Origin of the sequence: Nocardia salmonicida NBRC 13393 (assembly GCF_001613085.1) — a bacterium.
In the GTDB taxonomy this organism is placed as follows: domain Bacteria; phylum Actinomycetota; class Actinomycetes; order Mycobacteriales; family Mycobacteriaceae; genus Nocardia; species Nocardia salmonicida.
In genome coordinates this window covers 56,631-113,584 of sequence record NZ_BDBR01000001.1, presented here as the reverse complement: position 1 = coordinate 113,584, position 56,954 = coordinate 56,631, and the positions used below count along the sequence as shown (strand labels likewise).

Annotated in this window: 56 protein-coding genes and 2 pseudogenes (2 of these 58 cut by a window edge); 31 read left to right on the top strand and 27 right to left on the bottom strand. The window is 66.8% G+C overall.

The features are described from left to right. On the top strand, positions 1-214 hold the end of the coding sequence (locus NS1_RS00570) for a TetR/AcrR family transcriptional regulator (RefSeq protein WP_062980528.1). 353 nt of this gene lie to the left of the window's left edge; the window shows 214 of its 567 coding nt (coding positions 354-567); its start codon lies off the left edge, out of view; it ends in the stop codon at positions 212-214. A gap of 49 nt (positions 215-263) precedes the next feature. On the opposite strand, the gene NS1_RS00565 is transcribed toward NS1_RS00570, so the two are convergent. Next, on the bottom strand, positions 264-914 hold the full coding sequence (locus NS1_RS00565) for a TetR/AcrR family transcriptional regulator (RefSeq protein ID WP_056809275.1): 651 nt from the start codon (positions 912-914) through the stop codon (positions 264-266). Between the two features lie 109 nt (positions 915-1,023). On the opposite strand from NS1_RS00565, the gene NS1_RS00560 reads away from it, so the two are divergent. Next, positions 1,024-2,451, top strand: coding sequence for a cytochrome P450 (locus NS1_RS00560; protein WP_307592387.1), 1,428 nt, complete (start codon positions 1,024-1,026; stop codon positions 2,449-2,451). Continuing rightward, complete coding sequence (locus NS1_RS00555; protein ID WP_062980525.1) at positions 2,448-2,639, top strand: ferredoxin; 192 nt, start codon at positions 2,448-2,450, stop codon at positions 2,637-2,639. The genes NS1_RS00560 and NS1_RS00555 overlap by 4 nt, the downstream gene beginning before the upstream one ends. Positions 2,640-3,515: 876 nt before the next feature. On the opposite strand, the gene NS1_RS00550 is transcribed toward NS1_RS00555, so the two are convergent. Next, positions 3,516-4,895: an MBL fold metallo-hydrolase gene (locus NS1_RS00550; protein WP_062980523.1), complete on the bottom strand. Its 1,380-nt coding sequence runs from the start codon at positions 4,893-4,895 to the stop codon at positions 3,516-3,518. A 195-nt stretch (positions 4,896-5,090) separates the two neighbouring features. On the opposite strand from NS1_RS00550, the gene NS1_RS40705 reads away from it, so the two are divergent. From NS1_RS40705 to NS1_RS00525, 6 genes are all read left to right on the top strand, one after another. Beyond that, positions 5,091-5,261, top strand: a complete 171-nt coding sequence (locus NS1_RS40705) for a DUF8730 family Cys-rich protein (RefSeq protein WP_169812729.1) — start codon at positions 5,091-5,093, stop codon at positions 5,259-5,261. 151 nt (positions 5,262-5,412) lie between these two features. Then, complete coding sequence (locus NS1_RS00545) at positions 5,413-7,596, top strand: MMPL family transporter (RefSeq protein ID WP_062980521.1); 2,184 nt, start codon at positions 5,413-5,415, stop codon at positions 7,594-7,596. Between the two features lie 87 nt (positions 7,597-7,683). Continuing rightward, on the top strand, positions 7,684-7,953 hold the full coding sequence (locus tag NS1_RS00540) for a metal-sensitive transcriptional regulator (RefSeq protein ID WP_056809283.1): 270 nt from the start codon (positions 7,684-7,686) through the stop codon (positions 7,951-7,953). 25 nt (positions 7,954-7,978) lie between these two features. Further along, positions 7,979-8,224, top strand: coding sequence for a YgaP family membrane protein (locus NS1_RS00535; protein ID WP_082843941.1), 246 nt, complete (start codon positions 7,979-7,981; stop codon positions 8,222-8,224). 39 nt (positions 8,225-8,263) lie between these two features. Further along, complete coding sequence (locus tag NS1_RS00530) at positions 8,264-8,668, top strand: DUF302 domain-containing protein (RefSeq protein WP_062980519.1); 405 nt, start codon at positions 8,264-8,266, stop codon at positions 8,666-8,668. A 59-nt stretch (positions 8,669-8,727) separates the two neighbouring features. After that, on the top strand, positions 8,728-9,501 hold the full coding sequence (locus tag NS1_RS00525) for a sulfite exporter TauE/SafE family protein (RefSeq protein WP_062980517.1): 774 nt from the start codon (positions 8,728-8,730) through the stop codon (positions 9,499-9,501). Positions 9,502-9,672: 171 nt separating this feature from the next. Here NS1_RS00525 and NS1_RS40700 read toward each other — a convergent pair whose 3' ends face one another. The 9 genes and pseudogenes from NS1_RS40700 to NS1_RS00480 all read right to left on the bottom strand — a co-directional run bounded on the left by NS1_RS40700 (position 9,673) and on the right by NS1_RS00480 (position 17,095). Next, the gene (locus NS1_RS40700; protein ID WP_169812727.1) at positions 9,673-9,834 is read right to left on the bottom strand and encodes a hypothetical protein; all 162 of its coding nucleotides are present in this window, start codon (positions 9,832-9,834) and stop codon (positions 9,673-9,675) included. Between the two features lie 316 nt (positions 9,835-10,150). Beyond that, positions 10,151-10,697 (bottom strand): annotated as a pseudogene (locus NS1_RS42595) (GAF domain-containing protein); the annotation flags it as partial. A gap of 99 nt (positions 10,698-10,796) precedes the next feature. Next, on the bottom strand, positions 10,797-11,054 hold the full coding sequence (locus NS1_RS00510) for an acyl carrier protein (RefSeq protein WP_062980554.1): 258 nt from the start codon (positions 11,052-11,054) through the stop codon (positions 10,797-10,799). A gap of 21 nt (positions 11,055-11,075) precedes the next feature. Continuing rightward, entirely contained in the window at positions 11,076-12,461 is a 1,386-nt protein-coding gene (locus NS1_RS00505; RefSeq protein ID WP_062980511.1) for a dihydrolipoamide acetyltransferase family protein, read from the bottom strand. Further along, complete coding sequence (locus tag NS1_RS00500; protein ID WP_062980509.1) at positions 12,454-13,434, bottom strand: alpha-ketoacid dehydrogenase subunit beta; 981 nt, start codon at positions 13,432-13,434, stop codon at positions 12,454-12,456. The genes NS1_RS00505 and NS1_RS00500 overlap by 8 nt, the downstream gene beginning before the upstream one ends. Continuing rightward, positions 13,431-14,357: a pyruvate dehydrogenase (acetyl-transferring) E1 component subunit alpha gene (gene pdhA / locus NS1_RS00495; RefSeq protein WP_062980550.1), complete on the bottom strand. Its 927-nt coding sequence runs from the start codon at positions 14,355-14,357 to the stop codon at positions 13,431-13,433. Before pdhA ends, NS1_RS00500 begins: the two co-directional genes overlap by 4 nt. Before the next feature lie 50 nt (positions 14,358-14,407). Continuing rightward, a complete protein-coding gene (gene acsA, locus NS1_RS00490; protein ID WP_373864318.1) occupies positions 14,408-16,198 on the bottom strand; it encodes an acetate--CoA ligase in 1,791 nt (596 codons plus the stop codon). A gap of 48 nt (positions 16,199-16,246) precedes the next feature. Beyond that, on the bottom strand, positions 16,247-16,507 hold the full coding sequence (locus NS1_RS00485) for a DUF1918 domain-containing protein (RefSeq protein ID WP_062980548.1): 261 nt from the start codon (positions 16,505-16,507) through the stop codon (positions 16,247-16,249). A 159-nt stretch (positions 16,508-16,666) separates the two neighbouring features. Beyond that, positions 16,667-17,095 (bottom strand): Hsp20/alpha crystallin family protein, encoded by a 429-nt coding sequence (locus tag NS1_RS00480; RefSeq protein ID WP_062980507.1) that lies wholly within the window; start codon positions 17,093-17,095, stop codon positions 16,667-16,669. 287 nt (positions 17,096-17,382) lie between these two features. Between NS1_RS00480 and NS1_RS00475 the strand changes: the two genes are divergently transcribed. Beyond that, on the top strand, positions 17,383-18,096 hold the full coding sequence (locus NS1_RS00475) for a dienelactone hydrolase family protein (protein ID WP_062980505.1): 714 nt from the start codon (positions 17,383-17,385) through the stop codon (positions 18,094-18,096). A gap of 266 nt (positions 18,097-18,362) precedes the next feature. Here the strand turns inward: NS1_RS00475 and NS1_RS00470 are convergent, their stop codons facing one another. From NS1_RS00470 to NS1_RS39770, 4 genes are all read right to left on the bottom strand, one after another. Beyond that, positions 18,363-18,743, bottom strand: a complete 381-nt coding sequence (locus NS1_RS00470) for a hypothetical protein (protein ID WP_062980503.1) — start codon at positions 18,741-18,743, stop codon at positions 18,363-18,365. Between the two features lie 218 nt (positions 18,744-18,961). Then, a complete protein-coding gene (locus NS1_RS42335) occupies positions 18,962-19,111 on the bottom strand; it encodes a DUF1214 domain-containing protein (protein WP_373864319.1) in 150 nt (49 codons plus the stop codon). Beyond that, positions 19,086-19,343, bottom strand: a complete 258-nt coding sequence (locus tag NS1_RS42330; protein ID WP_062980501.1) for a DUF1214 domain-containing protein — start codon at positions 19,341-19,343, stop codon at positions 19,086-19,088. Before NS1_RS42330 ends, NS1_RS42335 begins: the two co-directional genes overlap by 26 nt. A 3-nt stretch (positions 19,344-19,346) precedes the next feature. Next, on the bottom strand, positions 19,347-19,535 hold the full coding sequence (locus NS1_RS39770) for a hypothetical protein (protein ID WP_157125043.1): 189 nt from the start codon (positions 19,533-19,535) through the stop codon (positions 19,347-19,349). A gap of 243 nt (positions 19,536-19,778) precedes the next feature. Here NS1_RS39770 and NS1_RS00455 point away from each other — a divergent pair, with 243 nt between their 5' ends. Further along, positions 19,779-20,087 carry a hypothetical protein gene (locus tag NS1_RS00455; protein WP_062980497.1) on the top strand — a complete coding sequence of 103 codons (309 nt, stop codon included), beginning with the start codon at positions 19,779-19,781 and terminating at the stop codon, positions 20,085-20,087. Positions 20,088-20,100: 13 nt separating this feature from the next. Here NS1_RS00455 and NS1_RS00450 read toward each other — a convergent pair whose 3' ends face one another. The 4 genes from NS1_RS00450 to NS1_RS00435 all read right to left on the bottom strand — a co-directional run bounded on the left by NS1_RS00450 (position 20,101) and on the right by NS1_RS00435 (position 22,843). Continuing rightward, positions 20,101-20,358 carry an SHOCT domain-containing protein gene (locus tag NS1_RS00450; RefSeq protein WP_056809291.1) on the bottom strand — a complete coding sequence of 86 codons (258 nt, stop codon included), beginning with the start codon at positions 20,356-20,358 and terminating at the stop codon, positions 20,101-20,103. Positions 20,359-20,540: 182 nt separating this feature from the next. Then, positions 20,541-20,870: a spore germination protein GerW family protein gene (locus NS1_RS00445; protein ID WP_062980495.1), complete on the bottom strand. Its 330-nt coding sequence runs from the start codon at positions 20,868-20,870 to the stop codon at positions 20,541-20,543. After that, the gene (locus tag NS1_RS00440) at positions 20,857-21,867 is read right to left on the bottom strand and encodes an Acg family FMN-binding oxidoreductase (protein WP_063816037.1); all 1,011 of its coding nucleotides are present in this window, start codon (positions 21,865-21,867) and stop codon (positions 20,857-20,859) included. Before NS1_RS00440 ends, NS1_RS00445 begins: the two co-directional genes overlap by 14 nt. Then, entirely contained in the window at positions 21,857-22,843 is a 987-nt protein-coding gene (locus tag NS1_RS00435; RefSeq protein ID WP_062980493.1) for an Acg family FMN-binding oxidoreductase, read from the bottom strand. Before NS1_RS00435 ends, NS1_RS00440 begins: the two co-directional genes overlap by 11 nt. Positions 22,844-23,052: 209 nt before the next feature. Here NS1_RS00435 and NS1_RS00430 point away from each other — a divergent pair, with 209 nt between their 5' ends. Next, positions 23,053-26,280 carry a beta-phosphoglucomutase family hydrolase gene (locus NS1_RS00430; RefSeq protein WP_062980544.1) on the top strand — a complete coding sequence of 1,076 codons (3,228 nt, stop codon included), beginning with the start codon at positions 23,053-23,055 and terminating at the stop codon, positions 26,278-26,280. Between the two features lie 135 nt (positions 26,281-26,415). On the opposite strand, the gene NS1_RS00425 is transcribed toward NS1_RS00430, so the two are convergent. From NS1_RS00425 to NS1_RS00415, 3 genes are all read right to left on the bottom strand, one after another. Beyond that, a complete protein-coding gene (locus NS1_RS00425) occupies positions 26,416-27,768 on the bottom strand; it encodes a wax ester/triacylglycerol synthase family O-acyltransferase (protein ID WP_062980491.1) in 1,353 nt (450 codons plus the stop codon). Positions 27,769-27,945: 177 nt separating this feature from the next. Continuing rightward, positions 27,946-28,335, bottom strand: coding sequence for a three-helix bundle dimerization domain-containing protein (locus NS1_RS00420; RefSeq protein ID WP_062980489.1), 390 nt, complete (start codon positions 28,333-28,335; stop codon positions 27,946-27,948). A 135-nt stretch (positions 28,336-28,470) separates the two neighbouring features. Then, entirely contained in the window at positions 28,471-29,043 is a 573-nt protein-coding gene (locus NS1_RS00415) for an Rv1733c family protein (protein WP_157125042.1), read from the bottom strand. A gap of 467 nt (positions 29,044-29,510) precedes the next feature. Here NS1_RS00415 and NS1_RS00410 point away from each other — a divergent pair, with 467 nt between their 5' ends. Together NS1_RS00410 and NS1_RS00405 are read left to right on the top strand one after the other, a co-directional pair. Then, positions 29,511-30,533: a 1-phosphofructokinase family hexose kinase gene (locus NS1_RS00410; RefSeq protein ID WP_062980486.1), complete on the top strand. Its 1,023-nt coding sequence runs from the start codon at positions 29,511-29,513 to the stop codon at positions 30,531-30,533. A gap of 80 nt (positions 30,534-30,613) precedes the next feature. Continuing rightward, the gene (locus NS1_RS00405) at positions 30,614-31,021 is read left to right on the top strand and encodes a hypothetical protein (protein WP_062980484.1); all 408 of its coding nucleotides are present in this window, start codon (positions 30,614-30,616) and stop codon (positions 31,019-31,021) included. Between the two features lie 149 nt (positions 31,022-31,170). Here the strand turns inward: NS1_RS00405 and NS1_RS00400 are convergent, their stop codons facing one another. Further along, positions 31,171-31,842, bottom strand: coding sequence for a DUF2267 domain-containing protein (locus tag NS1_RS00400; RefSeq protein WP_235569262.1), 672 nt, complete (start codon positions 31,840-31,842; stop codon positions 31,171-31,173). Positions 31,843-32,081: 239 nt separating this feature from the next. Here NS1_RS00400 and NS1_RS00395 point away from each other — a divergent pair, with 239 nt between their 5' ends. From NS1_RS00395 to NS1_RS00380, 4 genes are all read left to right on the top strand, one after another. Next, positions 32,082-34,649, top strand: coding sequence for a cation-translocating P-type ATPase (locus tag NS1_RS00395; protein WP_062980482.1), 2,568 nt, complete (start codon positions 32,082-32,084; stop codon positions 34,647-34,649). A 264-nt stretch (positions 34,650-34,913) separates the two neighbouring features. Continuing rightward, complete coding sequence (ppsA, locus tag NS1_RS00390; protein ID WP_062980481.1) at positions 34,914-37,199, top strand: phosphoenolpyruvate synthase; 2,286 nt, start codon at positions 34,914-34,916, stop codon at positions 37,197-37,199. 39 nt (positions 37,200-37,238) lie between these two features. Then, positions 37,239-37,982, top strand: a complete 744-nt coding sequence (locus NS1_RS00385; RefSeq protein ID WP_062980480.1) for an SDR family oxidoreductase — start codon at positions 37,239-37,241, stop codon at positions 37,980-37,982. An 8-nt stretch (positions 37,983-37,990) separates the two neighbouring features. Next, entirely contained in the window at positions 37,991-39,481 is a 1,491-nt protein-coding gene (locus NS1_RS00380; protein WP_255284362.1) for a bifunctional aminoglycoside phosphotransferase/ATP-binding protein, read from the top strand. Positions 39,482-39,526: 45 nt separating this feature from the next. Here NS1_RS00380 and NS1_RS00375 read toward each other — a convergent pair whose 3' ends face one another. Beyond that, positions 39,527-40,525, bottom strand: coding sequence for a zinc-binding alcohol dehydrogenase family protein (locus NS1_RS00375; RefSeq protein ID WP_062980540.1), 999 nt, complete (start codon positions 40,523-40,525; stop codon positions 39,527-39,529). A gap of 206 nt (positions 40,526-40,731) precedes the next feature. On the opposite strand from NS1_RS00375, the gene NS1_RS00370 reads away from it, so the two are divergent. The 5 genes from NS1_RS00370 to NS1_RS00350 are packed head-to-tail and all read left to right on the top strand — an operon-like array spanning position 40,732 to position 45,952. Next, the gene (locus NS1_RS00370; protein WP_062980479.1) at positions 40,732-41,652 is read left to right on the top strand and encodes a universal stress protein; all 921 of its coding nucleotides are present in this window, start codon (positions 40,732-40,734) and stop codon (positions 41,650-41,652) included. After that, positions 41,649-42,290 carry a hypothetical protein gene (locus NS1_RS00365; protein WP_062980478.1) on the top strand — a complete coding sequence of 214 codons (642 nt, stop codon included), beginning with the start codon at positions 41,649-41,651 and terminating at the stop codon, positions 42,288-42,290. Before NS1_RS00370 ends, NS1_RS00365 begins: the two co-directional genes overlap by 4 nt. Before the next feature lie 17 nt (positions 42,291-42,307). Beyond that, positions 42,308-43,366 (top strand): zinc-dependent alcohol dehydrogenase family protein, encoded by a 1,059-nt coding sequence (locus NS1_RS00360; RefSeq protein ID WP_062980477.1) that lies wholly within the window; start codon positions 42,308-42,310, stop codon positions 43,364-43,366. Beyond that, entirely contained in the window at positions 43,363-43,893 is a 531-nt protein-coding gene (locus NS1_RS00355; protein WP_062980476.1) for a GNAT family N-acetyltransferase, read from the top strand. The genes NS1_RS00360 and NS1_RS00355 overlap by 4 nt, the downstream gene beginning before the upstream one ends. Before the next feature lie 28 nt (positions 43,894-43,921). Further along, positions 43,922-45,952 carry an erythromycin esterase family protein gene (locus tag NS1_RS00350; protein WP_157125041.1) on the top strand — a complete coding sequence of 677 codons (2,031 nt, stop codon included), beginning with the start codon at positions 43,922-43,924 and terminating at the stop codon, positions 45,950-45,952. Positions 45,953-46,000: 48 nt separating this feature from the next. Here the strand turns inward: NS1_RS00350 and NS1_RS00345 are convergent, their stop codons facing one another. Next, the gene (locus NS1_RS00345) at positions 46,001-46,666 is read right to left on the bottom strand and encodes a hypothetical protein (protein WP_157125040.1); all 666 of its coding nucleotides are present in this window, start codon (positions 46,664-46,666) and stop codon (positions 46,001-46,003) included. Positions 46,667-46,883: 217 nt separating this feature from the next. On the opposite strand from NS1_RS00345, the pseudogene NS1_RS42240 reads away from it, so the two are divergent. The 5 genes and pseudogenes from NS1_RS42240 to NS1_RS00325 all read left to right on the top strand — a co-directional run. Continuing rightward, positions 46,884-47,312, top strand: a pseudogene (locus NS1_RS42240) (universal stress protein); the annotation flags it as partial. 154 nt (positions 47,313-47,466) lie between these two features. Beyond that, positions 47,467-47,844 (top strand): universal stress protein, encoded by a 378-nt coding sequence (locus NS1_RS42235; protein WP_307618660.1) that lies wholly within the window; start codon positions 47,467-47,469, stop codon positions 47,842-47,844. A gap of 251 nt (positions 47,845-48,095) precedes the next feature. Continuing rightward, a complete protein-coding gene (locus NS1_RS00335; protein WP_062980474.1) occupies positions 48,096-48,554 on the top strand; it encodes a CBS domain-containing protein in 459 nt (152 codons plus the stop codon). A gap of 43 nt (positions 48,555-48,597) precedes the next feature. Further along, positions 48,598-50,661, top strand: coding sequence for an NAD(+) synthase (locus NS1_RS00330; RefSeq protein WP_062980473.1), 2,064 nt, complete (start codon positions 48,598-48,600; stop codon positions 50,659-50,661). A 118-nt stretch (positions 50,662-50,779) separates the two neighbouring features. Then, positions 50,780-51,841 carry an Acg family FMN-binding oxidoreductase gene (locus NS1_RS00325; RefSeq protein WP_063816036.1) on the top strand — a complete coding sequence of 354 codons (1,062 nt, stop codon included), beginning with the start codon at positions 50,780-50,782 and terminating at the stop codon, positions 51,839-51,841. Between the two features lie 42 nt (positions 51,842-51,883). Here the strand turns inward: NS1_RS00325 and NS1_RS00320 are convergent, their stop codons facing one another. Together NS1_RS00320 and NS1_RS00315 are read right to left on the bottom strand one after the other, a co-directional pair. Beyond that, complete coding sequence (locus NS1_RS00320) at positions 51,884-53,479, bottom strand: ABC transporter permease (protein ID WP_062980472.1); 1,596 nt, start codon at positions 53,477-53,479, stop codon at positions 51,884-51,886. Further along, a complete protein-coding gene (locus NS1_RS00315; protein ID WP_062980471.1) occupies positions 53,476-54,390 on the bottom strand; it encodes an ABC transporter ATP-binding protein in 915 nt (304 codons plus the stop codon). The genes NS1_RS00320 and NS1_RS00315 overlap by 4 nt, the downstream gene beginning before the upstream one ends. Positions 54,391-54,547: 157 nt before the next feature. On the opposite strand from NS1_RS00315, the gene NS1_RS00310 reads away from it, so the two are divergent. The 3 genes from NS1_RS00310 to NS1_RS00300 form a co-directional block, all read left to right on the top strand. Further along, entirely contained in the window at positions 54,548-55,105 is a 558-nt protein-coding gene (locus tag NS1_RS00310; RefSeq protein ID WP_062980470.1) for a flavodoxin domain-containing protein, read from the top strand. A gap of 43 nt (positions 55,106-55,148) precedes the next feature. Next, complete coding sequence (locus NS1_RS00305) at positions 55,149-56,057, top strand: universal stress protein (protein WP_062980469.1); 909 nt, start codon at positions 55,149-55,151, stop codon at positions 56,055-56,057. 84 nt (positions 56,058-56,141) lie between these two features. Next, a protein-coding gene (locus NS1_RS00300) for an Acg family FMN-binding oxidoreductase (protein WP_062980468.1) crosses the window boundary here: on the top strand, positions 56,142-56,954 show its 5' portion. 174 nt of this gene lie beyond the right edge of the window; only the first 813 of its 987 coding nucleotides appear in the window; it begins with the start codon at positions 56,142-56,144; its stop codon lies beyond the right edge, outside the window.

Genomic DNA, 56,954 nt, shown 5'->3' with positions numbered 1-56,954 from the left:
CGCCGGTTTCCACCAGGTGGCCGACGCGCTGTTCGCCGACAACCTCCGCGCGGCCGGAGTCACCGAGACCGACCTCGCCGCCATGTCCGCCATCGGCACCTTCGTCATCGAAGGACTCCTCACCCACCAGCACGACGACGCGGGCAAGCGAGCGGTCATCGACTTGCTCGTCCGGAGCCTCACTGCCGCCTCCGGTCGACCCGGGCCGAACTGACCAGCGCCGGGGCCTAGCAGCCCAAGGCTCCACCGTCCCGTGCGCGCATTCAATGCGCCAATCGGGCGGCCATCGTGGCCAGGTTGTCGGCAAAGGTCAGCACGAATTCGACGCACAGGTTGATCAGTTCGTCGCGGCTGATATCCATCCCGCCGTCGAGCCAGGCCAGGACCAATTCGGCGGCGCCGCCGGTGATCATCAGCGAGACCGCACTGACCAGTGTTTCACTGCCGGCCGGCGGGTCGAGCAGTGCGCGTTCCTGTTCGGCGACGACGTCGGCGATAGTGCGCATGGCGGCGGCGCGGCGGCGCATCAGGATTTCGCTGCCGTGCGCCTCGGCGAAAGCGATGCGGGCGCGGCGGGGGTCGTCGACGACGGATTCGAGGATGGCGGTGACGGCTGCCCGCGTTTTGGCTGCGATGTCATCCGGTGCGGCGGCGAGTGCGTCCAATGAGCTGCGGATCGCGGTTTCGATGATCTCGTCGTGTACGGCGGCGGCGAGTGCGTCGAGGTCGTCGAAGCTCTCGTAGAAGAATCGCGGACCGACCTTGGCCTGTTCGCAGACTCCGCGCACGGTGGTCGCAGCCCAGCCCTGGGTGCCGATGATGTCGAGGGCAGCGTCCATCAGCCGCTGGCGGCGTTCGTCGCGTCGCTGTTCGGCCGAGGTGCCGCGATAGATGCCGGTCGCTGCCCGTGTCACAGCCCTCAGTATGCCGCATAGGAAATAGGAATCAATCGTTTACGGAAACGACTGATTCCTGTATGTTCCAAGTCACACCACATCGCAACGGTGCGAGAGGACAACGAACATGATGTCGACCCTGGGCCGACGGGCCAAATACGCCGTATCCGCTCTTGCCGAGCGATATCCTTCGCAAACCCGCGCGCTGGCAGTCCCGCTGCCCGGCAGCGGATTACGTCCGATCATGGGCGATTACGGTGTGCCGCTCATCGGGCACGCCATACCCGCGATGAGCGACAGTCTCGAATTCGCCCGCCGCCGTTTCGACAAGTATGGGCCGGTGCACTGGGCCGGACTCGTCGGGCGACGCGTTGTCATGGTCGCCGGGCCGGAGGCCACCGAAGAGGTACTCGCCGACCGCGACAAGGTGTATTCCGCACAGCGCGGCTACACCTTCTTCATCGGCCCGTTCTTCCACGGCGGCATCCTGCTGCGCGACTTCGAGGAACACCGCTACCACCGTCGGATTCTGCAGCAGGCCTTCACCCGGCCGCGGTTGGTCGGCTATCTCGATATCACCAGCCCGGCCATCGAGCGCGGTATGCGCGACTGGACACCGAATCGCGATTTCCAGCTCTATCCGGCGGCCAAACGCCTGCTGCTCGGCTTGTCCTCGGAAGTGTTCATGGGGGCGAATCTCGGGTCGGAGGCCGCCGGGCTGGAGCGCGCGTTCATCGATGCGGTGCGTGGCGGCCAGGCGCTGGTGCGCACGAATCTGCCCGGCGGTCTGTGGGCACGCGGACTGCGCGGGCGCGCAGTGCTGGAGGATTATTGCCGTCGCGAACTGCCTGCCAAACGCGCGGGAAATGGCGAGGATCTGTTCAGCGTGTTGTGCCGCACCGCGTCCGAGGAGGGCCATACATTCACCGACCAGGATATCGTCGACCATCTGATCTTCGTCCTGCTCGGCGCGCACGACACCAGCACGATCGCGGTGTCGATGATGGGGTATCAACTCGGATTGCATCCCGAATGGCAGGACCGGCTGCGCGCCGAATCGCAGGCGTTGGGCAAGGAGTCACTCGACTATGCCGATCTGGACCGGCTGCCGACCCTGGATCTGGTCTTCAAAGAGATTCTGCGGATGTACTCCCCTGTCGGGCAGCAGGTCCGCGAAACCGTGCGGGATACCGCGATCCAGGGTCAGTTCGTCCCCGCTGACACCTTGGTGATGATCGGCTCGTACTCGGCCATGCGTCAGGCCCGCTGGTGGAACGACCCCGACGTGTTCGATCCCGAACGGTTCACGGCCGAACGGCACGAGGACAAGGCTCACCGCTATACCTGGGCCCCGTTCGGTGGTGGCGCGCACAAATGCATCGGACTCTATTTCGGCGGTATGACAGTCAAGGCGATCATGCACCGCATGCTGTTGCACTACCGCTGGACCGTGCCCGCCGACTACACACCGCCGATGGGCTGGGCGACCGGCCCAGTCCCCCTCGATGGCCTACCCATCCGACTCGAACGCCTCGGCGCCTCGGTGTCCGCATGAAGATCGCCGCCGACCGCACCCGTTGCAAGGGCCACGGCATGTGCGAAGCATTGCTGCCCGACATCTTTCGGGTCGACGACGAAGGCACCGTGACGGTGCTGACGGACCGGGTAGCCGAAGCCGAACTCGACGACGTGCGGCTGGCGGTCGACAGTTGCCCGGTGGAGGCATTGCGCCTGTCCGACTGAAGCACACTCGCGCCGGGGTTGTCGATGATGTCGCCGGAGATGATCCCAAGGCGGCCGGGTGGTCGACTCGGGGTCAGCGGACGCATTCGGGGGCGGTATCAAGGCTGGTCAACTGGACCCGTCAGCTCACCATTACAGCGAGCATCACCAGACACTGCCGACCGCACAAGCCACCGCATGGCAGTGACGCTCAGAGAATCGGTGAACGAGCGGTCCCGAGCGCATTCAAACCTTCGATCTCGCGGTGGTGCGGGTAGGGGCGCGGCGCTCTGGGGAGAACGAGGCGAGTCAGGCACAGCTCGATGTCGTGAGATGGCAGTGCGTTTCGCGCGGCTGTCGCCGGTGTCGGCATGGGATCGGCAAGTCGCGTGACCGAGTCGGCCGTCGTTCGCGTAGAGAGCCGTGCGTCCCAGCGGACGCGGACTTTCGGCACTTCTCGCCATCCTGACGGCACTCCATGCTGAGTCAGCAGCCACACAAGGAGGTAACCGTGTCACTCGCACGCAGCGACGATCCCGCTCTCGACACATCGTCCTACCCAGAACTCGCGCCCGACGGCAGCGCCAGACCAGCGACGACAGTGCGCTGGCCCGAGCCCAGCCCGCTCCAGGGATGGTGGGACGAAGTCATGAGCTCTGCCGGTCACCGATCTGCTGACCATTCGGCTGCGACTCACGAAAGTCCGGGCATTCCTGCCCGCCCGCGGCATCGAGGTAGCCCCCAGCACGCCCGACGACGGGCCTGATCAGATGACTGTATCCGGCCTCGCCGCACGCGGGAGTCCATGTCTTCGCCGATCCCGCGTGCCCTGCCCACCGGACCACGGGCCGCGAGGTGAAACCACACACGGGCGACATCGTGTCGGCGTCGCCGGATTCAGGCCGCCGCGTAGTGATCGACCCACTCGTTGTAACCACCGATCAGGTCGCTGACCTGCTCGATGCCCGACGATCGGAGCAACGACGCGGCGACGCTCGAGCGCCACCCGCCCGCACAGTGCACGACTATCGGCACACCGGTCGGGATCTCCCCGATCCGAGAACGCAACTGCGCCAACGGAATCGACTTGGACCCGGGAATCACGCCGAACTCCCGCTCGCCGGGATTGCGGACATCGACAAGAGTGACCGCACCAGCAGCGAGCAACTGGCTCAACTGCTCGACAGTCGTCCTGGGTGCAGCCCGAAGCAGATGCCTCAGTTCGGCGGGGAAGGCGCCGTCGTGCTCGACATTGAGATATCCGAGCGCTTCGTCGGACCCGATTCGCGCCAGTCTCAGCGCGGCGTCCTGTTCCTCGCCGGGATAGGTGATCAGCACGATCCGGTCGCCGATCTCGGCGACCATTCCGCCGGTCTCGGCGAACCGACCGTCGAAACCGACATTCACCGACCCGCGCACATGCGCCGCGGCGAAATCGTCCGGGCTCCGGGCGTCGAGAACGCGCGTACCGCGATCCAACTCGCTCAGTAACTGCTCCACCGTGACAGCCGGGATGCTGCGATCACGATCCAGCACTGCCCGATTCTGTTTGTTCAGAGCGGCGTCGACGTGGAAGTACTGCGGGACCGCCGGTTGGCCGTCGGTGATCAGCGCGACGAACGAGTCCTCACTCATCGGCTGGACCGCCGGATTGGTTCGCCGCTGCTCACCGATCGTCGAGGTCAATTCCGTGGACAGGTTCTTCCCGCACGAGGAGCCCGCACCGTGCGCGGGCATGACGATCACCGAATCGGGCAGGTTCAGCAGTGTCTGATGGATGGTCCGGTACATGGCACGCGCGAGGTCCGACGTCGAACCGTCGCCGAGATTCACCAGGTCGGGTCGACCCACGTCACCGATGAACAGAGAGTCGCCGGTCAGCACGGCCGTCGGGCGGGCCGACGCGGTTTCGCGCACCAACAGGCTGATCGATTCCCAGGTATGCCCCGGAGTGGACAGCACCTCCAGATCGACCTCACCGAGCGAGACATGTTCACCGTGCGCGAGTCGCCGGATCGGATAGCCGGTTTCCGCCGCGGTACCGAAACCGATCCACGCCCCCGTGGCCTCGAGCAGCTCGAGGTGGCCGGAGACGAAGTCCGCGTGGAAGTGGGTGTTGATCACCCCCTCGATCGTGAGCCCGTGCCGCTGGGCGTCCTCGAGATATTCGGTGACGTCTCGGCGCGGATCGACGACGATCGCCCGGCCGGTGCTCTCGTCACCGATCAGGTACGAGGCATGGGACAGGCATTCGATGTAGTACTGCTCGAGAATCACGCTTCCTCCAATCCGAACAAGGGCTCTTCGTTGCCGATGTGGACAAGAATGACATATACCCCCTAGGGTATGCAAGTACCCCGGGGGGTATACACTCGGGCACGCATCAACCCCGAGGCCTGTGGCCACCGACACCCCCTGGTTGATACCCCCCAGGGTATTATTGCCTGATTCCCCCATTTCCGAGGAGGCCCCATGTGTTATCCAGTCACCTGCCCGACCTGCAAGAAGACAACTTGGGGCGGCTGCGGGTCCCACGTGAGCAGCGTCATGAAATCCGTCCCCGCGTCCCGCCGCTGCGACTGCAAGAACGAGTCCGCACCCGCAGACGAGCTCGGGTTCTTCGCCCGCATCCTCGGCCGCTGAGCCCGAGCGCGATGTGATCCACATGCCCGCGGGGGACGTTCCGTGAACCGCCGTACTGGATAGCACCGACCAGACGCGGTGACCTCACCAACATTTCCCGTGGGCCCAGTGCGCCCCGAAATATACCCCCTCCCGTATAAGGAGTATTGACATGAGCAGCAATCACGCGGTCGTCCGCGGTCGAACGCCGACGACGAAGCAGGCGCCGGGGTCCGCCCCGCCGACCGAGCCGGGCGGCGCGTTGGCCCGCATGGGAGCAACGATGACCACGCACGCGAAGTGGGTCTTCGGCGTGTGGTTGATCGCCCTGGTTGCCCTCGGCGCCGCCGCTCCGAGCGTGTTCAGTTCACTGGCCGGCGCCGGCTGGCAGGCCAACGGGTCGGAATCGGTTCAGGTCCGCGAGCTCGCACAGCAGCATTTCGGCGGGAACTCCTCTGCCGCCGTGCAAGTGGTCGTGCACTCCGATACCGGCTCGGTCTCCGATCCCGCGGTGCAGCAGGTGCTCGCCGAGGCGACCGCCATCTTCCAGGGCGACGACCGCTTCGGTGCGGTGATCGCGCCGCAGCCAGGGATGTCGATCAGCCCGGACGGCCACACCGGAGTGCTGATCGCCGGTGCGAACGCGAGCACCGACGAAATGGTCAAGGCTGTCGACGATCTCAAAGGCCAGTTGACGGCGCTGTCGAAGGACGGGGTCGAGGTCTACCCCACCGGCGCGTCCGCGCTGTGGAGCGACTTCAACAAAGCCAACCACGACGCGATGATCAAGGCGGAGATGTTCTCCTGGCCGGTGACGCTGGCGATCATGGTGCTCGCGTTCGGCTCGCTCGTCGCCGCGGGTCTGCCGCTGCTGCTCACACTGGCCGGGCTGATCGCGTCGGCGGGCGGGCTGGTGCTGCTCAACTCGGCCACGCCGATCTCGGTGTGGGCCATGAACTTCGCCATGATGTTCGCCCTGGCTCTCGGTATCGATTACGCCCTGTTCCTCGTCGCGAGATTCCGTGACGCGTTGAGCAAGACCGGCGACTCCCGCGCCGCGGTTGCCGAGACGATGGATACCGCGGGCAAGGCGGTCGTCCTGTCCGGACTGACCGTGCTGGTGAGCCTGTCCGCCGTACTGCTCGTGCCCGCCCCCGCGGTGCGGACCATGGCCGTCGGCATCATGCTCGCGGTCGCGTTCGTCCTCGCCGCCACCTTGACGCTGCTCCCGGCGGTGCTGGGCAAGCTCGGGCCCAAGATCAACGCCGGTTCGCTGCCCTACGCCAAACGCCAGCAACACCGGTCAGCGCGCTTCGAGTCCTGGGGCAGACTGCTGCACAAGCATCCGTGGCCCTTCGCCATCGGCTCGCTGCTGATCCTGGCGGCATTGTCGATTCCGGTGCTGGACTTGAAGGTAGCCATGCCGTCGATCCAGGTCGTGCCGACCGACGCACCGGTTCGCCAGGGCTATGAGCTCATCCAGGCCCAGATGGGCGAAGGCGCTCCTGGCATGTTGCAGATCATCGCCCCCGCCGCCGAAGCCGAGGCGACCGCCGCTGCCGCCCGGGCGACCGACGGAATCGCCATGGTCACCCCGCCGATGCCCAGCGCGGACGGCTCCGGTTACGCGATGGTGCAGGCGATCCCGAACGTCGACCCCTCCGACAACGCGATGGGCGCGATCCTCGGCCAGCTGCGCGCGGACCTACCCTCGCAGGCACTCGTCGGCGGCGCCCCGGCGGAGAACCTCGACCTCCAGCAGGCCCTCAACGACTATCTGCCGTTGGTCATCGGTGTCATCCTCGTGCTCGGCTTCGCGTTGCTGCTGGTCGCACTGCAGGCGCCGCTGATCGCGATCTTGGGCACAGTGGTGAGCCTGCTCTCGACCGCGGCGGCATTCGGCGTGGCCAAGCTGATCTTCCAGGACGGACACGGCGCGAGTCTGCTCGGCTTCACCCCGCAGGGCTTCCTGGACGGTTGGGGGCCGGTGTTCTTCTTCGCGATGATCTTCGCGATCGCGATGGACTACACGGTATTCCTGCTCGCGACGGCCAAGGAGCACTACGAGGAATCGGGCGACCCGGAGCACGCGCACGTCATGGGGCTGGCGCATTCGGGCCGAATCATCGCCGCCGCCGCGGCGGTGATGGTGGCGGTGTTCTTCACCTTCGCCTTCGCCGAGCCGTTGCCACCCAAGGAGATGGGCATCATCCTCGGTGTCGCTGTGCTGCTCGATGCGGTGTTCATCCGGCTCATGCTCCTGCCGGTACTCCTGCGACTGACAGGGCACGCCGCCTGGTGGTCACCGGCCTGGCTGCGCCGCGTGCTGCCGAAGATCAGCTTCTCCCACGGCTGACGCGATGGGGGTATGCATGGCGTGGATCACCCCACCCTGCATACCCCCTGGGGTATAGTGGAGGCAGGCCCCAGGAAAGGAATCGTCATGGTCGGAAACGACGAGAGTATCGCGCTGGTACTGAATCGGCTGCGCCGCGCACACGGGCAGCTCGCCGGGGTGATCTCGATGATCGAGAACGGGCGCGACTGCAAAGACGTCGTGACCCAGCTCGCCGCGGTCTCGCGCGCGTTGGACAAAGCAGGCTTCAAGATCGTCGCCAGCGGACTGCGTGAATGCCTGACCGGGGAGTCCGCGGACGGCAAGCAACCCATGAGCGAAGCCGAGCTCGAGAAGCTTTTCCTCGCCTTGGCCTGACAGATCCACGAGAAGGGAAACGCCCGTGCCGAACCTCCCCCGCCATCAGGGCTGGACTGTAGAACGAGTTGTGCCGCTGATGGCCGGCGTGATCGTGCTGGCGAGCGTGGCCTCAGCTGCGGTCTTCTCGCCGTGGTGGCTGCTGCTCACCGGTTTCGTCGGCGCCAATCTCGTCTTCTACTCGATGGTCGGATGGTGCCCCGCCAGCCTGATCATGGAAAAAGTCGGCCTCGAACGCGCCAGCTGCCGAATTCAGCCGACCACCCGCTAGACCCCCGGAATCCACACCAACGAGAACGGAGACCCACCGATGAACCTGGCACTGTCCACCACACTGGAAACGTCGTTCGAGGATGCCGTCGCCCGAACCCGAGCGGCATTGCAGGAACAAGGATTCGGCGTACTCACCGAGATCGACATGAAGGCCACCATGAAGGCCAAGCTCGACGTGGACATGGAACGGTATCTGATCCTCGGCGCCTGCAATCCGCCGCTGGCGCATCGGGCCGTGGAGGTCGACCGACAGATCGGATTGCTTCTGCCCTGCAATGTGATCGTGCGCGACAGCCCGGCCGAGGAAGGCACGGTCCTGGTGGAGGCGATGAACCCCGAACTGCTGGTGCAGGTCACCGGCGAACCCGCCCTCGCGGCGATCGCCGACGACGCCGGCCGACGCCTGCAGGCCGCGATCGACGCACTCACCGCCGGCGACTGAATTCCACGAAAGAAGCCGACACACACATTCACCCGAGAGCACCTGGACAGGAGACGCCGATGACGATCCTCGTCTCCGCGGTCCTCGGTGTCGTCATCGGAATTCTGCTCGGCCTGCTGGGGGGCGGCGGTTCGATTCTCGCCGTCCCAGGGCTCGTCTACGGACTCGGGATCCCACTCGGACAGGCGGTGCCGATGTCACTGCTCGTGGTCGGCGTTTCCGCACTGTTCGGCGCCATCCCCAAAATCCGGTCCGGCCGAGTGCAGTGGCGAGTCGCAGGCATGTTCGCCCTGACCGGACTACCGGCCGCGTTCGCAGGCAGTGCGATGAACCGAGCTCTTCCCGCACCACTGACACTGGCAGGATTCGCGGTGGTGATGATCGCCGCCGGAGCTCGAATGATGTCCGGCACGGGGGGAATCGGCACTGCCTGCCGCGTGGAGGGATCCACCATCGATTGGCGCCGCTGCACCTCCCGCGCCGTTCCGGTCGGCCTCGGCGTCGGATTCCTGACCGGACTCTTCGGGGTGGGCGGAGGATTCCTCATCGTCCCTGCCCTCGTCCTACTGCTCGGCATCGAGATGTCCGCGGCGATCGGCACATCTCTCGTGATCGTCACCGCCAATTCGAGCTCCGGACTCCTCGCCTACCTCGGCGATCTCAGCCTCGACTGGCGCGTCACCGCAGTGTTCACCGCAACGGCCATCGGCGGATCACTCATCGCGGGCCGCTACGGAAAGCACGTCGACACCACCCGGCTACAGAAGTGGTTCGCCTATCTGATCTTCGCGGTGGCGGCCTTCGTCCTCATCGAAGTGATCTTCCTCCGGTAGCCGGGCGACCGTAGCTCACCGATACCGAAGCGAATCGGCCGTCGACGAAGGTACCTGCTCCCCGGCGGCATCGGCGTGCTGGACGCCGGGATCGTCGTAATCCAGCGGCACCGGCACGGTGGCACACTGTAATTCCGGCGCCTCGGTCGCGACATCGGCAGGACACGACCCTCAGCGGACCTGTGCCGCGGCCGTCCCGTCGGGCGCACACGCCAGCGTGGACAGCACGACCACCGCGACCGCCGCCCCGAGCCCCGGCGCGTGTTTCGTTTCCGGCCCGAATGACATGATCGTGTAAACCACGGGCGATTCGGTCACGATCGGCATAGACATCCAGTTCTCGTATGCGGCGCTGACTGTCGGCTAGCTGCAGCGCCACGGCGGCTTGTTCGGCGTAAGTGGCCATCAGTGATTGGTCCATTTCGCCGAGCTGGCTGGCACCCACGGGGAAGAACCGAAGTCAAGATTCCGTGACCGTTCCGTTCGCCCGCAGTGGGAGGGTGAGTACCGGCCCGAAGTCCTCGATCGAGTCGAAGATCGGATTGTCGGCCGGGATGTCGGCTGCGACCGCCTGCCCGGAACGGAATGCCTCCGCCGAATGCGAGTCGTTGAGCGGCATGTGCTTACCTACCAGGGATTCGGCATGGATGCCGGCGGCCACGACGACCAGGAGCTCGGTCACCTCCTCATGGGGCAGATCCGGGTCTTCCGGTAGTGCGAGGAACGTACAGGCCGATCCAGTGAGGGACCGGCCGCGTTCGGCGACCAAGCCGAGCTTGTCCTCCGGCGTGCCACCGGCCAGAAGTTCGGTGGATATGTCGCGGATGGGCTCGAGCTGTACAGGGACACCGAGAAAGGTGCGCATCGGCGGATGATTTTCAGGGAAACCTACCGAGGATGGATGATCGGACAAATTCGACAGCCGAATCGGCTTCGGCTCGGCGATCAATACGCCGAGCGCACCGAGCCCGCGAGGCAGATCACCGTCAGTACCCGGGTCCGATCATCGATCCCCTCGTAGACGAACTCGGCGAGTCGCTACTGGTCTCGTCTGTTTCCCGGACCCCCAACGCGCCGTAGTCCGCATCGACGATCTGGGCGATCCGGTCCTGGACCTCGCTGAGTAGTTCACGCAAACGCAGCTGAGACAGGGTTTCGGTCACCGGAGGACTACCGACCGCCGACGCGTCGTCCATGGGGCAGATTCTTCCAAGGAAGCGCCACCCCCGACCCACCCCGCCTGGGCGCCATAAGCCAACCGTGACACTTCTCCGGTCGAATATCCCGTGCGTTCTCTACACCGCTCGTGTCGCGAGAAACTCGACGCACATACCGATGGTGGCCAATTTTGGATAGTCGACCTCGTCGATGCGAAGGCCCGTCGCCGTGGTGAGCCGCTCGACGAAGGTCAAGAAATCCAGGGAATCGAGGTCGAGGGTGGTGCGCAAAGGAACATCGGAGCGCAGGGCCGCCAGATCGGCAGCCGTCGCGAAGCCGCGTAGCGCGCTTCGAACGGTCGCCTCCGCCGTTTCACGGGACAATGTATCGGACATGTCGTTCACACCTTTCCGAATTCACAACCGCTCCGGATGTTGCAGCAAGTCGCCGATCGTATTGAGAAAGCGCGCACCCACCGCGCCATCGCTGACGCGGTGGTCGGCGGACAGCGTCATCGTTACCTGTGGGCGGACTCCGAGCAGCCCGTTCACCGCGCACGGTCGCTCGCTGACGGCGCCGAGGCCGACGATCGCCACTTGAGGTGGGGGAATCACTCCGAACACCGTCTCCACACCCAGGTCGCCCAGATTCGTGACGGTGATGCTCGCCGGCGCGGCATCCGAGGACAGCAGCCGTGCCGACCGTGCCCGGCTGACCGCACCGCGCAGCCGAACCATGAGCTCGCGGAGCGGGATCGTGTCGGCGCCGACGATAGTGGGAGCGATCAGGCCGCCCCCGCGCAGGGAGACGATGACACCGAGATCGACGGAGACGGACGGACGGTACCCGCCGTCGAACCAGTGGCCGTTGACGTCGGGCACCGCGAGAGCGGCCAGCGCCACCGCACGCAACTGCACCGCGGCCATGATCACCCGATCCTGCACCGGCGCGGCCTCGTTCACTGCGTGCAACCACGCGGTAGCGGCATCCAGATCTACGGTGGCGGAAAGGTAGTAGTGCGGGATGGTCTGCTTGGACTGTGTCATCGCGGTGATGACAGCTCGGCGCATCGCGGCCCGATCCCGCGGCCCACTGCTCGACTGCGGGGCCGTGACATCCTCGGTAGGAATCACCGGACTCTCGTCAGCAGGCGTTGCCTCCTCGACATCGCGGGATCTGATCGCGCCGTCGGGTCCGGTGCCGTGGAGAGCGGAGAGGTCGACATCGCGGCGGATCGCCAAGTCACGGGCACGTCCGGACGCTCGGATATGGGGTGACGGATGCGTCGCACCGTCGGTCCTGGGGGATTCGGGCACGGGCGCCTGCGCAGGCGTTGCGGACGCGACATCGCGAGCGGTGACGGCGTCGTCTATGTCACCGCGCAGGACGCGTCCATCTGGCCCGGAACCGTGAACAGTCGACAGATCGATACCCGCCTCCTGCGCCAAACGCCGGATCAGTGGGGTGGCCCGCACCTCGTCGATCGATGTCGAGCGGGTGACCTCCCGCGGCGCGGAGTCGCTTGCGAGCCGCTCCGGCGACGGAGGGTGCTCGGTGGCGGGGTGATCGACCGGTCGAATCGTCGCCAGTACGGTGCCCACCGGCACGGTGGTGCCTTCCGGTACGAGCAGCTCCCCAATAGTTCCGTCTTCGAAGCATTCCACTTCGATCGCGGCTTTGGTGGTGTCGACCTCTGCGACGATATCGCCCTTGTGCACGACGTCACCCGGACCGACTCGCCATTGCAGCAAGGTGCCCTGCTCCATGTCCGCCCCCAGCGACGGCATCCGGAACTCAGCCATCACCCACCACCTCGCGCACCGTAGCGACCACGTCGGCGACCTGGGGCAGCGCGGCCTGCTCCAAGTGTTGGGCATAGGGGATCGGGACCTCCGCCGTGCACACACGGCGCACGGGGGCGTCGAGCTCGTAGTAGGCATTCTCGGCGGCGCGCGCGGCGATCTCGGCGGCGATTCCCACACTGCGCCAGCCCTCATCGACGACGACGAGTCGATGAGTGCGGCCCAGCGATTCCAGCAATGTCGGCTCGTCCAATGGTCGCAGCACTCGCAGATCGATGACCTCGGCGTCGATGCCGTCGGCAGCCACTTCTTCGGCGGCTGCCTCGGCCACTCGCAGCGCGCCACCATAAGCCACCACGGTCACCTCCGAGCCGCGCCGGGTGATCCGCGCCTGGGTGATATCGGTCGCGCCCGCGCTCTCGTCGAGATCCGCCTCGCTGTTGTACAGGGCGATCGGCTCGAAGATCAGCACCGGGTCTGGGTCTTGCAGCGCCGTCCACAGCATGCCGCGGGCGTCGGCGACCGTCGCCGCCGAGACCACACGGAGGCCGGGAATATGTGCGTAGAAGGATTCCAGGCTGTGCGAATGCTGGGCAGCAAGCTGCCGTCCCGCACCGGTGGCCATGCGGATGACCAGCGGGACCGATAGCTGTCCACCGGACATGTGGCGCAGCGTGGCCGCGTTGTTCAGGATCTGGTCCAGGGCCAGGAGGCTGAAGTTCACGGTCATGATCTCGACGATGGGCCGCAAGCCCCCGAGCGCCGCGCCGATGCCGGCACCGACGAAACCCGACTCGCTCAACGGGGTGTCTCTCACCCGGTCCGGGCCGAACTCGTCGAGCAGACCCCTGCTGACGCCGAAGCAACCGCCGTACGCGCCGACATCCTCCCCCATCAGGAAGACTCGTTCGTCGCGGATGATCGCCTCCCGCAACGCTTCACGTACAGCGTCCCGATAAGTCGTCGTTGTCATGCCGACTCCGTGTACACGTAGCGCGTCAGATCTTCGACCGGTTCGATGGGCGCAGCGTCGGCCACGGCAACAGCGGCATCTATTTCGTCGTCGGCGGCCCGCTCGAGCGATTCGAGATCGTCGTCGCGTAGCTCACCCGCGTCACGGAGCTGGGCGAACAGCGCAGGAATCGGGTCCCGCTGGACCCACTGTGCGATCTCGGCTTTGTCGCGATAGCGGTCCGCGTCGTACAGCGAATGCGCTCGAAAGCGATAGGTTCGCAGCTCGAGGAAGCACGGTCCGCCGCCTCCCCGGATGGTGGCCACGGCCCGGTCGGTCGCGACGGCCACCGCGCAGGCATCCATACCATCGACCGGCCATGCGGGCAGGCCGTAGGAAGCAGCGCGCAGAGCCAAGTCGGTGACAGCGTGTTCACGGGCGAGGGCAGTGCCCATCGCGTATCGGTTGTTCTCGCAGACGAACAGCACGGGCAGCCGCCACAGCGCGGCCAGGTTCAGCGATTCGTGGAACTCGCCCTCGGCCATCGCCCCGTCACCGAATAGGCAGACTGTCACGGCGGGTCGTTCCCGGACGGCATCAGCCAGCGCCAAGCCCACCGCGATCGGCAGGCCGCCGGCGACGATGGCGTTGCCGCCGTAGAAGCGACGTTCGGTATCGAACAGGTGCATCGATCCGCCGTGCCCGCGGCTACAACCGCTCACGCGGCCGTACATCTCGGCCATGATCGCGCTCATGGGGACGCCACGCGCGAGCGCGTGCCCGTGGTCGCGATAGGTCGAGACAACAGCGTCCTCCGGGGCGAGAGCGCTCAGCACGCCCGCCGCCACCGCCTCCTCGCCGATGTACAAATGGAGAAAACCTCGAATGGTTCCTTCACTGTAGAGCTGCACGCAGCGTTCCTCGAATCGGCGAATCCGAACCATCTGACGCAGTAGCTCGATGCGCTGCGCACTGTCCGGTGGGTAGTGGCGGCTCACGGTGCCTCCTCCAATGTCGATACGTCGCCCTCGGGCAGGCCGAGTTCGCGCGCTTTCAGCAGCCGCCGCATGACCTTTCCGCTCCGGGTGTGGGGAAGGCTGGAAACGAATTCGACCTGCTTGGGCGCCACCGCGCCGAGCGCGCGCCTGCCGAAGGCAGTCAGTTCGGATCGCAACTCCTCCGATGGATGAACACCGGACCGCAACAACACGAAGGCCTTGACCACTTCTCCGGCGACGGGATCAGGTGTACCGATGACACCGGCCTCGGCGACAGCCGGATGCTGCATCAGGGCGCTCTCGACCTCGAACGGCCCGACCAGGTGTCCGGCCGACTTGATCACATCGTCAGCACGTCCGACGAACCAGTAGTACCCGTCACCGTCGCGGCGAGCCAGATCACCGCTGAGATACCACCCGTCGACAAAACACCGCTCGTACCGCTCAGGTTGGTCCCAGTAGGCGCGGAACATCGACGGCCAGCCCGCGCGCAACGCGAGCTCGCCGATCTCCCCCACTTCGGCGAAGCCGATCGTGCCGTCACGGACCTGCGCACGCCCATTCGCACCACGCCGCACCACGGCCGCCTCGATACCGGGCAGAGGTCGTCCCATCGATCCGGGTCTCACCTGCGTGGCAGCGAAGTTGGCGATCATGATCGCGCCCGTCTCGGTCTGCCACCAGTTGTCGTGCACGGGATGGCCGAGGACGCGCTCACCCCACACCACCACCTCTGGGTTGAGCGGCTCCCCCACACTGGCGATGAACCGCAGACACCCCAGGTCGGTGCCTTCGGGCAACGTGTCTCCGCTCCGCATGAGCATGCGCAGAGCGGTAGGCGCGGTGTACCACACCGATACTCGATGGGCCGTCAGAATCCGGTACCACCGCCGGGCGTCGAACTCGCTCTCGTCGCTGATCAAGGTGACTCCCAGGCACAGCGGCGCGATGACACCATAGGACATCCCGGTAACCCAGCCGGGATCTGCCGTGCACCAGAAGATGTCCCCGTCCTGTAGATCCAAGGCGAACCGTGCGGTCACGATATGGGCGAGTACCGCACCGTGGACGTGAAGCGCCCCTTTGGGTTGCCCTGTCGTCCCGCTGGTGAAATGCAGCAGGGCAGGGTCGTCGGCCGTCGTAGGTGTGATCTCGCAGTCCGGGTCGGCCGCGGCCATGGCAGCGGGCAGGTCGACACCCCCGGCCCCGCGATCGGTGAGCAGCACTGTCCGCAGAGCGGGCAGAGCGTCCCGGATCGGCGCCACCTTGCGCCGAAAGAGCGGCTCGGAGGTGATCAACGCCGCAGCGTCGGCGATGTCGAGCCGCTGCCGAACAGGCTCGGGACCGAACGCCGAGAACATCGGCGCAACCACGCATCCAGCCTTCAGAATGCCAAGGACCGCGACATACAGTTCGGGACAACGGCCCAGCAATATTCCGATACGTTCGCCGCGCTGAATCCCTTGTGCCCGCAGTACATTCGCGAACCTGTTGCTCGCTTCGGCCAGATCGGCGTAGCTCGATTCCACTACGCTGCCGTCGGTTCGTAGCCATCGCAACGCGATGGAGTGCGCTCTGGGACCCGCTGCATGTCTGTCGACAGCCTCGTAGGCGATGTTGAGACCACCACCCGGCAACCCGGCAAGCTGCGAGCTTGCCTGGTCCCACGAGAACTCGCGACACGTCGAGTCGTAGTCGCGCAGATTCGCCCGACCACGTCGCGAGCCCTGTGTGCTCATCGACCCCACGGTGATCGTGTCGTTGTGCGGGGTGCCGGGTTCGGTCATTTCCGTCCTTTCATCCTCGACTGGAAACGGGGAAGGTCGCGCCCGCGCTCAGACCGGATGGCTCGGCTGATGCTGCATCGAGGAGAACCGCGCGGCCGCGACCTCCTCCTGCGCCCGCAATTCCGACCCGGTGAGCACATAAGCGTCAGGTCCAGGAAAGGTCAGCGCCCGATGACCGTCATCGGTCCAGTGCACCAGGTAGGGCGGAGACCCGTCTGCTGAGTGGACCTCCTCGATCAGCCCCCGCCGGACAGCGCAGCCAACGGTATGTCCCTCGATGACGAGCCAGTCGCCTGGTTTCGCCTGCATGACGTGCCTCCTTGCTGGTTTCCTTGTCACCGCCATGTTCGGATCCGCTCTCTCGCCGTGACATTCGCCGTCGGTCCCGCTACGAACGGGTGATCGGACGTTTCTCACCCGGAGCCCGAGACGACGCGTGTTCTCGTCTGTCACTCGGGTGAACTGCTCTTATCCGCCCGATGCGACGGTGATATGACGTTCTTGTGCCTTCTCGGGCTCGGTCACCGGGATCGAGACGGTGAGGATGCCTTGGTCGTACTTGGCGGAGATGTCGTCTTCGGCCGCACCTGCGGGCAAGGCGATCGAGCGGGTGAACGAGCCGTACCCGAACTCGGTGCGTCCCTTGGTTTCCTTGCGCTCGCTACGCTCGGCCGTGATGGTCAGCACGCCCTCCCGCACGGTGACGGCGATATCCTTCACCGGATCGATGCCAGGGAGTTCTGCTCGCAGCAGGTACTTGTTGTCAGCGAGCTCCTCCTCGACCTTGATGAGCCGGCCTTCGAAGAGCGGGCGGAGGTTCTCGACCGGCGGGAACCCGGTCAGCCAGTCGTTCACCGCGGGAAACAGGCGGTGACGGTGGGCAGGCAGACTACTCATGTTCGGCTCCTCAGCTGTTGTTTCGGACTCCTCGATCCGATCAAGATCCGGGCGGTCGGGGCTAGGGTCCGGCGCCCCTGCCCGGATGGTCGTTTGTCACTGCGGGAGCGGGGCATCCTCGGATACCAGGGAATCCCTGTCGGCTCAGGTGACCGCGACCGACTCGTCCATCCGGCCGCGTTCCCAGGGTTCGAGGGTCGTGCGACTCATGGGTTGGCGACCTGTGGCACTTTTCGCCGCCACGTGCGCGGATCGAGACTGACTGTTGTCGGACTCAGGAGGAAACGGTGACTCTCGCTCACAACGTGGATCCTGTTCTCGCGTACGACCTCGAAGTGACGATCGACGCGGCAGGGATCGACTTGCTCGGACGGCTACGTGTGCCACCGCAGGCACTCGGAGTAGTCGTCATTGCCCACGGCAGCGGGAGCACACGAAGCGACCGACGCAACGTGGTCCTTGCCCAAGCCCTGGCAAGCCACCGACTCGCCTCGGTAGCCGTCGATCTGCTGTTGCCGACCGAACAACGCGACATCGACAGAATTTTCGACGTCCGCCTCCTCGGCAGCAGATTGACCGCCGCTCGGCGTTGGCTCTGGGCGACGGTGTGCCGCGACCTCCCTGTCGGCTACTTCGGCCTCGGCTCAGACGCGCCCGTGGCCCTGTGGGCTGCCTCCGAACCACACAGCAGAATCGAGGCTGTTGTCGTACGGGGCGGGCGCCCTGACCTGGCAGGTGCTCGGCTGGCCCGAATCACCGCTCCGACTCTGTTTCTGATCGGCGGCGGAGATCGACAAGTGCTGGCGCACAACCGTTCCGCGGCCGCGAGCATGCGGTGCGAACACCGCGTCACCGACATGTCCGCGCCCGGGCGCCGGGCGAGCGGCAGCCAACTCGCCCAATGGGAGTCCTATTTGTCGGCGATGTGGATCACCGAGCACCTGCGACCACCAGGCCCTGCCGAGCCGAAGACGCCGCGAACCAGCGGCAGAGGTGACTGATGTATTCCGATCTGGTGCGTTCGTCGTTCGAGATGACCGGGTGCGGTGGCAGCCGACGGCCGAAACGAATCGGCTGATCGTCGCCAGGGAGCACCGACCCCGCCGCGGGTGCCGCTTGGTCGTCACGTATCAGTGCAATCGACGCCGCGTAAGAGCGCCGATCGTGTCACCGACGGTGTGGGAAGGAGGCGCGAAAACCGCGCCAGCAGAAGATATCGCGGTCACCCGATTCGGCTAGTGGTGTTCAGCAGCGAACTCCCGGCGTTCTAAGACGGTGTGGTGATGGGCGCCGAGACGATACCGCTCAGGAACACATGCGTTTCAAAGATGATGTGGTCGAGCTCGGTGATCACTTCGGTCATCGCGTCGTCAACGCCCTCGGTGCCGTCGTTGCCTTGCTCCGCGATGGTCGAGACGGCCTCGCCGAGCCCGTTGAGGTGTTGGAGCAGTCGATCATTGAGTCCAACAGGACGGGGGCGGTGGTGCGCGGGAAGGTCGCTGCCATAACCAGTTCGGCTGATCTGGACCCTTGCCGCACTGCGGGCATGATAGTTGAAGGTCGTGGGTGTCATCGCGTTCCTCAGGCGTGGGTTTGCCACGGAGGAGCTTGCCGGTTTCCACGTGAGCACAAGCTGATCCTTGATCATCCGGCAGTCCCCATGGTCTGAACCGGATGTTCCCTCAGTACACGCTTACCCAGGAGAGAAGTCAACGACGTTGGCTGATGGTGGAATGCTTCTTCGACCCAGCCCCCTGAAACCCAGAGGGCACCCGCCACCATCCCAGGGACGGTTGCCCCCGCCAGTCCGCTGTCGCGGTGTTCTCGACGCGACCTGGCGGCCTCAGGATTCGCCTGACCTTGCTGTCATGACGCTGTGTGGACCGGCGGCGGGGTCCAGGTTCCGTCCAGAGCCTCGGTGTCGGGCGCGTAGAGGCGCAAGGTGATGCCCATGGGACCGGTCGGCGCGGGCAGCCAGTTCGCTTCGCGTTCAGGGCCCGGGTTCTTGTGCGAGATGAAGATGTCGAGCGATCCGTCGGAGTTGTAGTTTCAGCCGATCACCGAGGGCGTAGCGGTCGAGTTCGTTGGCGATCTGGAAGCCCTCGAGGTCGTACATCGTGACCGACCAGAACGCCGCGACCGGCGGCAGTTTCCCGGCGTCGAAGTGGAGCACATAATGGTCGTCGCCGACGAGGCCGGTGGTGCCGTCATCGATCGCCACCATGTGCGCGTCGCCGCCGACCATCATGAGTCACGCACGCCTGCGGCGGCGATCGCGTCGGCGATGTACTGCCGTTCCTCCGGGTGTCCATGGCAGGGAATTCGCCCATACCACCACGGCATGGGTGCGGCTCGAGCGCACCAGTTCTTCGACGAACCAGTCGCGCTGCTCGGTGCCCAGTATCGAGGTCGATGTCGCGGCGGAGCGATTGTCGGTCATGACGAACCGGACTCTGCCGATCGTGAATGCCTGGTTGATGGTTCCGTCGGATGAACCGTACGGGTAGTGCGGAACGGTCGCGCCGAAAGCGGTCCGCACCCGCGTCATTGGGGCCTTAATCGTGATCGTCCCAGACGTAGGCAACCGGACTTTCTCGATAGAAGGCCGATTGGCCGGGGCTGGTCAACACTCTGTCGTAGGCCGCGAAGAACTCGCCGGGCGGGTGCTTTCGATGTTCGCGTAATGCAGATCGCCGAGGGCCAGGTGAAAGAGTCCGCGTTCGGCGGCCAGTGCGTCGAAGACGGCACCGCTGGAGCCGACCCGGGCGCAGGAGCCCGCGGTGACGCGGAGCCCGCGGTGACGCGAAATAACGGCGGGCTTCGACGGCTGCTGAGCCGCTACGGTTCGGACTTGCGGCCGATCGCGGCGTCGATGAGACCGATCGCGGCAAGGGCGCCGACGACGACCATCATCCATCGCGTGGCGACGTCGGCGATCTTCGTCGTGCTCCGGTGTCGTTTCTCTTTGTTCGCATCATGGTCTTCTCGATGAGCTCGTCGGCCGGCTATCGCTGGGCGGTCGAACGCAGGACCGCCAGTCGGTCGGCATATTCCTGCGCATCGATCTCGCCCCGTGCGAAGCGCTCCGCCAGCACGTGTTCGGCACCGGTAGCCGCCGGATGTGCGGTTCGATCGGTGTCGAGCCGGAACAGGTACCGGAGCGCGAGCACGAATCCCGCGAGCAACAGGCCCCAGAACAGGAGCATCCCGAAGCCCATCCAGGCATATCCCCAACCATTGACGTCGTGGTCGTACCAATTCATCGCGGTCTCCTTCGGGATGAAACGCTCACGCGCGTTTGCGATCGTTACCGCCACTATGTCTCCGGGAGCCCACCCGCTGGCAGGGCCGAGCGCCACCATTCGGAAGTACCAAAGGCACGTCGGCGGGTGACAAGAATCGGTCCGCCCTACCGTGACAGTGGTAGGGCGGACCGCGGACAGAACTAGGGCCGGCGCGCGAAGCGAGCCCCGACGATCAGCGCGGCGAGTGCGACGGCACCGACCACGGCGATCAGCCGGTTGACATCGACAGCGGGCTGCCAGCGCACCCGACCGTCGCGAATCACGAACGCGCCGACCGGTTTCGCACCTACCCCGAAGCCCGCTCCCGAACCCTGCTGACCTTCGGGGTCCGATCCGCCGCCGCCGCCCGCGCCGCCGGAGACCGCGGCAACGCCGATGACGGTGGTGCCGTCGCGCTCCACCGGCTCCGCGTAGACCCGCTCGACGGTCATCGCGTCTTTGGCGATCGAGAATGCGTCATCGATTTTCATTGTTTCCTCCGTTGGGGTTGTCGGCTGTGCCGATATCGAGAAAGTCGTCAAGGGGGCGGCGTGGGGTTCGGGGTGGCGGATCTGTCCGCGCGGTGCCGATGCGCACAAGAACTTGCGGGTACGGCAGGCCCACCAGATCGGCCACGGCGGCACGGGCGGACGGCAGTTCCACGACATGTGTGATGGTGCAGGTGGACAGACCGCGCACGGTGCATTCGAGCAGTACCGCCGACAACGCCCGCCCGCAGTCGAGCAGGTCCTCCGCCGAATCTCCTGGCGTCGACAGCACCGCTACCATCGCCTCGTCATCGCCGTCACCTGCGGGTTCTACAGTCCCGGAAGGGAATTCGCGGCCGACCGGCACCCGGGAGCGGTCGGTGGCCGCCGGCAGTGTGGCGGCGGGCACGCCGGCCCGGCCCGCATCCGGAGCCGCGGCCCACCAGCTCAGCTCCGCTTGGTACAGGGGGTCGTAGCGACGCAACCCGGCAGTTGTCGCGGAGATCCCGCGTAGCGCGTGCGCGGCAGGCGGGGCGAGAAAGATGATGGTCGTGCCGGATCGGTGTCCGAGGAACTCCAGTATTTCTTGCGTCACCAGCCGATCTGTGGGCGGCGCCATCGGCGTCCGGTCGGTGTAGCGCCGTTCGATCGCCTGGGCGAGAAGCAGTTCCGGCTCGGAAGACACGTGCGGGCGCACAGGTTCGAGTGAGGCGACGTGGGAGCGAACCGTGGGCTCCGGGAACGTGGTGACGCGAGGCTCCCACCCCGCGGCGTTCCACGCGACGTCGGCGTGGTTCAGCATCACCCCACAGCCGAGCATGCCTTCCCGGTTGAACATGTCCGTCGCGGGCAGCAACCGGTCGGCGTCGACGTAGAGCGCCGCGGCGGTGCCGTCCCAGCGCCAGCGCCACGGCTGGCTGTTGTGCAGCGAAGGCGCGCGAGCGGCACGGTCGAGAACAGCGCGGACAGTCTCGACGTCGGGCCTGGGGTCACCGGTCATCGGAATCCTCCGCGTCTCGGATCAACAGGTCGGTTATCGGTCGACGGGGCGTTTCGGGCGGGAAATCAGCACTTGTCGGTGCCCAACCGACCCGGACGATGGCCTGCGGATAAGCGGTGCCGAACAGCAGATCTCGACGAATGAGTGCGCGTTGTCCAGCGATCTCGAGCGGTTCGGTGAGCACGCAGGTGGCCAGGCCGATTCCGGTTGCCGTCAACAGCACGCTGCTGAGCGCCTCACCCGCCCGCAGCCTCGACAGCCGATCGTCGGCGCCGGTGCCGAGCACCAGCAATTCGGCGTGATCGGGCTCGCTTGCCGGATCGGCGAATTCGGCCGCCGCGAAGGTCCTCGGCGGGAACTCGTCCGCCGGATGCGCGGGCGGTACGTTGCGGGCGGGGACGCCGTCGGCACTGCCGTGGCGCCCCGACCACATCGCGAGTTCGAACCGATACGACTCGTCATCGGCATGAATGCTGCCCGCGTGCGCGGCGGCGGCTTTCACCCGCTCGCGGTCGTCGATGCGTCGCACGATCGCGCCCAGTTCCATCGCTCGCTCGGCGAACAGACTCAGGTACCCCGGCGGAACCGGCCACGACGTGTAGTGGCGGCGGTCGGTCCTGCGTGCGGTGATCGACCTGCTCATCTCGATGTCGAGCGAGGTCGGTCGGCGCCGCAGCAGAGTCACCGCAGCCAGATGGTCCGGGGCGGCGGGGTCGGGGATCCGGTGAACAACCGGCGCCCACCCCATCGCCGTGAGCGCCACGGACAGATGATGCAATGCCGCCCCGCAGCTGAGCACGATGTCGCGCTGATCAGGGTCGGTCGCGGGCAGCGCACGCCGCGGGTCGAGGTAGAGGTGGATGCTCTCATCGGCGATGCGCCAGCGCCACGGCTGCACATTGTGCACGGACGGGGCGCGCCCGGCCAGCCTCAGCGCTGCCATCACGGTGTTGTTATCGGGCAGTCCGCGCTCCATGGTGTCCGTCCTTCGTCGATGGTCTGTCTTTCCACGGTCTCAGCAGCACCGGAGCGGGATAAGAGCACGATGACCCCGTTCGGAGGGACTTCAGGTCATCGGCGAGCCCTCCTGCAGCACTTCCGCTGCGTCGTGTCGTCGAGGCAGGATCGAACTGTGCATGGTGAACGAATGCGGGTGCCCGGGCCCTGTGACTGTCGGGCAGAGTGATGCGCCTCGAGAACCTGCCGAGATCGGCAGGCAGGACCGCCGACGGATACGGCGCGGTGGTGTTCGACATGGACGGCGTCGTCACCGACACCGCGACCGTGCACGCCGCGGCATGGAAGCGACTCTTCGACGAGGTCCTGCCTCAGCTGACCGAGCGGCCGATCCCCGCGTTCGATATCGAGGCCGACTATCGGCGGTTCGTCGACGGCCGTAGCAGAAGTGACGGAGTCCGATCCTTCCTGCGCTCCCGGGATATGACCGTCCCCGAGGGGTCGGCGCAGGATCCGCCGAGCAGTCTGACCGTGGCCGGACTCGCCGCGCGCAAGCAGGATCTGTTCGCCGCCGAGATCGCCGCATCGGGCGTGCGTGTCTTTCCGGACGCCGCCGCACTGCTGGGTCGCCTCCGCGCGGCCCGGGTACCGACGGCGCTGGTCACCGCGAGTTCCAACTGTGCCGCCGTGCTCGACGCCGCAGGTCTGGCCGAGTCGTTCACCGTGCGCGTCGACGGCAACGACGCGCTACGCGAGGCACTGCCCGGTAAACCCGATCCCGCGATGTTTCTCGAGGCCGCGCGCAGGCTCCGGGTGGAGCCGATCGACGCGGTGGTGCTCGAAGACGCGACGGCCGGGGTACAGGCAGCCGTCGCGGGCAGGTTCGGTCTGGTCATCGGTGTCGATCGCACCGGCGCGGGCGCCGGACTCGCGAAGGTCGGCGCCGACGTCGTCGTCACCGATCTGTCCGATCTGGCCCTCACCTCGTCGAACTCCGACCCGATCCCCGCGAGTTCGACACGCTGGTGCGGTGGAGCGGCACCAGCGAATTCCGGCGGCTGGAACCTCATCTATGACGACTTCGACCCGATTCAGGAGGGCACGCGAGAAGCGTTGTGCACCACCGGAAACGGATACTGGGCCAGCCGCGGCGCCACACCGGGAACTACGCCGGACGGGGTGCACTATCCCGGCACCTACCTGGCCGGGATCTACAACAGGCTGACCTCGACGGTGGGCGAGCGGGTTGTCGAGACCGAACACCTCGTCAACGCGCCGAATTGGGCGTACGTCACCGTCCGGCACTCCGACGGAACGGTCCTTCGACCAGGCCTACCGGAAATGGTCAGCCACCACCAGGACCTGAACCTTCGCGCGGGAGTCCTCACCTGCCTCGATCGATACGAGGACAGCCAGGGCAGGCAGACGACGGTGACCACTCGACGGTTCCACTCCATGGCGGATCCACACGTCGCGGTGCTGGAACTGACGATTCAGGCCCAGAACTGGGACGGCGAAGTGATCGTCGAATCCGTGATCGAGGGCAGCGTGAGCAACCGCAACGTCGGCGCTGATCGAGCATTGGCCGCACACCATCTGGTTCCGGGAAATCATCGAAGGCTCGACGAGGAGACGGTCCTGTACGAAACAGCGACCACACAGTCGGGTCTCACGATCGCTACGGCCGCGCGGACCAGGGTCGGTGCGACGGTCCTCGAGCGCCGATTTCGCGGTGACAGTTCCCGCCCGGGATTCGTCGTCACCGCCCGGATCGGCCCGGCGAATCCGGTCACCGTCGAGAAGGTCGCCGCCGTGAGCACCTCCCGGGATCGCGGTATCTCCGCCGCCGGGCTCGCCGCCGCGGATCGGATCGCCCGCGTCGCGGATGTCGCCGCGCTCCGTGACGCCCATGTCGCGGCCTGGGCGCAGCTGTGGGATCGCTTCGCCATCGCCCTCGGCGACCACCACGACCGCAACCTCGCACTCAACCTTCACGTATTCCACGTACTGCAGGCGGTGCACACCTCGGCGAGCGACCTCGACGTCGGTGTGCCTGCGAGAGGACTACACGGCGAGGGGTATCGGGGACACGTCTTCTGGGACGAGCTGTTCGTCTATCCGATGTTGACGTTGCGGCAGCCGGAGCTCACCCGAGCGCTACTGCGCTACCGCTACGCGCGGCTCGACCGCGCCCGCGACGCCGCGCGGGCAGCGGGTCTCGACGGTGCCCTCTTTCCGTGGCAGAGCGGCAGCGACGGCCGGGAAGAGGCACCGAGCGAGCTGTTCAACATCCGCAACGGGCAATGGATGCCGGACCACTCCTTCCGGCAGCGCCACGTGGGTCTGGCCGTGGCCTACAGCATCTGGCAGTACTACCAGAGCACCGGCGACGAACGATTCCTCGTCGATGTCGGCGCCGAGATCGTGATCGAGGTAGCTCGGTCGTTCGCCTCGATGGCCGTCTACGACCCGGGCGCGGACCGGTTCGATATCGAGGGAGTCATGGGCCCGGACGAGTACCACGACGGAGATCCGCGATCGCCGGGGCGGGGGCTGCGCAACAACGCCTATACCAACGTCCTCGCCGCGTGGACGTTGGCGCGCGCCCACGAGGTGGTCGGGCTCCTCGACGGCGGCGACTGCGCTCCCCTGTGGAATCGGCTGGGACTGCGGTCCGACGAACCGGCACACTGGGATCGGGTCAGTCGGCGACTGCGCGTGCCATTCCATCGAGACGGGGTGATGAGCCAGTTCGAAGGATACGAGGAGCTCGACGAATTCGATTGGGACTCCTACCGTGCGCGCTACGGCAACATCGAACGACTCGATCTCATCCTGCAGACCGAAGGCGACACGACCAACCGTTACAAGGTGTCCAAGCAGGCCGACGTGTTGATGCTGTTCTACCTGTTCTCGGCAGAGGAACTGCGTCACGTGCTCGAACGGCTCGACTATCGCCTTCCTCCGGAATCCATCCCACGTACCGTCGAGTACTACCTGGCCAGAACCAGCCACGGTTCGACGCTCAGCCGCCTCGCGCACGCCTGGGTGCTGGCTCGCACCGACCGGAAGGCATCGTGGTCGCTGTTCACCCGCGCCCTGGACGCCGATCTGGCCGACACCCAGGGCGGCACGACTCGCGAGGGCGTGCACATCGGCGCGATGGCCGGCACCGCCGACATGGTGCTGCGCTGCTATTGCGGCATCGAAACGCGCCAGGACATGCTGCGGCTGCACCCGGTCCTTCCTGCCGAGCTACCCGCGGCGGAGTTCACCATCTCCTACCGTGGTCAGCCGCTGACGGTTTCGGTCACCCACACGGGTGTGCGGTTGCGGCTGCACCCCAGCACCGCAGGGCCGATCCGGGTCGACATCGAGGGCAACGAGCGGGTGCTCGAGGCGGGACAAACGTGGGAGGTCCCGCTCGGCGTGGCGCCGCGCACCGCGGTCGGATAGGTGTCGGGGGCGTGCCTGTCGTCCCGGTGTCCGGTGGCTTTCAACGGGGGAAGCGCAGTGGTTCGGCCGATGTGTACGAGCGCGCCGAACCGGGTTGCGCGCGATCCGACACGCTCGGCGCACGGGCCCGGGCAGTCAGCGAGAATCGCCGAGGTCGGCTCGGCTCGCTCGTGCCGATAGTTCGGCGATCTCGCGTTCGATGCCGTCGGCGATGTTGTCGATATCAGGTGTGGTGTCGAAGTCGCCGGTGATTCCGAAGATGAGGCAGTCGCGATAGCTGAGGACTGCGATAGTTGTGCGCAGGCGCATCGCGAGGGGGACACACGGCAGGATTTCGAGCACCTCACGCCCATGGAAAGTCAGTCGGCGTCGGGGGCCGACAACATTGGTCACCAATGCGGCGACACTGCGCTGCGGGAAATGCCCCGCCAGCCGGAAGGTCCACCCCACCAGGGCATGGGGCACCCACTCGGCCATCGCCAGCAGCGAGCTCTGCGCACCGGCCTCCCCCCTGGCGCGATGTCGCGCGATGCGTTCGTGGACAGCGGTCAGCCGCTCGATGGGGTCGGCCAGCTCGATCGGCAGATACGGGATCATCGCCGACACCCGATTGTCGGTGATCTCCTCGGCGCCGGGAGCACGCACCGACACCGGAACCAGAACACGGACTTTGCCGGCCGTCGGCTCCTCGCCACGCCGTGACAGCACGGTGCGATAGGCCGACGCGACAGCGGCCAGTACCACGTCGTTGACGGTCACTTCGAAACTCGTGCCGATCGCGTGGACATCTGTCAGCGACGCTCTGGCGATCGCATACCGGCGCTGTCGGCCGATAGGACCGTTCAACGACGACGACGGTGCCGGCGAGACTGCCGCGCCTACCACCGGAAGCAGACCGCGCGCCATGGTCAGGGCGAAGCGCGGCACCGCCCACGGGTCCCGCACGCCCCTGACCAGTCGATCGACAAGGCCGACGCCCGAAGCGCGGGACGGGACAGTGCGTTTCGAGACACTGTCTTCGGGCGGATCACACAGTCGCTCGAACAAGCTCATCCCCGAGACACCGTCGACCATGCTGTGATGTGCCTTGACGATCAACGCCCAGCGGCCGCCGGATACTCGATCGACGACCACGCACTGCCACAGCGGATGGTCGCGGTCGAGCCTCTCCTCCAGCTCGGTCGCGACGAGCTCACGCAGCGTCGGCTCATCGCCCGCGCCGGGTAGCGCCGTCCAGCGAATATGGTGTGCCAACGCGAAGTCGGGGTCTTGCTCCCACACCGGCGCGGTCAAATCCAGCGGCGACCGGCGGACTCGCTGGCGAAGACGTTCATTGCGATCGACGCCCTCGGCGAGCATCGCGTCGAATGCCGAGCGGGTCGGTACCGGCCCAGCCATGATCGCCACGGCACCGATGCCGAGGCTGATATGGCGATCGGTGTCCTCCAGCTCCATGAACCCCATGTCCAGGGGACGTAGCTCTGTCATCAGTCGACCTCGAAGTGGACGGTCGTGACAGCTTGTCACCGGATGGGACTGTGGCGCTGCCACTGAATCGATCCTTGCGCGAAAGCCTCGGTCACGGGAAGTGCAAATAGTCCATCACCGGCCGCCGAAATACCCCGATGTGAGCGGTCCCGGTGCCGCGACATTCTCTTCAGCCGATCACGCGCCAGGTTCTCGGTCTTTCGTCATCATGATTGTTCTGGCGCGGTTCACGGTGAGCGGGATCAGATGTGTGGTGATCCGGGCCGCCGAGGCAATCCGCCGATAGGCGTCGTAGACGATGTCACGGACTTCGGCGAGGCTGTGCCTGGGAAACCTCGACATCAATACCGTCGCGATGGAATCGAGCTCACTCGCCGTCGACGCCGTCACCACGGGTGGCGCCGTCGTTTCCCTGACCGGATCGAGACTCCGAGTCAGCAACACGAGATGCTTCCGGACCGGTGCCGATCGGCGCTTCTGGGGTGCGATCCAGTCGCTGGCTGTCAGTGGCGATGGCATCGTCTGCGCCGTCAACGCGGCCGCAGGTTCTTCGGTGAATCCACTCATTGCCTTCGCTCCTGTCGAATCCGACCATGGGTAGGGGTTAGATCATCAACTTCGGATACCAGCGGTTGTCAGGGGCTTGCGGCCCTCGCGAGAGTGCCTTTGGTCTGCACCCCGAATTGCGGTGACTTCGGCCGATCACGGTGCTGACATGTGCCGGTCCCAGGCGATCGAGTGGAGCCGGGTCACCAGTGATTCCGTGAGGAAGATCAGACACAGCCCCGTGAACCCCACGCCGATCAGGATCACCATGGCGGCACCTATTCCGCTCATCACGGCTGCGGACGGTGCTCGCGGATCGGGAATCGGATTACCGGAGGCGTTGACCCACACGGGGATCCGGTCGCCTTCGGAGATCTTACGAACCACCGTCACCGTGGCAACCGACGAGCCGGAGGCGCCCACCCAGCTCACCCGCGCGCGATACAGGTGGGCGGGGGTGCGCTCGGGGCGTTGCAGGACCAGAGCAGTCACGACAGTGGCACCCGCTCGCTGTGCGCGGATATCAGCGGCGTCGTCGGTGTAGGTGATCGTTCCCACCGCGCCGGCCACCGGCACCGAAACCAGCACCAGGACGGCGACGAGTATGCGCACCGCAGCCAGCAATCGGTCGGGCCAGCGCATGAGCGGATTGGCGTTCCAGGGTCGGCACCGCCACAGCCTGGCCGTCCGCGACACCATGCCGTCGATCTGGAATGTGGAAGTCGTCATCTGTTCGGCTCCGATCAGCATCCGGTATGGCCCGGGGAAACTGTGGCCCCGCACCGGCGCGGGTACGGGACTGATTGCCATGGCTTGATCGTCGCCCCCCGGCAAGCGCCGATTGCAGAGCCGAAAGTCCCGGGGCCGGCCGCGAATGGTCACCACTGTGGCGACGGTGCCTTTGGTCCCCTTCTTGCAGGCATCATTGCTCTGCTCCGCTGCCCCGGTCTCGAGCGACGCTGGCACCATGGCAACGAAAACCTTCGTCGTCATCACCGGAATACGTCGACTCGCTGCGGCCCCTTCTGCCCAGGCCGTCACCGTCCACGCCTGACCGACGCGTCGACGCGTCGAAAGGACAACCATGAACGGGCTGCTCACTTGCGTACTCGGCGCCGAAGCACTCGTACTCGTGGGCCTCGTACGGGCATATGTGTCTCTGACAGCGCACCCATCGAGCGCGAGACGCTGACGCCATGCCCGTCTCGCCGCGTTCGGTGCCGATCGCCACTTTCACCGTCAATCCCACCGTCGACCTCTCGCTCGTCGTCGCGCACCTGCTACCGGAGGGAAAGTCCCGCGCGCAGGTGCACTCGATTCGTGGCGGCGGCGGCGGGATCAACGTGGCTCGCTGTGTCCGGAGACTCGGCGGCGCGGCCGTTGCCGTGCACACCTGCGGCCGCGAAGTCGGCGCACGCCTGGAACGACTGCTCGATGACGAGAAGCTGGAACACGAATCCATCGAGATCGCCGAAGACACCCGTGAGGCATTCGTGCTCGCGGACAACGCCGAGGGGCGCAGCTATCACATCGTGGCGCCCGGCCCGGTCCTGACCAGGACCGAGCAACAACGCTGTCTCGATACGATCGCCGAAATCGCCGGGCGCTGCGATTATTTCGTCCTCTCCGGGAGCGCGACTCCCGGCCTGAGTGAGGATTTCAGCGCCGCTGTCGCCCGCACCGTCGGCACCCGCGGCGCGCGGCTCATCGCCGACATCGCCGGAGCGCAACTGACGACGATGTTGCGCGAGCGGGTCTTCCTGGTCCGGCTCGACCGAACCGAGGCGGGCGCCCTGCTCGGACATCCCGTCACGACCTTCGCCGACGCGCGCGCCGTGAACACCTTGCTGTTCGAACGTGGCGCTTGCGAGCACGTGATCACCACGGTCGGTGCGCTCGGTGCGGTCTGTTCCGACAGTCGCGCCCACTACGAGCTGGCCGCGCCGAGGCTGCCGTCACCGGCGCGCAGCGACGCCTGCGCGGGTGACAGCCTGGTCGCCGCGGTCGCGTATCGGCTGAGCCGCGGAGACCGGATGCTGGACGCCTGCGCGGTCGGCGTTGCCGCCGCGGCGGCAACCGTCGTACTTCCCGGTACCGATGTCTTCGACCCCGCGACGATCGAATCTTTGACCGCCGATATCGATATCGTGCGCATATCCGACGGGGGGCGCAGGGAAGACCTTGGTCACCCCGAGAAGGGCTTTCAGACCCTCGGCTGAACAGGGGGACGGCGACAACAATCGAGTTGTGCCGCAAGGCATTTGTCGAACCACCTCTCGCCCATATTCCGGAGGAAGTAATGTCCACATTGACCGAACGCAAGTCGGATCGCGCAGTACGCACGTCGCTGATCGGCACGTCCGGTTTCGTGGCGCTGTGGGCATTCGCCGGTGCCGTGGGTCTCGCCGGAGGCGGTGCCGATCTGGGTGCGGAGGTGACCGAGCACCTCCCGTTCGACAGTCCGTTCTTCGCGGGCTGCATGCTCGCACTGATCGTCGGTCTCCCGATGTCGGCCACGGCGGTAGCGACTCTGCGCGCCGATCCACACATGGTGCCGATCGCCTTCACCAGCGGTCTGCTGCTGATCGGCTGGGTCACGGTACAACCGCTTGTCATCGGCAGATTCCACTGGCTCCAGCCGCTATTCGGTGTGCTCGGACTCGCTGTGTGCGCCCTCGCCTACCGCCTTCGACACCGCCCGATCTGATTCGCCGACCACGGAAGGAACAACAAATGAACTGGCCACTCGCCGCCGTATTGATCGCGATCATCTTCGCGCTGATGGTTGTCGCCTCGACTTACATCTCGACTCGCGGAAACCACTGACAGCATTCGACAGGAGCGGTTCACCCACGATCACGCCGACCGGTGATCCGGGCCGACCAGACCGCCCGCCAGCAGCAGGTCGTGCGCACGCCGCGCCGCGTCGGCGGCCCGCGTGTCATCGGCAGGGTCGGTCGGCAGCTGTGCCAGGCCCGCGCTGAGTGCCGCGACCGCGTCGGTCAGGGCCAGAACCCGGCGTTCCAGCCGCGCGACGAGGTCGCCCGGCACCGATTCTTCGGCGCCGTCGAGGTCCTCGACCGGGTGTACCCGGCCCGCGATATCCGAACTCGCCCCGTAATAGAGGCGATACAGCTCCTGCGGCATTGCCGCGAACGTACGGCTGAGCAGGCCCGGCGAGAACAACTCCTCCAACGCGAAGGTCACCGCAGCAACGACCGCGGGCACTTCGGCGGGTGCAACACCGGCCTCCCTGGCGAACTGAGCGAGGAACTCACGCAAGCCGTGCCGTACCGGCACATGGCTCGGTACCCAGTTCTCGTAGTAGACGCCGCGCAGCAGTTCGGGCAGCTGGGCCGACAAGTGCGCCGAACTGTCGACCCCGATCCGATCGCGCACGGTGTGCAACCACGCACGTAGTGCGCGCAACGCGAAACGGCGGTCCTCGGTGTCGAGACTCTCGGCGACAGCGTGCAACCACACATGGGCGGTGTGGACCGTCGGAGCCAGCGGGTCGTGGTGGGTCATGGTCATCTCCTGCTCGTCGAATCGAACGTGTGTCGATTCGACCAAGGATCCGATGGGCGCGACCAGGGACCACAGACCCCGCCGCGAGTGCCGTTGGTCGTCGCTCTGGCGGCGGCTCAGCCCGCCCCCTAGTTGTGTCCTTTTGTCCTCTCGCAGGGCACTTCGGCCGTAGCCGCGTCCGGGTTCGCCTCGACAGACTGAGCCATGGCAGCCGCCGGACCAACGAAAAGGAGGCCGCTATGGCGATAACGGTCGACCGGCCGGGACTGACCGACGCCGAAGCGACCCTGCGGCATCGGCGTGACGGACCCAACACCATGCCCGAGCCACCCAGGCCGAACCGCGTCGCGCAGTTCGCGGCGCAACTGACACACTTCTTCGCCGCGATGCTGTGGGTCGCCGCCGTCCTGGCACTCGTCGCGGGCATGCCGGTGCTCGCAGTGGCGATCGGCTGCGTCGTCGTGCTCAACGGCGTGTTCGCGTTCGTCCAGGAGTTCCGGGCCGACCGCGCCGCCGAGCGCCTGCGCGCGCTACTCCCGATGCAGGCTCGGGTGCGGCGCGACGGGCACGTCGTGACGGTGGAATCGCGCACCCTGGTGGTGGGTGATCTGCTGGTTCTGGAGCCGGGCGATCGAGTCTGCGCCGACGCGACGGTGCGCGCGTCGCGGCAGCTGGCCGCCGACGAATCGATGCTGACCGGCGAGGCCGAACCGATCGCCAGGATGATGAACGAACCGGTACTGGCCGGCACCTACATAGTCACCGGGCAGGGCGAGGCGGAGGTGCGCGCGATCGGATCGGCCACCCGCCTGGCCGCACTCGCCGCCGTTACCGAGCAGGCAACCCGGCCGCCGAGCCCGCTGACCCGTCAGCTGCACCGGGTGGTGCGGCTGGTCGCGCTCATCGCGGTACTCGTCGGGGTGGTGTCGTTCGGCGTCTTCGCCGCACTGGGGCGCGACCTCACCGAAAGCCTCCTGTTCGCCATCGGGGTCACCGTCGCTCTCGTCCCCGAAGGTCTGCTGCCGACGGTGACCTTGTCGCTGGCCCGCGCCGCGCAACGGATGGCGACCGAGCACGCGCTGGTCCGCAGGCTCGAAGCGGTCGAGACGCTCGGCGCGACCACCTTCATCTGCACGGACAAGACCGGCACGCTGACCCGCAACGAGATGCAGGTGGTCGAGGTCTGGACACCGTGCGGCTCGGTGACAGTGGACGGCGCGGGATACGAACCCGCCAGGAGACTGCACGGGACCGACGCCGCGCTCCGCGCCGCGCGCACGGCCGCGGATTCCGCCGCCCGCTGTTCGCCCGATGCCCACGCCCAGCGGCGGGACGGGAAGTGGACACCGATCGGCGACCCGATGGAAGTGGCGGTGCATGTATTCGCCGCGGGCATCGGCGCCGGCGAACCGCCGCCGCCCGACCAGCGGACACCATTCGACTCCCACACTCGTCGCGCCTCGGTGATCGATGCCGACGGTGAGCACGTCACGGGCGCACCGGAAGCGGTACTCGCGCTGTGCGACAACGACAGCGACCGCGACGCCGTCGCCGCGCAGATCACCGGAATGACCGAGCGTGGTCTGCGTGTCATCGCCGTTGCCCGAGCCGAGCAAGCTCGCCCGAAGGCGCGGCTGCTGGCAGTGATCGGGCTCGAGGACCCGCCGCGCGAGGACGTGGCCGAGGCGATCGCGGCCTGTCGCAGCGCTGGAATCGAGCTGGCGATGGTGACCGGTGACCATCCCGGCACCGCCGCCGCGATCGCCGAGCAGGTCGGACTGTTCGGGCCGGACCGTGTCGTGGTGGTGGGCGAGGACCTGCCCACCGACGACACGCGGCTGGCAGATCTGCTCGAGCGAGGCGGTGTGGTGATCGCACGAGTCTCGCCCGAGCAGAAGCTGCGGATAGCGGCGGCCCTGCAGCAGCGAGGCCACGTGGTCGCGATGACCGGCGACGGCGTGAACGACGGTCCTGCCCTGCGCACCGCCGACATCGGCATCGCCATGGGCGCATCCGGTACCGACGTCGCGCGCGAGGCAGCCGATCTGGTCTTGCTCGACGACCATTTCGGCACCATCGTCGCGGCGGTCCGGCTCGGGCGCGCGACCTTCGCCAATATTCGACGGTTCCTCACCTATCACCTCACCGACAACGTCGCCGAACTCGCGCCCTTTGCCCTGTGGGCGGCCAGCGGCGGCACCATTCCGCTCGGGTTCACCGTCCTGCAGGTGCTCGCCCTCGACATCGGCACCGACATGCTGCCCGCGCTGGCACTCGGTGCGGAACCGCCGAATACACGCACGATGTCCGGGCGGGCGAAGATCGGCGCACTCATCGATCCACGGTTGTTACGCAGAGTGTTCGGCGTTCTCGGTCCCGCCGAAGCGGGCATCGGCATGATCGCGTTCCTGACCGTACTCGCGGTGGCGGGCTGGAGTCCTGGTGCCGAGGTGGATGTCGAAGTACTCGCCTCGGCATCGGGTGCGCTGTTCGTCGCCATCGTCTTCGGCCAGTTGGCGAACGCCTTCGCCTGTCGCAGCGAATCGCGGTGGGTCGGAGCGATCGGGTGGAAGGGCAACCCGCTGTTGCTCTACACAGTGGCGATCGAACTCGGGTTGCTGGCGGTGTTTCTCTGGGTGCCGCCGTTGCCGCGCCTGCTCGGCGGCACCGCTCCTACCGCGTTGGGCTGGCTGCTCGCGGCTTGCGCGATACCAACGTTGCTGGTGGCCGACACCGCGCACAAGATGCTGCGCGCTCGTCGACACCGGCATCGGATCGGTCGGACCCCTTCGACGCACGCGGTGTGAAACCTCTTACGCCGAGCGGCGCCGTCACCTCGTTGTGTCGGTAACCGCTACCTGATCGACGTCGTTGTCGTCCACGTGGAGGTCGTGCTGTTGTCCCCGCCGACGGGGACCTGTCCGGCCCTGCCATTCGGTCCGGACCCGTCCGCGGCCCGACGGGCGAGGACCAATGCCAACCCCGTCAGGACCTTCGGCCGTATCGACCGATCCGGGAGCCGACGACGCTGGGAACCAACCGACGACCAGCCGGAAACGAGGGGATACGACATGGGTGAATTCGTCACCGAATTCAGTGGATTGCGCTTGGCCGACGCCGACCGAGCCGGCGGCAAGGGCGCCAATCTCGGCGAACTCGTCGCCGCGGGGCTCCCGGTCCCAGCGGGGTTCGTGATCCTCGCTGCCTCCTACGAGCACACACTGACCGACGGCCCCGCGGGCGCCGAACTCGACCGGCTACACGGCCAGGCCCTGGCATCGACCGCCGACGCCGCGGCCGTCATCGCACTGTGCGACCGGATGGGAGCACTCGTACGCGCCACCGAACTCTCCGACGCAGTCCGCGCACCCGTGCTGGCGGCCTATCACGCGCTGGGTGACGAGGTGGCGGTCGCGGTCCGGTCCTCGGCGATCGGTGAGGACGGCGCAAGCGCCTCGTTCGCCGGAATGAACGTGACCCGTACCAACGTGCGCGGCGACGACGCGCTGCTACACGCGGTGATCGACTGCTGGGCCTCGCTGTTCACCCCCCGGGTACTCACCTATCGAGCACGGCGCGGGATGCACGGGCGACCGGTGATGGCGGTGGTGGTGCAGCGAATGGTCGCCGCCGAACGCTCCGGGGTCGCCTTCACCGCCGATCCGACGACAGGGCGACTGGATCGTGTGGTCGTCGAGGCGGCCAGGGGCCAGGGTGAGGTGGTGGTCTCCGGCGAGGTCGAGCCGGATACCTATCTGCTCGACGCCGATGGGCCGACTCTGCTCCACACCCGTCGCGGACACCAGCAATTCGCTGTGGTCGCCGGGCCCGACGGCGATCAGCGGATCGAGCTGTCAGACGCCGACGCGCGAACCCCGGTGCTGACCGACGAGCAGGCCCGCGCTGTCGCCGCGTCGGCGCTCGCCATCGCCGCCCATCACCACGGTATCCCGCAAGACATCGAGTGGGCGTTCGATCACACCGATCTCTGGATCGTCCAGGCCCGGCCGATCACCACGCCGACCGGCGCGACCGAGCCGCCGAGTACCCGCGGTTCCGCGCGCGAGGTGCTCATCAGAGGCGTGGGTGCGGCGCCCGGCTCGGCGTCAGGACACACGCGAGTGCTGGCGACACCGGACACGGGATCGCTGCTACGCGACGGTGAGGTGCTCGTCGCGCCGATGACCAACCCGGACTGGCTACCCACCCTGGCCAGGGCGGCCGCGGTGGTCACCGACAGTGGCGGCATGACCTGCCACGCCGCCATCGTGGCCCGAGAACTCGGGATCCCGTGCATCGTCGGCGCCCGAGACGCCACGACGACACTGACCGACGGCACGATGGTGACCGTCGACGGCTCCACCGGTGAAGTCACCGCAGGCCGCCACGACGTCGCGGCGACCACCGCCCCGAGACCGGCGCCCCCTGCCTCGGCACCCACCGCGACCAAGATCTACGTCAACCTCGCGACCCCCGAGCGCGCCGCGCTGATCGCCGCCGGCGACGTCGACGGTGTCGGCTTGCTCCGGGCGGAAACCCTGCTGACCGAAGCACTGGACGGGCGCCACCCCCGCGACCTCATCGCCCGCGGCGAGCAGCAGCTGTTCATCGATCGCATGAGCGAGTCGCTGTGCCGCATCGCTGAGCCCTTCGGCTCACGTCCCGTCGTCTACCGCACCACCGACTTCCGCAGCAACGAGTTCCGCGCTCTGCGTGGCGGCGAGCACTACGAACCCGTGGAGCACAATCCGATGATCGGCTACCGCGGCTGCTATCGCTACATTCGCGAACCCGATCTTTTCGCGGTGGAGCTGGCCGCGCTGGCCCATGCTCGGCAACGCCACCCCAACTTGCACGTGATGATCCCCTTCGTCCGTACCCGGTGGGAACTCGAGGCCTGCCTCGAACTCATCGACGCCAGCCCGCTCGGCCACCAGCGCGGACTGCACCGATGGGTGATGGCCGAAGTGCCTTCGGTGGTGCACTGGCTGCCCGAATACATCGGGCTCGGGATCGACGGCGTCTCCATCGGGAGCAACGATCTGACACAGCTGATGTTGGGCGTCGACCGTGACTCCGAGCAGTGCGCCGAGCTTTTCGACGAATCCGATCCCGCCGTGCTGGGAGCGATCTCGCACATCATCGCCACCGCACGTCGGCTCGGCGTGACGTCCTCGCTGTGCGGCCAGGCGCCGTCGAATCATCCGTCCTTCGCCGAGAACCTCGTGCGGTGGGGCATCACCTCGATCTCGGTAACCCCCGACGCCATAGCCGACACCCGCCGGGTCGTCGCCGCCGCCGAACGGCGGGTGCTCCTCGACCACGCACTCGCCACGAACCCTCCCGACCATCGCTGAACTCCCGGGTTCCTGAACACCCCTACGAAAGGTTCGATCATGTCCGATCTTCATGGCCGCAGCGTCGTCGTCACCGGCGGTGCGCGCGGTATCGGTGCCGCCGTCGCACACACACTGACCAAGGCCGGAGCCGGCGTCGTCGTCGCGGATCTGCTGGAGCGCGACGGCGCGGCCACTGCCGACGCGCTCGGCTCGCAAGCGATCTTCCGCCACCTCGACGTCACCGACGAGGACGAGTGGCGCCGCGTGCTCGACGACGCCGAAGCGACATTCGGACCACTCGCGGTCCTGGTCAACAACGCGGGCATCCTCGACTTCGGCAGCGTCGAGACCGAATCGCCCAGCCAGTTCCGCCACGTTCTCGACGTCAATCTGGTCGGCTCCTGGCTCGGCATGCACCTGGCCGCGCCACGGCTGCGCGCCGCGGGTGACGGCGTCATCGTCAACGTCTCCTCGACGGCCGGACTGATCGGCTATTCCGGAATCTCCGGCTACGTCGCCAGCAAGTGGGGACTGCGCGGATTGACCAAGGCCGCGGCGATCGAACTCGGCGACGCGGGCATTCGTGTGTGCTCGGTCCATCCGGGGCCCATCCGAACCCCGATGACCGCGGGCATGGACCCGAGTATCGCCGCAGGACAACCACTCCCCCGTTTCGGTGAGCCCGACGAGGTCGCCGCGATGGTCGGCTTCATCGTGACGGAGGCGACCTTCTCCACCGGCTCGGAGTTCGTGCTCGACGGCGGTGCCACGGCGGGCGCCTCGCTCGTCGCGGCGAACTGAGCACAGCCGTGATCATCCCGGCACCGGCGCGGGTGCACGAGACACACTCCGGCGTCGTGCTGCTCTGTGGTGATCGCGCGTACAAGGTGAAGAAGGCGCTGCGCACCGACTTCCTCGACTTCAGCACCGTAGCGTTGCGCGAAGACGCCTGCGCGCGTGAGTTGGAACTGAACCGGCGGCTGGCGCCGGATGTCTACCTCGGCGTCGCGCACCTCAGCGACGTCGGGGGTGGGCCCGCCGAGCCGGTCCTGGTCATGCAACGGATGCCAGAGGACCGACGACTGTCGAACCTGCTCACCGCCGGGGACGAAGAACCTCCCGTCGATCTGTCCGCCCTGGTCAGCCTGCTGGTCCGGTTCCACGACCGTGCCCGACGCAGTTCCGAGATCGACCGTGAGGGCTCCGCCGACGCGCTGCGCGCTCGGTGGCGATCCTTGCTCAGCCCGTTGCGAGAAGCTTCGGGAGAACTCGTCGACCTCCCGATGGTCGAGCGCATCGATCACCGGGTAATGCGTTACCTCGACGGTCGAACATCATTGCTGGACAAAAGGATCAACGACGGCCGCATCGTCGACGGCCACGGCGATCTGCTCGCCGAAGACATCTTCGACCTACCGGACGGTTTTCGGGTGCTGGACTGCCTGGACTTCGATGACCGATTGCGTTATGTCGACCGGTGCGACGATATCTCGTTCCTCGCCATGGACTTCGACTTCCTCGGTCACGCCGAACTCGGCGATCGCTTGGTCGCTGACTATCTCCGCGCGGCGGGCGACCCCGCGCCCACTTCGTTGCGCGATCACTACATCGCCTACCGGGCGACGGTCCGGGCGAAGGTGGACCTGATCCGCCTCGGACAAGGCGAGCTTGCAGCAGGCCCGCGACTACGCAAACACCTGTCCATCGCCGCCCGACGACTGGAACGGGCGACAGTACGGCTCACCCTGATCGGCGGGCTACCCGGAACGGGCAAGTCGACGGTCGCGGCGGAACTGTCGGCGGCCACCGGCGCGGTCGTATTCGCCAGCGACCACGTTCGCAAGGAATTGGCTCGGGTCGGAGCGCTGAACGAGGAGGTCGGTCGCTTCGGCGCCGGCCGTTACTGCGCCGCCGGACGGGCCCGCGTCTACGACGAATTGCTCTGGCGGGCAAGGGTTCTACTCACGTCGGGGGTGTCGGTGATCCTTGACGCGAGCTGGATCGACCCCGACAATCGCCGACACGCCACTCAGATGGCCGACGCGGTATCGGCCGATCTCGTTTCCCTGCATTGCGTCTGTCCCACCGATCTGGCGCATCAGCGAATCGGACGCCGACGCACGCACGAATCGGATGCGACCTCCGCCATCGCCGATGCCATGGCAGCGACTGCGGTGCCGTGGCCCGAGGCGGTCACCGTGGACACCGCCGGGCCCCTCGCCGATTCCGTCGCGGTTGCCCTCGACGCCTGGCACAGCGGCACCCACCACACTGCCGGGCTGGAACTCACGACACCATGACAGTGGCAGAACACGACGACACCGCGTCATCCGACGAGTGGCGCGTCATGGCACGAGGACCGCTGCCCCGTCGAACCGGCCCTGAGCCAGATCGGACAGTGCGCGGTCAGCGTGGTCGAGCGGGTACCGATGAGTCGACACGACCAGCCGGTGCTGCTGTGCAAGGGCGAGAAACTCGCGGGCCTGAGCTCGGGTATTGGATGTGACACTACGAATCTGGCGTTCCCGGAACAGGTGTCGCTGATAGTTCAGTGCGGGGATATCGCTGAGGTGGATGCCGGCGACGGCGAGTGTGCCGCCGCCGTCGAGCGCCTCGAGCGCGGGCGGCACCAATTCGCCGGCGGGCGCGAACAGGATCGCCGAATCCAAGGGTTCAGGTGGAGCGTCCGCGGCCTCTTGCACCGAGTCGGCACCGAGAGCGAGCGCCAGTTCCCGGGCCGCGACACCGCGGGTCATCACGTGCACCCGCGCACCGCGCGCGATCGCGATCTGCGCGGTGATGTGGGCACTACCGCCGAAGCCGTAGATGCCCAGCACACCACCCTCCGGGACCTCGGCGCGCACGAGCGCGTGATAGCCGATGATGCCGGCGCACAGCAACGGCGCCAACTCCTCGTCGTCGTACCCTGTCGGCAACGGCAGCACGAATTCCACAGGTACGGTGGCGAATTCGGCATAGCCGCCGTCGTCGTCCCATCCGGTATAGCGCGAGCGCGGACAGAGATTCTCGGCGCCACGCCGGCAATAACGACAGTGACCACACGTGTGCCGCAGCCACGCGACACCGACGCGATCACCCACCGCGACATCGGTGCAGCCGTCCGGAACGGCAACCACCTCGGCGACCACTTCGTGCCCGGGCGTCACCCCTTGCCGGTGCACAGGCAGATCACCTTCCACGACGTGCAGGTCGGTGCGGCAGACCCCACAGGACAAGACCCGCACCAGCAACTCTCCAGGCTCGGGCACGGGAACCGGCTCGCGACCCATCCGAAGGGGCCCGGTCGCGACGGGACCGGGTCGTCGGACTCGCCAGACTCGCATCATGTGATCGCTCCGAAGGTCTGCTCGTCGATCGCTGCCGGTGTCCAGCCTCGCACGTGCCGAGCACAACCGACAGTCATGGGCGGTCGATATCGAAACTGTGTCCGATCGGCCCTTCGGTCGGGGACCTACGCCAGCAGTCATCCGGCGCGGCGCTTCCTACCGTCGAAGTATCCGCACCGCACACGTCGATTGGGGCACTCATCATGAGCACTCATCTCACCGACCACGCGCACGAGCTCGCGACATCCGCCGTCGTCGTCGGTACCGATGGATCGGAGACGGCCGACATCGCCGTTCGCTGGGCCGCGCAGACGGCTGCCGACCGGGGCCGCCGCCTCCTGATCGTGCACGGACTCGATCTGGCTCACGTCGCGGCGGTGAATCCCTATGCCGTCGTCACACCGTCGGTCATCGACGAAGCACGCACCCAGGGCGCCGAAGTCCTCGCGGCTGCCCAGCGCGTGGCTCACGACATCGCGCCTGGACTGGTGATCGGGACCGAGCTCGACGCGGGCCACCCCGCGCAAACGCTGATCGCGCTGTCGCACCATGCCTATCTCGTCGCGCTCGGAGCGACACCGGATGTCGGCACGCTCGCGCATCTCGGGTCGACGCTGCTGGCCGTCACCGCCCACGGCTCGGGCCGGATCGTGGTGGTCAACGACACCGGCGACGGCGCGCTGCCCCGCAATACCGGGCCGATCGTCGTCGGAGTCGACGGCAGCCCGACCAGCGAGCAAGCCATCGCCGCGGCGTTCACCGAAGCGTCCGAACGCACCGCGCCGCTCGTCACCGTCCACGTGTGGAATGACACGTCCTATGGTGAATTCGCCGGCGAGTTCGCCGTCGAGGATCTGACGACATCCGAACAAGCGCTGCTGGCCGAGCGCCTGGCCGGCTGGAGCGAGAAGTACCCGGATGTCATTGTGACGCATCGGGTTTACGCCGGCGAGACGCGCCACCGCTTGCAGGATTGGTCGGATTCGGCGCAAATGGTCGTCGTCGGGAGCCACGGATGGGGTGGGCTGCGCGGTCTCGTCCTCGGTTCGACCAGCAATTGGCTTGTCCAGCACGCCCACTGCCCCGTCATGGTCGCGCACCCGGCCGTCGAGGACCCGCGATGAAGAACACCACGGCTCTCGCCATCGGTACCGCGACCTACGTCGCCGGACTCGCGCTCGGATATTCGGTTCTCCTGCGAAAACGGATCGCGACCTGGGGCGCGACCCGCGACGAAGCGGAGCGAACAATGCCCGGCGACGAATTGCTCTCCAACCCTGATATTCGAACAACCAGGGCGATCACCGTGGCGGCCGACCCAGCGGCGATCTGGCCGTGGCTCGTGCAGATCGGTCCCGGGCGCGGCGGCGCGTATACCTACGACTGGATCGAGAACCTCCTCGGCCTCGACATGCACAGCGCCGACGAGATCCTGCCCGAATTCCAGCATCCGGCACTCGGCGACGTGATCGCGCTCGGCACGAACGGCCCCCGGATGCGTATCGGAGTGCTCGAAACCGACCGGTCGCTCGTGTTCAGCTCCGAGGACGGCAACTGGGTCTGGTCATTCAACCTCTACCCCGAACCCGCTGGTACCCGGCTGATCAGTCGCAATCTCATCTCGCTGACCGGAGCGTCGCCGAGCTCACGGTTGTTCACCCAGCTCGTCGCCGAACCGGGCAGCTTGATCATGGAGCGAAAGATGCTCTCGGGCATCCGAACCCGTGCCGAGCGCATGGTCATGAGTCAGAGCGCATTCTGATCCGAAAGGAGTCTTCGATGTTCGCCATGGTCTACGACGGCCCAGGACGTCCGCACCGCCGCGAGGTCCCCGATCCGGTGATCCTCGACAGCACCGACGCTGTCGTCACCGTCGACACAGCCACCATTTGCGGGACCGACCTACACATTCTCCAGGGTGACGTGCCCGAGGTCGAGCGCGGACGGATTCTCGGTCACGAGGCCGTCGGAACCGTTGCCGCCGTCGGCAGCGCTGTGCGCACCCTCCGGGTCGGCGATCGCGTTCTCGTTTCGTGCATCTCCGCATGTGGAAGCTGTGCGTCCTGCCGCGAGGCCCGCTACGGGCTGTGCACCGGCGGCGGCGGATGGCTGCTCGGCCACGAAATCGATGGCACCCATGCCGAATCGGTGCGCGTGCCGTTCGCCGATATGTCGACCCACCCGATCCCGCCCGGTATCAGCGACGAGCAGATGCTCATGCTGGCCGATATCCTGCCCACCAGCTACGAAGTCGGCGTGCGCAACGGCAGGGTGCGGCCCGGCGACACAGTTGTCATCGTGGGCGCGGGGCCGATCGGCCTGGCCGCGGTCATGACCGCGCGGCTCTACAGCCCGAGCCGCATCATCGTCATCGATCTCGCCGACACCCGGTTGGCGGCCGCGCGCGAACTCGGTGCCGAGCCGGTACTCAACAGCCGCCGCGACGATGTGCGCGCCAGGGTCGCCGAGCTCACCGGTGGTCGGGGTGCCGATGTGGCAATGGAGGCAGTCGGTGTACCCGAAACCTTCGAACTGGCCGTCGATCTCGTGCGTCCCGGCGGTCACGTCGCCAATATCGGCGTGCACGGTGCACCCGCGTCGCTCCATCTCGAGAACCTGTGGAGCCGTGATCTGACCATCACCACCGGTCTGGTGGATACCGACTCGACACCGCGCCTGATCGAGCTGATCCGATCCGGGCATCTCGATCCCACCCCGATGATCACCCACCGTTTCGAGATGGGCGAATTCGCCGACGCCTACGACACTTTCGCGCGGGCCGCGGAAACGGGCGCGCTGAAAGTCACCGTCACGCAGACGAAGGCCGAGCAGCCATGACGACCGCGACGTCGAACATCGGCTTCCGGAAACTCCGCCCCAGCGACCGGGCCGCGGTGCTCGAACTTCACGCCGATCTAGCGGGCACCGACGGCTACTTCCGGTTCTTCGGGCCACCGCCCAAGAACCTCGACCGAGTGGTCGGCTCGATCGCGTCGAACGATCGCACGCACTGCGCTGTCGGAGCCTTCATCGACGACGATCTCATCGGCGTGGCGAATTTCGTCGTCCTCGACGACGGCGTCAGCGCGGAGATCGCCATGGTCGTCGCCGGCGGCGAACAACACCACGGCATCGGCACCGACCTGCTCTATCGGCTCGCCGCGCTGGGCCGCGCCCGCGGCCTCGACCGGTTCATCGCCGAGGTGGTGCCGACCAACTCGAAAGCCATGCGACTCATCATCGATTCCGACCTCCCGATCTCGGCCCACCGCAGCGACGGCGTCATCCAGATCGCATTCCACCTGCGCAACTCCGAGCCCAGTTCGGCTTCTCGGCGACATCGTGCGGCGAGAGCGAACACCTGAGGCAGCAAGCAACCGAATCGAGGCAACGATGAACCCGATCGCACTGCGCGAGGATTCCCGCCGGATCTTCCGTGATCGCAGAGAGGCCGGACAGGCCATGGCGGAACTGCTCGGGCACTACCGGGACCAGGATGATGTGATCGTGCTCGGGCTGCCGCGCGGTGGAATTCCGGTGGCCTGGGAGGTGGCAGCAGCCCTCGACGCACCGTTGGATGCCCTGGTGGTGCGCAAGCTGGGCGTCCCCGGCAACCCGGAGTTCGCCTTCGGCGCGCTCGCGACAGGAGGCCGGATAGTCCTCGCCGACGATGTCGTCCGGGCACTGCGCCTGACCTCCGAACAGGTCCGCGCCGTGGCCGACGCCGAAGCAGACGAGCTCGCACGACGAGAGGTCGCCTATCGCGATGACCGAGGCCCGCTCGAGGTCACCGGGCGAACGGTGATCCTCGTCGACGACGGTCTGGCCACCGGCGCGAGCATGTTCGCCGCGATCGACGCGATTCGAACGCAAGAACCTCAGCGCATCGTCGTCGCGATCCCCGCAGCACCGGAATCGACGTGCCGGGAACTCGGCGCGATGGTCGATGAAGTGGTGTGCGCGACGATACCGTCGCCGTTTCATGCCGTCGGCGCGTCGTACTGGGATTTCACCCAGGTCACCGACGAACAGGTACAGAAGCTCATGTCCACCCCGACGACCGGGCTCGCGACATCGGCGACCGACCCGGTGCGTGCGATTCGGACATGCGCGATCGGCGCACCCGCGGGCGTTCCCTCCGACAGCGAACTCGACGATCTGATCGGTACGGCGAACATCGTGTTGATCGGCGAGAGCACCCATGGAACGCACGAGTTCTATTCCGCGCGTGCCGAGATGACGAAATGGCTGATCGAGCAGCGGGGATTCGACGCTGTCGCGGTGGAGGCCGACTGGCCTGACGCAGCGCGCGTCAACCGCTACGTCCATGCGCGTGGAAACGACACCACCGCGGAAGAAGCTCTGCGCGGATTCCAGCGGTTCCCCGCCTGGATGTGGCGCAATACGGTAGTGCGCGACTTCGTCGGCTGGCTGCGTGACCACAACGACGACCGCGTGCGCGCCGACGAGCCCACCACCGGTTTCTACGGTCTGGACCTCTACAGCCTGCATCGATCCATGAACGAAGTGGTGCGCTACCTCGAACGAGCCGACCTCCGAGCCGCCCAACGAGCCAAGGCGCGATACGGCTGTTTCGACCAGACCTGCAACGATGACGGCCAGGCCTACGGATACGGGGCGGCCTTCGGCGCGGGCAGATCTTGCGAAGACCAGGCCGTCGCGCAGCTGGTCGAACTCCAGCGCAAGACGTTGACCGAGACGGGCGCGGACCCGATCGCCGCCGAGGAGCTTTTCGATGCCCTGCGCAACGCGTGGTCGGTCCGCAACGCCGAGCAGTACTACCGCACGATGTTCGGCAACCACACCGCGTCGTGGAACCTTCGTGACGAACATATGGCCGACACTCTCGACGCGCTGCGTGAGCATCTTCATCAGCACCTACACGGCAGCCGCCGGATTCCGAAAATCGTCATCTGGGCCCACAATTCGCATGTCGGCGACGCTCGAGCCACCGAACTGGGCGCCGAAGGCCAGGTGACGATCGGACAGCTGATGCGGCAACGTCACGGTGCGCACTGCACAACGATCGGCTTCAGTACCTACTACGGATCGGTCACCGCCGCACAAGAGTGGGGTGGCTCGGCCATCCACGAAACTGTTCGCCCCGCACTGCCGTCCAGCATGGAGACACTGCTGCACGACACCGGCGCCGGTGAGTTCATGGTGCGGATGGACACCGGCAACGCCGCCGCGCGTGCGCTCGGGCAGGCGCGCTTGCAGCGGGCCATCGGCGTCGTCTACGCCCCCGGCACCGAGCGGCAGAGCCACTACTTCCACACCCGCGCCGCCGACCAGTTCGACGCGATCGTCCACATCGACCGCACCACCGCCCTGGAGCCGCTCGAGCCCACCGGCCGCTGGAGCGTGGAGAGAGCACCGGAGACCTATCCGACAGGGCTGTGACGAGCCGACCCGCCAGTCTCCCCCGCGGGTGAGCCCGTGCTGGTCGAATCACTGCCCACGGTCGGCCTGTGCGCGCAAAAGCCACACCAAGAATCTCCCCGAGACACACGCCATGACAAAGGCCATCAGCAATCCCCCTGCGATACCGATCAGGGCTATCTCGCCGGTCGGCTGCCCCGGGTGCCACAGGGGACTGGTGAAGAGCACGAAGGCCACCAGCCCGGCCGCCCAGGAGAGCGCCGTCGCGCCGATCCACCAGCCGGCTCCGGTCAGATGCCGGCGCAGGACCACCCACTGAGCCACCCCGATGGCCGACACCACCACGGCGCCGCTCATACCCAGCGCCACTGTCGCCACCGCTCTCGGCCAACCAGCGAAACCATCGGTGCTCACCGGCACCATCGCCACCGACCACGCGACAGATGCGCCGATCGCCGTCGCCGCGACCCAGGCGTGGCCGGGAATGTCAGGAAGCGCGGGGCGAAGTGCCCTGGCTTGGAACCACCCGAGCACCACGCCCTCGCCCACGCCTGCCACCAGCAACGACGCTGTCGCCGACCATCCGGCGCGATCCCACAGCGACGCCGCGACGATCGCCGGCACCGAGAAGCCCAGAAACTCCCCGACGGTGACAAAGACGATCCAGCGGCGCCACATCAGCTTTCCCGCTTCGACGGGCATCGGGCCCTCCTCGATCTGTGTTCGTCTTGTCACCTTCCTCCTCGGTCCATCCAGGCGACAGTGCCGTTCGCCCGCGAATGTCCCTGCCGAAATCACGCATGGTCAGGACGAAAGGCCTGCCCGCGCGGGTCTCGAGACCCTGCTGCGGTTCGCACCGCGCAGTGCACCCTGACATCGACTGCAAGGAACTACCTCGAGTACTCGAGCGAGAGCGTGTGGTTGTCGAGGACACACCAACCGAAGCGCGCACATGTTCGATCGAGAAGGGACTCCGATGACGACTGCCGACCGCGGCGACGACCCGCACCGACCGACATCGGCACCGGTCGTCGTCGGAATCGACGGCTCGCCGGGCGCTGCTCGTGCCGTCGACTGGGCGGCCGACGTCGCGTCGAGACGCCGCCGACGACTCGAAATAGTCCATGCCCTCGACCTGATGGCTACCCGCGGCACCCTCGGTGTCTACGACGTCATGGTTCCCCCTGTCCTGGACACGATTCGTGCCCACGGCGTCGAACAACTCACGGCCGCCGCCGAGGCAGCGCGCAGGGTGGACCCCGATCTGGACATCGTTGTGTCGATCTCGGAACAATCTCCGGCCCGAGCACTGATCGAACGGTCGGCCGTCGCGCACCTGCTGGTGGTCGGAACTTCCGGCACGGGTGGCACGATCGCGCATCTCGGCTCTACCTTGCTGGCCGTCGTCAGCCACGGTCGCGGCGCCGTCGTCGTGGCGCGCGGCGCCGACACCGCGCAGGTGGCCCGGCACGAGGGGCCGGTGGTCGTGGGTGTGGACGGCAGCGCACGCGGTGCGGCCGCGATCGGCGCCGCCTTTGCCGAGGCGGCTGACCGGCGGGGCGCGGCTGGTCGCCGTGCACACCTGGAGCGACCTGAGTTTCGACAGGTTCGGCGCCCTGCCCGAGATCATCCGCGACGCGGAGGTCCGCGCCCGAGCCGATGCCGTACTCGCCGAACAATTGGTCGGCTGGCAGGAGAAATTCCCCGACGTCGAGGTCGTACGCAAGGTCTATCTGGCGGGGCCGCGTTTTCGCCTGCTCGCGTGGTCGAAAGTCGCGCAACTCGTCGTGGTCGGCAACCGAGGCCGCGGTGGATTTCGTGGCCTGCTGCTCGGATCGACCAGCAATTCGCTTGTCCAGCACGCCGACTGCCCGGTCATGGTCGTTCATCCGAACGGCTCGCACAGTTCATGAGCACATCGCGCCACCGGTGGACCTTCGGCCCCGAGGAGTGCAGCTGCACCACCCCGCCGATCGAGGGCCGTCCGGCTCCTGGGTCGGCGACCTGTGGCACTTTCCGCCACCACGTGCGCGGGTCGAGACTGATCGGAGTCGGACCGTTTCTCCTGAATCGGCATCGGCCGAATACCAGGTCCCCATCCGCCGCCTGGAACGGCCCGAGCACTGGACGAAACACACTGTCATTACCAGATGGGAGTACTCGAATGACCACGACAGCAACGATCATGCGTACGGACGTGGCACACATCAGTGTGCGCGACACCATGGAATCGGCCGCTCAGCGCATGCGCCAACTCGATGTCGGGGCTCTCCCGATCTGTGATGGGGACGGACGACCTGTCGGCATCGTCACCGATCGCGACATCGTCGTGAAATGCATTGCTCTGGGACACAATCCGCAGACAACGACCGCAGGTGAGCTCGCTCAGGGAGCCGGCGATCTCCACACAGTCGATGTCGCCACCGACCTCGACGCCGCCATCGCGCTGATGCGAAATCATCAGATCCGACGGCTTCCGGTCACCGATGACGGCAGGCTCGTCGGCATCGTCACCGAAGCCGACATCGCACGGACGATGCCGGACCCCGTCGTCAGCGAGTTCGTGGAAACGGTGTGCGCCCAGAATCTTCCGGTCACCTCGAACGACCAGACGCCGGTATAGCCAGCGCCCGGCGGGCGATGGGTACGCAGGGAGTGGAGTCGCCGTGAATCGAGAATCTGCTTTCCAGTGCCTCTATCGCCATGGATTCGCTCGCGTCGCGGTCGCTGTCCCGACGGTCGGTGTGGCGGATCCGGACTATAACGCCGAGCAAACACTGCGCTCGGCCCGGCGCGCAGCTGACGATGGCGTCGTGGTCACAGTCTTCCCCGAACTCGGCATATCGAGCTACACGGCCGACGACCTGTTTCACCAGGACGCGCTGGACGTCGCCGTGCAGTCGGCACTGCGACGCCTGATTGCCGAGAGTGTCGATATCGCCACGCTCATGGTGGTGGGAGTGCCGCTGCGGGCGCACGGACGCCTGTTCAATTGCGCGGTTGCCATCAGCGGCGGGCAGGTGCTGGGCGTGGTGCCGAAAAGCTACCTGCCGAACTATCAGGAGTTCTATGAGAAGCGCCAGTTCGCCGCCGCACGCGACGCGGTCGACGATCACCTCGACATAGACGGGCAGCACGTACCGTTCGGCGCCGACCTGCTGTTCGAGGCGACGAACCTCGACGGGTTCGTGTTGCACGTGGAGATATGTCAGGACAGCTGGGTTCCTGCGCCGCCCAGCGTCTTTGCCGCGCTGTCCGGCGCCACCGTGCTGGCCAACCTGTCGGCGAGCAATATCGTGGTCGGCAAAGCGGACTACCGGCGCGAGCTGTGCGTGGGGACCTCGGCCCGCAACGTCGCCGCCTATCTCTACACCTCCGCAGGGGACGGTGAGTCCACCACCGATATGGCGTGGGACGGCCAGGCGATGATCTGCGAAAACGGAAACCTGCTCGCGGAGGGCACCCGCTTCAGCAACGAACCGCAACTGGTGAGCGCTGATATCGATCTACAACGCCTCGCCGCGGATCGCTTGCGTATGACCAGCTTCACCGACAACGCCACCGATCATCGAGAACGCGTGACCCGGTTCCGGCGCATCCGGACCGCCCTGCCGCTCCCCGACACCGCGACCGTACTTCGGCGCGACATCCCGCGCTTCCCCTACGTCCCCGCCGACCCACACAGCCGTGACGAACGGTGTGCCGAAGTACACCACATCCAGGTCGCGGGGCTGGGCACACGCATGGCCGCGACCGGGTCACAGCACGCGGTGATCGGGGTATCCGGCGGCCTCGATTCCACTCTCGCGCTGATCGTCGCGATCAGGACCATGGATCGGCTGGGTCTGCCACGGTCGAATGTCCTGGCCTACACCATGCCTGGTTTCGCCACGAGTGCCGCAACGCTGGACAACGCACGACGACTGATGCGCGCCCTCGGAGCCACCGCACACGAAATCGACATCAGCAGCTCCGCCCGGCAGATGCTGCGCGATCTGGGGCACCCTGCGGCCGATGGCGCGCAACAATACGACATCACCTACGAAAACGTGCAAGCCGGCGAACGCACCGCGCACCTGTTCCGGTTGGCGAACATGCACCGCGGCTTGGTTGTCGGCACCGGAGATCTCAGCGAGCTCGCGATGGGATGGTGCACATTCGGTGTCGGCGATCACATGGCGCACTACAGCGTGAACGCCTCGGTGCCGAAGACCCTCATCCAACACCTGATCTCCTGGAACGCCGACAGCGGTGATTTCGGACCGGATGCCGGTGAGGTTCTCCGGTCCGTGCTCGCCACCCGGATCTCTCCCGAACTGATCCCCGCGCGGGAAGGCGCGCCGATACAGAGCTCCGAAGACGTGATCGGTCCGTACGACCTGCAGGACTTCCACCTCTACCAGCTATTGCGCTTCGGCGCCCGCCCGAGCCGAGTCGCCTATCTCGCCCATCAGGCATGGGGCGATCGCACGCGAGGACGATGGCCCGACACCATTCCCGAGCAGCACCGCCACGAATACGACCTGCCGACGATCAAATATTGGCTCGCTCAGTTCCTGCGCCGGTTCATCCAGACCAGCCAATTCAAGCGTTCGACCCTGCCCAACGCCCCCAAAGTGGGATCGGGCGGCTCCCTGTCGCCGCGCGGGGATTGGCGCGCTCCCAGCGACGCCTCGGCCAGGGCCTGGCTCGATGAACTGGACCGCAACGTACCCGGCCCTCTGCCCTGACCGGGACGTGGAACCGACGCGACGACTTCGCTGTCCACGCCGGATCTCGGGTCCAATGGCGCGGGGGTCGGGGCGAATGGCACTCTCGTCCCCGCGCACGCGCACCTACCGTCGAACTATGAACACCGTACCGACCGGAGAGACAATCGGCGAGGCCGTTCGAGTTGCCGGACGGGCTCCGTCACTGCACAACACCCAGCCCTGGCGCTGGTCCTTCGACGGGCAGATCATGCGACTCTTCTCGGTACCCGAGCGCATGCTGCCCGCGACGGACACATCGGGTCGGCAGATGCTGCTCAGCTGCGGCATCGCCCTGGACCACTTCCGGGTGGCCATGGCCGCCGCGGGCTGGCGGTCGAACATCACCCGGTTCCCCGACCCGAATCGGCGAGTTCACCTCGCGACCGTCTCCTTCCAGCGAGCCGACCTGGTGACCGACGCCGATCTGACGCGCGCGGACGCGATTTCTCGGCGCCACACCGATCGACGGCCGTTCCTGGCGCCACCGGCCTGGAACGATGTCGAAGCGATGCTGCGTGGCTCGTACTCCCCCGCCGATGCCGCCCTGGATGTTCTCGCCGACGACAGCCGCCCCGCCCTCGCGCATGCCGCGCGAGCGAGCGCGGCGATTCGCCGCTACGACGCCGGATACCAGGCGGAACTGCACTGGTGGACGGGCCACGATTTCGCCGGCGAAGGTGTGCCGGCGCGAGCGCTGCCCTCCCCGCAGGATCACCGACGAGTGAGCATCGATCGCAGCTTTCCCGCCTTCCCGGATTCTTCTCCGGAGTCAGGCCCCGAGGTCGATCACTCGATGGTGCTGGTCCTGACCACCGATGGCGGCTCACCGGAGCAAACCCTCCGCTGCGGCGAGATCGTCTCGACCCTGTTGCTCGAGTGCACACTCCTGGGCCTGGCTACCTGTCCGCTGACCAACCTGACCGAAATCCCTCGCGGTCGTGCCGCCATCGGCGAGTTGACCGGGCGTGCCGGGAAACCACAGATTCTGATTCGCGCGGGCACGGTGGCGAACAGACCACAAGAGGAACCGATGACACCGCGACTGCCACTAGCGGAAATTCTCGAAACGACCACCACAGCACTGTCTTCCGAGCCACCCGCGGCGGATGGCACTGACACCACCGAGCAGGCGACCGGTCGCGCGGCCGGCGAGATGTGACGTGACCACGGCAGCGCCCAATCCGTTGCGTCACGGTGTCCTTCATCGTCTGAGATCGCGGCGCCGGCACCCGGCCCAGGCGATTCCGGTCGCTCCCGCGACCACCGCCAGCAGAGCCAGGCTCACCACTGGATCGAAATCTTCCAGCGGGACGAGTGCGGTGTAGCGCAAGGGGGAAATGGTGGCGAACCACGCGGGCAGCTCGAACGCATCGGCAAAGATCAGCGCCACAGCCACATAGGTGTAGAACAGCCAGGACACCGCGCCCGCGTGCCGTGGTGCCCAGCCGACGGCGGCGGCCGTCACCGCCACGATCACCCACACCGCGGGGACATAACCGAGGGCCGATGCGGCCAGGCGCGCAGACTGCAGTGGATCGCCGATGGTCATGCCGTAGGCCAGCCCATCGCCAAACCCTCCGGCCACCAGTACGAGAGCACTGCCGGTCATCGCCACTGCGAGATATCCGGACAGCCATCGCACACGCCCGACCGGTGCCGCCAGCACCACCTCCGCCCGTCCCGAGTTCTCCTCGGACCGTGCGCGCAGCACACCCGACACCCCGTAGGCAGCAGCGAGCAGCGCGATGATCGACAGCGTGAGCGAGAGATAGGAATCGACCGCGTTTCCCGTCAGATAGGCGGAGATCTCGGGGTTGTCGGCGAGGAACTGCTCGATACTGTCGGCAAAGGATCCATAGGCGGCACCGAGCACGAAAGCCCCGAGGCACCAACCGAGTACGGTCGCACGTTGCAGGCGCCACACGAGACCGGCAGGTGAGCCGAGCAGGCGAGATGCCGTGGCACGACCTGTTCGGTACCCGAACAGCCCGGCACCGAGATCCCGCCGCCGCGACAACGCGAACGCCACCGCGATCAGCACCGCCGATGTCGCGGCGAACAACAGCAGCGGCCACCATCGATCGTCGACGAAGGGGTACGTGCGCTGGCCCCACCCGATCGGCGAGATCCAGGCAACCGCGTCGTTTCCCACATCACCGACCGCGCGCAGCACATACGCCACTGCGACCGACGCGCTGATCGCCCCATAGACGCTGCGCGGATTCTCGAAAACCTGTGCCGCGACTGTCGTCGCCGCGGCGACGGTGAACCCGAGACCCGCGACCGCGGCCCCGACCAGGGCCGAACCGACCACGGGCAGCCCGGTCGCCGCTGCGGTGACGAAAACGACCAGCGCCGCACCGAGATTCGCGACCACGGCGACGACGAGGGCCGCCACGACCGACGCCTGAGGTCCCACCCGGGACGACCTGATCAGCTCGGTGCGTCCCGCCTCCTCGTCGGAGCGCGTGTTCCTGCAGATCACGAACATGTTCATCAACGCCACGACGACGGCGAGATAGGCGAAGATCTCGAAGACCACCTCGCCACCGACGGTCTCGAGCAACCTCGTCGGTCCGCCCATCGCGACGACCGCGGCGTTAGCGCTCATGGTGGCGCGCAACTGCGCCAGCTTCGCGGGAGAGTCGTAGAAGTTCTGGCTGCTCACCGACTGCAACGCCATCAAGGCACCGATCCCGACCAGCCACCACGGCAGCGCGAACCGCTCGCGGCGTAGCGCGAAGCGTGCCAGCGTGGCGACTCCCGCGGTCGGTGAGGAGGCGGTCGTGGTGCTCACGACACACTTACCGTGGCGTCGGGCTCGAGCGTGTAATGACGAAGGAAGATGTCCTCGAGGGTCGGCTTGGTACTGGTCATCGCGAGCACACCGAGGTCGGCGAGTGCGCGCAGCACGCCGTCGAAGTGCACGGTCTCGACGTCGAAGCGAGCGTGATTGCCGTCCACAGTCAGCCCGCGCACCCCCGGCACGGCAGCGAGCGCGGTGGCGGGCCGATCGGTCTCCACACTGATCGAGGTGGTCTGTAGGTGTCGCAGCTCGGCGAGCGAGCCGCTGTCGACGGTGTGGCCGTTGCGGACGATGCTGACCCGGTCGCACAGCGCCTCGACCTCGGCGAGCTGATGGCTCGACAGCAGTACCGTGCGACCCTGCGCCACAAGCTCGCGAACACAGCGCTGGAACTCGGCTTCCTTCAACGGATCCAGGCCCGCGGTCGGCTCGTCGAACAACAGCAGTTCCGCGTCCGAGGCCAGGGCGGCGATCAGGGCGACCTTCTGCCGGTTGCCTTTGGAGTAGGCGCGGGCCTTCACCGTCGGATCGAGTTCGAAGCGAGCGAGCAGCTCGGCACGCCGGCGCGGGTCGATACCACCACGCAGCTTCGCGAGCAGATCAATCGTCTCGCCGCCGGTGATGCCCGGCCAGAGCGTGACTTCCCCCGGTACATACGCGAGCCGGGCGTGGACAGCGACCGCGTCGGCCCACGGATCGCACCCCAGCACTCGTACCGTCCCCGCATCGGCCCGAATAAACCCGAGCAGGACGCGAATAGTCGTCGTCTTCCCCGCGCCGTTGGGCCCCAGGAATCCGTGCACCTCGCCGACGCGAACGTTCAGGTCGAGTGCGTCGAGCGCCCGCGTGCGGCCGAAAGATTTCGTCAGCCCGGAAATGGAGATGGCAGCCTCGTCGGTCATCACTCGATCGTTTCCCGGTCGCGCTACCCGCCGGCAGAGCCGAAAGTCCCAGCCCGTCCCGCGTTGGTCACCACCGCCGTCAGCGGTGCCATTGGTCCCTTCGTTGCGGGCATGACGGCTCTGATCCGCAGCCCTGCGGTCGCGCGATGCTGAAATCATGACCACGACACCCACACCCCGCATCGCTGTTCTGTACGCCACCGCGCAGGGCTCGACCCGCGATATCGCCGAGTTCGTCTGGGACGATCTCGTCGCCCGTGGCGCTCGCGCCGAACTGCACGACATCGAACACGCTCCCGACCTGTCGGGTCTGGACACTCTTGTCATCGGTAGCGCGATCCACAACATGGATCTGCTGCCCGAGGCCTCCGCTTACCTTCGCAACAACCTGAACACCTTGGTGGACAAGGACATCTGGTTGTTCAGCGTCGGACTCGGCCCCGCACTGCGCGGACCGATCGGGCGCTGGGTCGGACGGCAGGTCCCGCCCAAGATCGCCGCCGCGATCCGCACACTGCATCCCCGCGACTACACCGCCTTCGCCGGCCGGTACGAACGCGAGGGCGTCTCGTGGCGGGCCAGGACGATGTACCGGATGCTCGGTGGCGCCCGCTACGGCGACTTGCGTGATTGGCAGGCAGTGCGTGCATGGTCGACCAGGATCGGTGACGCGCTCGAGCTGCAACGCGCCCCGGTCACTGTCGTCCATCCCTGATCGCTCTCCCGCCGCAACGCACCAGTCAGGAAGGCACGAACCCATGACGCAGCACAGCGAAACCCCGCACCGCGACGCCGACGCCGCGGTCGTCGTCGGAGCCGACGGCTCGCCCGGATCGATAGCCGCGGTGCGCTGGGCCGCCCGCACAGCCGCCGATCGCGGGCGCGCGCTGCACATCGTGCACTGCACCGGGCCGATCGCGCAGGGAACTCCGCGTAGCGCCTACGACGCGTTCATCTTCGCCACTATGCAAGATCTCCAGCACGCTGCCGAGAAGGTCATCGCCATGGCCGACTGCGACGCGCGAGAGGCCGCACCGGAGGTCACCGTGACCACCGAGCTCGCCCACGCCAACCCTGCCCGTGCTCTCATCGCGGCATCGGCGCAGGCGAACCTGGTCGTGGTCGGGGCGGCGGCATGGGCAGGCTCGATCGCGCACCTTGGTTCGACACTGCTCGCGGTGGCCTCGCACGCGCACGGGGCCGTGGTCGTCGTGCGCGGGCCCGACCCGGACCGGCTGACCGGGCCGGTGGTCGTGGGTGTCGACGGGAGCAGCGTGGGAGAACCCGCCATCGGCGCCGCGTTCGCCGAAGCTTCGCTCCGCGGCGCCGAACTGGTCGCCGTGCACGCCTGGAGTGATCTCTCGCGCGGTGAGTTCGGCGGCTCCAGCTATCTGTCGCTGCCGATCGCCGACTTCGAGACCGGCGAGGCCGCCCTGCTGGCCGAACGGCTGGCCGGTTGGAGCGAGCAATTCCCCGACGTCACCGTACGTCGTGAAGTCGAGGTATTCGGGGCCCGCGAACGGCTGGCCGAATGGTCGAAGACCGCGCAGCTCGTGGTCGTCGGCAGTCGCGGACGGGGTGGATTCCGCGGTCTGCTGCTCGGCTCGACCAGCAACTGGCTCGTGCAGCACGCCGAGTGCCCCGTGATGGTCGTACACCACGACTGACACGCCGATGAGGGCATTTGGTCCCCGCCGAACAGGCGCAAAGACCGTCTCGGCAAACACCCGGCAAGGACGAGACTCGATGCTATGAACGACGAACCAGTCCTCGTAGTCCCCGACCATCCCACGATCCGCGCGGCCATCCGTCTCGGGTGTCGCGCGCCGTCGGTTCACAACACCCAACCGTGGCGATGGGTCTTCGACGGCGCCCGGCTGCACCTGTTTCGTGACACCGACCGGCAGCTCACAGCCGCCGATCAGCACGGACGTCAGTCGGTGATCAGCTGCGGCGCGGTCCTGCACCACGTGCGGACCGCGTTCGCGGCCGAGGGCTGGCGCACCGACACCCTCCGGTTTCCCGACCCGACTCGGCCGGATCTGCTGGCCACCCTGGAATTCCTGCGGTGGCCGGACCCGCCGATCGGTGTTCTCCGCCGCGCCGATGCGATCTCACGCCGATTCTCCGATCGGCTGCCGATGACCGAACCGATCGGTTGGGGTTCGGTCCGCCTGGTACTCGAGGACCTCATCTCCTCCTATGAGGTCACCCTTGATGTCCTCGACGAGGACGCGCGCGCCCGACTCTCCCTCGCGTCCGAGCAGTCCGACGCCCTGCGTCGCTACGACATGGAGTACCAAGCCGAATTGCGTTGGTGGGCAGGCCATCCGGGCACACCCGAAGGTGTTCCACCCTCGGCGCTGATCTCGGAGTCCGAGCTCGCCCGAGTCGGGGTGGCTCGGAAGTACCCGACACCGGGACCTTCGGCCCGACGCGGCGAGATGCACGACCACGCACGCCTGGCCGTGCTCACCGCGACCGGCGAGACGCCCGCGACCTGGCTGCGTACCGGCGAGGCGCTCTCGGCGGTCCTGCTCGAATGCACGGCGTCGGGAATGGCT

Bases quoted from the DNA above. Each gene is read 5' to 3' on its own strand.
- NS1_RS40700 (WP_169812727.1), bottom strand. From the start codon at position 9,834: ATGTCTATGCCGATCGTGACCGAATCGCCCGTGGTTTACACGATCATG.
- acsA (WP_373864318.1), bottom strand. From the start codon at position 16,198: ATGACCGAACCCGGCACCCCGCACAACGACACGATCACCGTGGGGTCG.
- NS1_RS00455 (WP_062980497.1), top strand. From the start codon at position 19,779: ATGCAGATCGCCGAGGGCCAGGTGAAAGAGTCCGCGTTCGGCGGCCAG.
- NS1_RS00555 (WP_062980525.1), top strand. From the start codon at position 2,448: ATGAAGATCGCCGCCGACCGCACCCGTTGCAAGGGCCACGGCATGTGC.
- ppsA (WP_062980481.1), top strand. From the start codon at position 34,914: ATGGGTGAATTCGTCACCGAATTCAGTGGATTGCGCTTGGCCGACGCC.
- NS1_RS00395 (WP_062980482.1), top strand. From the start codon at position 32,082: ATGGCGATAACGGTCGACCGGCCGGGACTGACCGACGCCGAAGCGACC.
- NS1_RS00360 (WP_062980477.1), top strand. From the start codon at position 42,308: ATGTTCGCCATGGTCTACGACGGCCCAGGACGTCCGCACCGCCGCGAG.
- NS1_RS00440 (WP_063816037.1), bottom strand. From the start codon at position 21,867: ATGACCGGTGACCCCAGGCCCGACGTCGAGACTGTCCGCGCTGTTCTC.
- pdhA (WP_062980550.1), bottom strand. From the start codon at position 14,357: ATGGTTCGGATTCGCCGATTCGAGGAACGCTGCGTGCAGCTCTACAGT.
- NS1_RS00470 (WP_062980503.1), bottom strand. From the start codon at position 18,743: ATGATCAAGGATCAGCTTGTGCTCACGTGGAAACCGGCAAGCTCCTCC.
- NS1_RS42330 (WP_062980501.1), bottom strand. From the start codon at position 19,343: ATGATGGTCGGCGGCGACGCGCACATGGTGGCGATCGATGACGGCACC.
- NS1_RS00430 (WP_062980544.1), top strand. From the start codon at position 23,053: ATGCGCCTCGAGAACCTGCCGAGATCGGCAGGCAGGACCGCCGACGGA.
- NS1_RS00315 (WP_062980471.1), bottom strand. From the start codon at position 54,390: ATGACCGACGAGGCTGCCATCTCCATTTCCGGGCTGACGAAATCTTTC.
- NS1_RS00310 (WP_062980470.1), top strand. From the start codon at position 54,548: ATGACCACGACACCCACACCCCGCATCGCTGTTCTGTACGCCACCGCG.
- NS1_RS00305 (WP_062980469.1), top strand. From the start codon at position 55,149: ATGACGCAGCACAGCGAAACCCCGCACCGCGACGCCGACGCCGCGGTC.
- NS1_RS00445 (WP_062980495.1), bottom strand. From the start codon at position 20,870: ATGAAAATCGATGACGCATTCTCGATCGCCAAAGACGCGATGACCGTC.
- NS1_RS40705 (WP_169812729.1), top strand. From the start codon at position 5,091: ATGTGTTATCCAGTCACCTGCCCGACCTGCAAGAAGACAACTTGGGGC.
- NS1_RS39770 (WP_157125043.1), bottom strand. From the start codon at position 19,535: ATGACCGACAATCGCTCCGCCGCGACATCGACCTCGATACTGGGCACC.
- NS1_RS00385 (WP_062980480.1), top strand. From the start codon at position 37,239: ATGTCCGATCTTCATGGCCGCAGCGTCGTCGTCACCGGCGGTGCGCGC.
- NS1_RS00335 (WP_062980474.1), top strand. From the start codon at position 48,096: ATGACCACGACAGCAACGATCATGCGTACGGACGTGGCACACATCAGT.
- NS1_RS00405 (WP_062980484.1), top strand. From the start codon at position 30,614: ATGTCCACATTGACCGAACGCAAGTCGGATCGCGCAGTACGCACGTCG.
- NS1_RS00350 (WP_157125041.1), top strand. From the start codon at position 43,922: ATGAACCCGATCGCACTGCGCGAGGATTCCCGCCGGATCTTCCGTGAT.
- NS1_RS00505 (WP_062980511.1), bottom strand. From the start codon at position 12,461: ATGGCTGAGTTCCGGATGCCGTCGCTGGGGGCGGACATGGAGCAGGGC.
- NS1_RS00415 (WP_157125042.1), bottom strand. From the start codon at position 29,043: ATGACGACTTCCACATTCCAGATCGACGGCATGGTGTCGCGGACGGCC.
- NS1_RS00420 (WP_062980489.1), bottom strand. From the start codon at position 28,335: ATGAGTGGATTCACCGAAGAACCTGCGGCCGCGTTGACGGCGCAGACG.
- NS1_RS00435 (WP_062980493.1), bottom strand. From the start codon at position 22,843: ATGGAGCGCGGACTGCCCGATAACAACACCGTGATGGCAGCGCTGAGG.
- NS1_RS00510 (WP_062980554.1), bottom strand. From the start codon at position 11,054: ATGTCCGATACATTGTCCCGTGAAACGGCGGAGGCGACCGTTCGAAGC.
- NS1_RS00485 (WP_062980548.1), bottom strand. From the start codon at position 16,507: ATGCAGGCGAAACCAGGCGACTGGCTCGTCATCGAGGGACATACCGTT.
- NS1_RS00400 (WP_235569262.1), bottom strand. From the start codon at position 31,842: ATGACCCACCACGACCCGCTGGCTCCGACGGTCCACACCGCCCATGTG.
- NS1_RS00540 (WP_056809283.1), top strand. From the start codon at position 7,684: ATGGTCGGAAACGACGAGAGTATCGCGCTGGTACTGAATCGGCTGCGC.
- NS1_RS00530 (WP_062980519.1), top strand. From the start codon at position 8,264: ATGAACCTGGCACTGTCCACCACACTGGAAACGTCGTTCGAGGATGCC.
- NS1_RS00560 (WP_307592387.1), top strand. From the start codon at position 1,024: ATGATGTCGACCCTGGGCCGACGGGCCAAATACGCCGTATCCGCTCTT.
- NS1_RS00500 (WP_062980509.1), bottom strand. From the start codon at position 13,434: ATGACAACGACGACTTATCGGGACGCTGTACGTGAAGCGTTGCGGGAG.
- NS1_RS00545 (WP_062980521.1), top strand. From the start codon at position 5,413: ATGAGCAGCAATCACGCGGTCGTCCGCGGTCGAACGCCGACGACGAAG.
- NS1_RS00365 (WP_062980478.1), top strand. From the start codon at position 41,649: ATGAAGAACACCACGGCTCTCGCCATCGGTACCGCGACCTACGTCGCC.
- NS1_RS00425 (WP_062980491.1), bottom strand. From the start codon at position 27,768: ATGACAGAGCTACGTCCCCTGGACATGGGGTTCATGGAGCTGGAGGAC.
- NS1_RS00375 (WP_062980540.1), bottom strand. From the start codon at position 40,525: ATGCGAGTCTGGCGAGTCCGACGACCCGGTCCCGTCGCGACCGGGCCC.
- NS1_RS00480 (WP_062980507.1), bottom strand. From the start codon at position 17,095: ATGAGTAGTCTGCCTGCCCACCGTCACCGCCTGTTTCCCGCGGTGAAC.
- NS1_RS00450 (WP_056809291.1), bottom strand. From the start codon at position 20,358: ATGAATTGGTACGACCACGACGTCAATGGTTGGGGATATGCCTGGATG.
- NS1_RS00370 (WP_062980479.1), top strand. From the start codon at position 40,732: ATGAGCACTCATCTCACCGACCACGCGCACGAGCTCGCGACATCCGCC.
- NS1_RS00325 (WP_063816036.1), top strand. From the start codon at position 50,780: ATGAACACCGTACCGACCGGAGAGACAATCGGCGAGGCCGTTCGAGTT.
- NS1_RS00355 (WP_062980476.1), top strand. From the start codon at position 43,363: ATGACGACCGCGACGTCGAACATCGGCTTCCGGAAACTCCGCCCCAGC.
- NS1_RS00525 (WP_062980517.1), top strand. From the start codon at position 8,728: ATGACGATCCTCGTCTCCGCGGTCCTCGGTGTCGTCATCGGAATTCTG.
- NS1_RS00410 (WP_062980486.1), top strand. From the start codon at position 29,511: ATGCCCGTCTCGCCGCGTTCGGTGCCGATCGCCACTTTCACCGTCAAT.